Genomic DNA, 42,269 nt, shown 5'->3' on the forward strand with positions numbered 1-42,269 from the left:
AATAGCAACTTGAGCTTCTTGTTTGATAACAAAGATATAAGTCCGTAATCTTGTTGAATAATCAAAAAATCAATTTACATTTGATGATATTTTCGAATGTGAAATATGTTTGAAATTCGAGGGGGTTGCTTTACTGCAATCCATCTACGCCAAATGCCAAATTGCCATTTACAACACATAGTACAAGCCAAAAAATATGAATCTATTATTTGAAAATTTTCTAGGATGGAAAGCTTACTGTGAGGAGAACAGTGTGCCTTTGTATGAACCTGTATTGCAATATGAAATAGAACAAAAGGGACGAACGGAAGAAGAAATATGGGAGGGCTTAGCCAAGGCGTATCAAGTGATGAAGGAAGCCGTGCAAACGGGCTTGAAAGAAGATATGAAGTCGATTAGCGGGATGATTGATAATGGAGGTAAGAAAGTCTACCAATCGGAAATAACGGTATTGTCTCCGGAGTTTACCCGCTTGATCTCCAGGGCGCTGGCGGCCAAGGAAGTCAATGCCTGTATGGGACGGGTGGTGGCGGCTCCTACAGCGGGGGCATCCGGAATATTGCCCGGAGTACTTACCACATTGCAAGAAATTCATCGGTTGGATGATCAAAAACTACAAAAAGCGCTGTTGGTGTCTGCGGGGATCGCCTTGGTAATTGAACAAAATGCATCCTTGGCCGGAGCGGTAGGAGGTTGCCAAGCCGAAACGGGAAGTGCTGCAGCCATGGCTTCCGGGGCGATCGTCTTTGCCTTGGGAGGCTCTATTGATCAGGTATTTAATGCTGTGGCCATTACCATTCAGTGTATGTTGGGCTTGGTTTGTGACCCGGTTGCCGGATTGGTGGAAGTGCCTTGTGTCGTCCGCAATGCCAGTGCCGCGGCCATTGCCAATTCTTCCGCACAAATCGCCCTTTCTCATGTAAATGCCGTGATCCCGGTGGACGAATGTGTGCAAGCCATGGGAGAAGTAGGCCAAAGTATGGAAGACCGCTACAAGGAAACTGCCATGGGTGGCTTGGCCAATACCTTGACCGGTAAAAGAATTGCAAAACGCGTATTGATTTCTGATATCGATATTTTGGAAGAAGAAGACGGAGATGAAACGACCTAAATGCTTTGTAGGAGAATAGCTTGCTTGCCAGGCCTAGGTATATAGGATTGTTTATAGATGGTGATTAGCACTTGGATTTGTAGTGCCGGTTACCATTTTTTGTTGAGGCGAATAGCTTTATTTGTTTGAAAACCTGGCTTTTATAAGAGAAAAAACAGCGAATAAAGGAACTTTTTAAAAATAACGGAAAAGGAGTAATTATCTCCGGGTAATATTATTTAAAGTAGTTTGGTTTGTATTATTATTTTGTATATTTATAATAGGTACTTTAGGGTATTACATTCTTGAAATTCTAAAAAAGGGAAGAACTTATTATTATCTTAAATTAACTTATACACTAATTTTTCCCTATGAACTCCCCAAAATTGCTCATCTATGGCTATGGTGACCCTACTCTGAGCTATGGTAAAATTACTCATGAACTTTGTGCGCGTTTAGAACATTGGCTCCGGAATTCAACTTGGAACGATGGTAAAATCGAACAAAATCACCACTTTCATTTAGAAGATATCGAAACGATTTGCAGTTACGATATTGTTATTTTTGTTTGCGGAGCAAAAGGTGAATACTTTCACTATATCTGCTCTGAAGTAGTCCCTGCCCACACTTTACCGATCTCTATGGAAGAAATTCGCCCCGGTGAAGTACTGCATTTGTGCAGTAAGTTTTATTCTTGTTGTCCGAAAGCTTTTCAGGTCTTAATAAAAGACCCGGTTTTCCCTGTACCGGAGTTAGAGCCTCAGACGACCTCGTTGGAACAAATTTTTGATTTTTTTAAACATTTGCTTTGGGTGGTCCGGGACAATTGGAAACCAGGCAACCGGTCTGTGTTTGCGAACTTTTGATGAGTGTATGAGTCGAATACACTCCCAAATTTAATTCCGCTATTTTTTCTGATCCTTGGATGGTTTTATCAGGTGACTCTATACTTCTGATAAACTCTTTTATTCATGTAATGGAGAGTTTTTGGAGTGAAGAAACTTTTACTGGAGTGAAAGGTCTGAAAAAGCCTCCGAGGATTTGCTTTGCCGGGAATTTGTCTTGGAAGATGAATTTTTGAATAAAAATTTTATTAACTTCTGAGCCATAACACCAGCCCCCAAATGTAAAATATGCTCAAATTTTTAACCCGTCATTACGTATTTTTCAGTTTATTGCTACTCGTTGGTGCCATTGCCGGGTATTCCTTTCTTTATGCCGATCAATATGTAAGCCGGTGGATGGGAGCTAAACTGACGGGTTATATTAACCAACACCCTTCCAATCGCTATGCTTGTAAAATTGGCGAGCTGGAGGTGAGTCTTTGGAAGGCTTCTATTGACTTGAATGAGATTCATATCTATCCCAAAGATTCCTTAAAGTGGCATCATCAGAGCCGGGGGAATTATGTTTTCGACAAAATCCGTGTGGAAGGATGGGCTTGGTGGGAGCTATTTACTCAAAAAAAAATATATGTTGAGAGTTTGACCGTGCAAGGAGCAAAGTGCATATTTTTTCTGGAAGATTCACTGAAAGTCAAAGGATTAACCGGGGAGAAAGCCCTATGGGAAGAGTATCTCAAAGCCATTTCCATCGGCCAACTGGCCATTCACGGTTTTAACGGAGCGTGTTATCAGGCCCAACACGAGGAAGAATTGCTATACCAAGTGGATTCTATGTATGCGGAGATTCAAGGTGTGCATAGGGAAATTCAGGGCAATAATGAAGAAGTCAGGTACGAACAAATGTATGTAAAGCTTAACCGGTTTACAGCGAACAGTTTGCCGGATCATCATCTAGAAGTAAAGAATATAGAAGTGAATTCCCAAAAACGTACGTTGACGATGGAGGATCTGCTGCTACAACCTCGCTTGGGCAAAAAGGCCTTCAACCGTCAATTGATCAGGCAAAAAGATTGGATACAGGCTTATTTTTCAAAAATCCGCTTACAGGGCTTTCATCCGAAAACATGGAGGCATATATCAATGATACAGGTGGTTCGACCTACTGTGAGCATCTACCGGGATCGGAATTTACCTTCGCCCAGAGGGTATAAACCGTTGCCGTCTCAGTTACTCAGAGAAATGGATGTGTCCTTTGCTATTGACTCTATTCGTATACGCCAGGGGGGGGTTGTGTATGAAGAAGTAGCCAAAGGGAAGAGCTCCCCTGGGCAAATTGCATTTTCTGCAGTAAATGCCTTGGGAAAACATTTAACCAATATACCGCAAGTGGGTAAGGCACTTGCGCTACAGAAAGAGGTTTCTCCCAAAGCCTTTACTTTGACGGCCAGTGGAAAAGTGTTAGGAGAGGGGAGGATGTATGCTTCTTTGCAGGTTCCTGTATTTCAGGAGAATAATCAATTTGAATTGACCGGGAAAATTACCGGTTTGAACAAGCATATGCTGAATCCTGTACTTGAGCCTTTGGCCTCTGTGCGCTTACAGTCGGGTAGGTTTCGATCCATTAATTTCCATTTTATAGCGGATGAACACCGGGCACGAGGTCGTTTAAAAGCTGATTACGAGGAACTGAAGATTGTCCTCTTTAAACAGAAGGCAAAAGGTGTGCAAAAACGACGGTTGGCTTCTTTCTTAGCCAATCAGGTAATTATCCGGAATAAGAACCTTTTGGGTTCCAAAGGGTTTCATTTGGGAACCATTGCCGTAGCGCGCAACAAAGAACGCTCCTTGTTTCATTATATCTGGGGGGCAGTAAAAGAAGGGATTATGACAAGCATTGTCAAAAGCAAAGGCAATAAGAAGAAATAAAAAAGGGAGCTATTTTGCTCCCTGTCGCTCTTGAATAGAGAAAATGTCTTATTTTACTTTCTCAACTACAGCTTTGAAGGCTTCAGGGTGGTGCATTGCCAAGTCAGCCAATACCTTGCGGTTCAACTCAACTCCTGCTGCATTTGCCTTGCCAATAAACTGAGAGTAAGAAAGTCCATGCTGACGCACTCCTGCATTGATTCTTTGAATCCAAAGAGAACGGAACTCTCTTTTCTTGTTTTTTCGGTCTCTGTAAGCATACTGAAGACCCTTTTCAACCGCGTTTTTAGCTACGGTCCACACGTTTTTTCTTCTTCCCCAGTAGCCTTTGGCTAATTTCAAGATCTTCTTCCTTCTTGTTCTTGACGCTACCGAATTAACTGATCTAGGCATTTTTATTTATGGTTTAAAACGTTGAAGACTAATTTTTTCGATCACAAAGTCCTTTAATACAGGGCTTAGAGATTTAATAAATCCTTCACTCTGTTCTCATCTGACGTATGAACCAAGCCCATTTTGGTCAGATTTCTCTTTTGCTTAGTCGTCTTTTTAGTCAATATATGGCTTTTAAAAGCGTGCTTTCTTTTGATTTTTCCAGATCCAGTTACTTTGAATCTTTTTTTCGCACCTGAATTAGTTTTAACCTTTGGCATTTTTCACTATTTTAATTCCCAATAAATGCAGATTTCGAGGCTGCAAAGGTAGTTTTTTTTTCGGTTTAAGCAATGAGAAACTTAATAAAATTCATTCTTGAACGTATTAAGGATCTTGCAATGGTTTACCTGTAGCCTTTTCTTTCCTGTCTGAATCAGGGGTTACGTAAAAATTCTATTTCCTGTATTGTTCCTCTATCCGATATCCAAAGTCGAATCAGGAAGTAAGTTAACAAAAGGTGTGGAGTAATGCCACTTCCTTCATGACTTCACTTCCGGAAAACAAAAACAACCTCTTTTAGTAAGTGCAATACTTCGAAAAAAGGTTGTTTTTCCCCGGCACTCTCCTCAACAACATTGGAGTGCAGGTATGTTCGACTTATTTTTTAGTAGCTTTTGGTGCCAGCATCATAATCATTCTGCGGCCTTCTTGCTTTATTTTCTGCTCGATCTTGCCATGCTCTTCCAGCTTTTCGGCAAAGCGCATCAGCAAATCCCGGCCCCGGTCTTTGTAGACAATGGTACGGCCATGAAACTGAACATAGGCTTTTACTTTGTTGCCTTCGTTCAAGAACTTGATAGCATGATTGGTTTTAAAGTTCAAATCGTGCTCATCGGTGTTAGGGCCAAAACGGATTTCTTTCACCACCGTTTTGGATTGCTTGGCTTTAAGTTCTTTTTGCTTTTTCTTCTGCTCGTATTTGAACTTTGAGTAATCTATAACTTTACATACGGGAGGTTTGGCTTTGGGAGAAATCTCTACCAAATCCAACTTTTGTGCCCGAGCCATTTTCAACGCCTCTTCTATAGAAAAGATCCCGTTTTCTACATTTTCACCCACAACCCTTACTTCCCGGGCTCTAATTCTTTGATTAGTTCTAAATCTGATTTCTGCCATTCTAGTATTTAAGAATTCTACAAATAGTTTTCTTTTTTAATTAATAAAATCTTATCCCGATTTCCAAATGACTTTTTGATTTTTGGGATGGAGGGCACTACATGTATTAAGTATTGCTTAAAATAGTTAGGTATGAACCCTCTCTCAAAGCCAATGCTACAAAAGTAATAATAATGAAGATTTCTATAAATAAATCAAAAGTTATTTTAAGGAAAGAGGTTAAAAACTCATGGAAAACAGTGATTTATTTCGGAAGTCACCGCAATTTTTTGCCTCTGGATGCAAAATGCCAACGATTATTCTTTTTCCTTCTCTTGTGAAATATTTTTTTCTTGGCGATTCAAAACTTCTGCACCCGCCTACTTGGGTTTGGTAGGGAATGATTTGGTGATTTCTCATGGTTGTGCTTTTTTTGCTTGCGCATACTCCAATGTAATAGGTATGGTTTGTAAGAAATCCGCTTAATCGCTTGTGGCTGTCTGTGTTAGCGCTTCTGTACGGCTTGTTTGAAGGTTACTATGGGAATTTCTGAACGTGCTTGGGAAAATGCCAATACTCCTATGGCCATTGGATCATCATTTGATAACGCAAATTTTAATATACAACAAAAATGGAAAAAGTATTTATAAGATGGTTGTTACTCATCGCTTTGTGGGTATCTGGGTGTGCAGGCAATGTCGAGGAGGTGCAAATTGACGTGAAAAATGTCCGAATTGTCGGTTTGGAAGGCGGGAAAGGCATTTGGGATACCGTTGAATTTTCTGTGGAAGCTAGGGGAGTGGAGGGCATTCAACAAGTGGATATACAGGTAGATGATGAGATTGTTGCCAGCGATGATACGGCTCCGTTTGAATTTACCTGGGATACCAAAACACATAAAGATGGCGATTATACCATCAAGGCCGTGGTAGTGACAAACAATGGGAAAACAATGGAGAAGCTGGCTTCGGTAAGTATTAAGAATATCTTGTTGACGGTGCATATGGATGACAGCTATTTGCGGGAAGGAGAAGTCTGTTATGTTCTGCTGAGTGACCCCCAGGGCGAGGTGCTGGCTTATCAAAAAGTGCAAGGCGAGGGTGCCTATCCGCTCAAGTCCAAGGACTATCAGGGAGAGAGGTTTGATTTTAATATTGTGACACTCTTATCCGAAGAGAAACAAACGGAATATAATGAAGTCAACCGATTGACTACTTACCTGGAACTGGAAAGGGGGAGTACCTGGCATTTGTCTCGTGAAGTGTATTTGGGAAATGATGAGATCAGGCTGGGTAATGGAAAACAAATAATTGAAAAAGAAGTGAAATGGACCAATCTTCCCAAAGAAGATGCTTTTGAGTATATTCAAGTTTTGACTGTGGGTGGAAACCGAAAAACATTCTATACACTTGACGAACTGTCCAAAGTGACTTCCTTTTCTCAACAGGCAGACTTGAGTGAAGTATTGGTGCATGTCAAAACTCCGGAGGCATTTAAATACCGGTTTTTTACCGGGGTGACTTTCGGGAAAGTAACGACTCTTGATTTTGACCTGCTCGAAAATGAAACAAAACTGAAAGGGTTTGTTTGGGAGGTTCCTTCACCGGTGCATCAAGCTAAGGCCCGTTTATATGGTTTTAAAGTTTCGGAAAAACCCTCTCAGCGTTATGACTGGGGGGAGTATCTGATGAATAACCATCAGTTGACATTTACGTACCCGGAAGGTTTGTTTAAGAAATATGCTTCGTATGTCAATTTCGAATACGAAGGAGGAAGCAGTAGTAATTATTTGCCGGGTGTCCAACCTCTGTTTACACCAATTGAAGGTGCGGCAAGTCTTGTTGAAGTGGAAAGTTTCCATTCGTTTACGCTTGATGTGCGGGGGGAGATAGATTTCTATCGTTTTTCATTACATGCACAAGACGGTTCTTTTCAGAGAATTGTAGTAGGGCCTAAAGGCAAGAGAAGCTTCGTGCCGGTTGTTTTCCCTACAGAAATTCAAAACAACATACCTGAGGCTTTGGAAGCCGGTAGCCAGGAAACGGTTTTGTATGATTTACAAGCTATCAAGGGGTATTCGAAAAGCATTCAAGTTTTGGCGAACCCGGCGGGAAAAGTGAAAGATTTGTCCAATCAATTTTATAAGCTTACAAAGCTAAACAATTCGAAATAAGTAATCTGAAAAGAAAAAGAATCAATTGTAAAAAAAACCTCCAGTATTTCAATACTGGAGGTACGTAATGGATACACTAAACCTTTTAATTATTTAGGCGTTTTATGGTTGGTCCCACCAAACCCGGCCGTTATATCCGGCTTCACCTTGGTTGGCAATAGCGGCGTCAATGTTGGATTTGTTTACTGAAAACTCTTCGGTAGGATAGGGCAAACGCCTTGGTATTTTATCTTCGTTCAGGTTGTCTACTGATGGAGAAAGCGCGGGAAGTCCGGTTCTTCTCCAGTCTGCAAAGGCCTCATTTCCCTGGGTAAATAAAGCGACCCATTTTTGCGTCATGATTAAGGCTAATTTGTCAGCCGCATCATCATAGCTGGCGGTGCCGTTCAATAAATCGGCCACCTTTGCCATATCCGTGATGTTGTATTGGCTGGCAGAAGCCATTACCGCTTTTTCGTATAGGGCTTTGGCATCGCCTCCGAAAGCCCCCCAACGTTGTGCTGCTTCAGCTTGTAAGAACAATACTTCCGCATACGTCATGATCCACATGGGCGAGTCCCTTTGTAAGAAGGCTTGTCCGAGTTGGGAGGTGTTTTTAAATGTAAAACTAGAGCCGTCATCATCCTTTACGGAATTTAAGCCTTTCATGCCGTTGGGAATACCCACATAATCATTATTGTCAGGGGTAGGGGTAGCATATACCGGTAGGCGGGGATCTTCCGGGTTTGCACGGGTGCCGTTGCCGATCATATAGTCTGCCAGCGTTTTGCTGAGTCTAAAGTCCTGGTCTCTTCCCGTTAAGTGGGCTGCGGTAGCGTTGCCATTATTGTTCAAGAAAACCACCTTGGCTGTGTGCAGGTTGTCTTCCATCATATCGCTGACGTCCATAGCCATAATGGCGGCTTTTGCAGCGTTTTCATCTTTTTCAGAAAGTCGCATCCACAAGCGTAGTTTCAGAGAGTTTGCAAAACGTTTCCACAATCCAACATCTCCGCCAAACATCAAATCTTCCCCATTGATATTGGACGATAGATCCGGGTTAAATTGATCCAGGGAAGCTAAGGCTTCGTCTAATTCTGTGATTAACTGAGGGTATAAAGTACTCTGATCATCGTATTTGGGTGTAAGCAGATCTCCTTTTTCCGGGGAGCCTTGCAAGGCTTCAGAAAAAGGAATGTCTCCGAACAAATCTGACAAGTAACTGAATAGGAATACTTTCAAGACTTTTCCGATTCCAATCAATTGATTGTTTTGCAGTTCGGTTCCTTTGTCTACAATGACTTGTGCATCGTTTAAAGGAGTATTGTAAATCATGTTCCAGATATTGTTTATATCTCCATCCCTCAGTACATATTGGTCTTCTTCCGGGTATTGGGAAGCGGCCATATGCTGTACCCATAAGTTGAGGATTTGTGTATTGGCCCGGTAAGATATTTCATAGGCCATGGAGGCTTCTATGCTGGAAATTAAGTTTTTAGCCTCTACATCTAAGGGTTGATTGGGGTTTTTGCTTAAGTCTTCAAAACCTTCTTCACAAGACATACAGAGCAAGAGCAGGGTACCCAACAGGTATTTTAATGAAAGATTATATTTCCTTTTCATGTGAGCGGATTTTACAGTGAGAAATTAAGTGAGACACCATAGGATTTTGTAGATGGGGCATTGTTGACTTCAAAGCCCTGGAAGTTACCTGAAAAACCAATACTGGTTTCCGGGTCCACATTTGGCACATTGGAATGGATGAGCCATAAGTTCCGGCCAATCAAAGAGACCTGGGCCCTTTTGAAAGGCGTTTTGTTGAGGAAGCTCGAAGGTAGGTTATAGCTTAACCGTACTTCCCGCAACTTCGCATAAGAGGCATCGTAAATTGCGGTTTCTTGTGACTGGAAGGTATGATGGAAATAATCCTCTACGGCAATCGGAGTGGCATTGGGTGAGCCGCTTTCCGTAACTCCTTCTACAATGAAATCCTCCCGTTTGCCATCGAAGACGGTAGTTTCCAAGACCCCGGCATAGTTTCCGAAAAAGTTGGTCAAAGAGAACATGTCGCCACCTTGTTTGATATCAATTAAAAAGCTAAAAGAAAGGCCTTTAAATTTGAATTCGTTGCCAATACCCATTGTGTAGTCAGGTTGCACTTTACCGATTACGTGGGTACCCTGATCCTGTACGGGAAGGCCATTGCCGTCAATAATCAATTGCCCCTGGTCATTTCGCTTAAAGCGTGTACCGACAATCAATCCGTAAGGCTGGTTTTCTCTGAGCTCCAAACGGGCCCTGTGTGCACCTACTAGCAGCGATTTGACATTGGGATGGATCGAGGTGACTTCACTGTTGTTTTTGGCAAAGTTGACAAAAACATCCCATTGGAAGCTATTATTCAATTGTACCGGAGTACCGGTTAACATGATTTCTACCCCTGAGTTTTTGATTTCTCCGGCATTGATCAATTTATTGTCATATCCGGTAGCATCGGAAATATCCAAGGGTACGATTTGGTCTTGGGTTAAACTGTTGTAATAGGTGAAGTCGACTCCCAAACGGTTGTTAAACCATTGCATTTCCAGACCGGCTTCCCAGGACTTTGTTCTTTCGGGTTTTAAGTTGTCGTTTGCCAGGTTGCTGGTTAATGTAAAAGAGGTATATCCGTTGTAGGGGCTGCGAATGGTTCCGGCATCAGAGGTTGTCAATTGCTCTGAAGTCAGATAATAATTCAGTTGTTTATAAGGGTCGGTATCATTTCCTACCTCTGCATATCCTACCCGTACTTTGGCAAAGTCCAATGAAGGCAAGTCGATCAATTCTGACAAGACTACGGTACCGGTAACAGAAGGGTATTGGTAGAAGGGGTCAGAATGGTACAAAACAGAAGAAAAATCGCCCCGGTTGGTGAATTCAATAAATGCTAAGTCGCGATAGCCGATCTGGCCGGATACATACAAACTGTTGATCCGCTTTTCTTCTAACCTTTCGTCTGAAATCGGGAAACTAGCTGCGTTTGCAACATTATAGATTCCCGGTACGGCCAAGCCCTGAACAATGGTGGATTTGGTGCGGAAGCGTCTGTCATAGCGGCTTCCTCCGGCCATCAGGCTGAAGGAGAAGTTTTCTCCCAAATCGTGTTTGGCGGTAAGGGTAAAGTCGATGTTGGTGGATTGATGGATATATTCCAGCTCTTCAAAGCCACCGGTTCTGTAGTGATTGGGTTTCAAGGTTCCCGCCCGGTAAATTTGTTTTCGTTCGTCCGTATAAGCATCGGTTCCGGCACGCAGGTTGGCGACTAACCAAGGAAGAATATCATAGGTGATAGAAAACTGACCAATCAAACGGTTTCTCCGGTCATTGTTGGTGTTTTCGTTCATGATCCAGAAGGGATTGTTATGATAAGAGGAATTCCAGTTGTAGTGCAAGCCCGTTGCCGGGTTTAAGAGTGGATTTCCGTTTGCATCCTTGTAGTTGCGCAATTGATCCATATTTACTTGCCGTCCGAACCAGTTGTAAAGCTGTTGAAGAGGATTAAAGTTATTGTACCCGGTTTGAGGCCGGTTTTTACCCCTTCCCATGGTATAATTTGCACTGGCGTTAATGGTAATCTTATCCGATAGGGCAAAGCCTCCGTTGAAACCGAGGTTGGTGCGGTCGTAACGAGTGTTGGGAATTACCCCTGTTTGCCGCAAGTCGGTGTAGGAAATACGGAAATTCCCCTTGTCATTGCCCCCTTGTAAGGATACGGAGTGAGTTTGCAGCGAACCCGTTTCGAAAAAGTCTTTGACATTGTCCGGTTGAGGAACCCATTTCACTGTGTTCCCTAAGTAATCAACCATATCCCTGCCGTCTAAGGGAAGTCCCCAGCTTTCGTCTACAGCTATGTAATCCGTACCGTCTACAGCTCCATACCCCCCTTGTCCGAAAGAGTTTTGGAAATCAGGGAGTAGCAAGGTTTTTTCAGCTACATAACTTCCCGAGTAGGAAATGCCCAAGCCTTTTGTACCTTTTCCCGATTTGGTGGTGATCAGAATCACCCCGTTTTGCGCTCTGGAACCGTACAATGCCGCTGCTGTAGGACCTTTCAAAACCGTGATGGATGCTACATCATCCGGGTTGATATCCGTGGCGGCATTACCATAGTCAGCTCCATCGTTGTTCCCTACAGTAGCTGTATTCTGTTCACTGGGCTTACGGGGTTGAGAGTTATCGACCAATACCCCGTCAATTACAAATAGAGGCTGGTTCTCGGCATTGAATGAGCTGTTTCCCCGGATGATGATCCGGCTGGAAGCTCCTACAGAACCGGAAGATCCGGTGACTTGCACGCCGGCAACCCGTCCTGACAAGGAATTGACCACATTGCTGGACTTGGTTTTTGTGAGTTCCTCCCCATCCAGCTCCTGTACCGAATAGCCTAGGGCTTTTTTGTCCCGTTCAATCCCCAAGGCAGTAACTACGACTTCGCCTAACTCTTGTGCATCTTCATCCATGGAAATGTCAACCACGGACCTGTCTCCGATTGCTATTTCCATGGTAGCATAACCCACATAACTGAATACGAGGATTTGTTGATTGTCAGAAGGGACTTGCAGTTGGTATTTACCATTGGCATCGGTGATGGCTCCTATGGAGGTGCCTTTGATTAACACATTCACCCCGGGAAGGGGATTGTCATCAGAGGCGGATTTTACCGTACCCGATACCACTTTATCGGAGTTTTGCCCTAAGGCAACAGGGCAGTAGCATAGAAATGCCATCACTACCATACAGATGAGTAGTATTGATTTTTTCATTGTTTATTGATTTTGATGAAATTTTAATACCTGGCCAATTCAACTTAAATTATCTGGCCTTTTAGGACAATGACGTGTTGAGATGTGATGAATTTAGAAAGCGTACCACACACCTCTCCCAAGGCGTACTCCATGTAGGGTTACACAAATTGGTTTGGGTATACCTCTCCCGTATTAGGGTTGGATCATATTTATGAAATATAATAACCCAATTTGGGGGATGTTTGAAATGCAAGCCAAGGTTTGCGCCTTTGTAAATTGTTTGAAAATAATCAGTCGTAAGAAAATTGTACGTCATTGCCCTTCTCAGAAGGCTATGGGTGTGTTGATTTGTGATGTATTAGAAAGCAAACCACATACCTCACCCATGGCATAATCCACTTGTGACTATGCTGTTTTTTTATTTGTAACAGGGCATACCTCTTCCAAATAAGCGATTGTAAGCACCAAAAATAAAGTGCTTTTAATCCTTGATGAAAATCGGAAACCCTTCTTTTGAACCTTAACTCTTGTTGTTAATACAATTAATACCTGTTGTTGAGCCAGCAAATCACCACGATTCGCTTTTTGTACTACCAAACCCGTCTCCTATAATAATAAGAGGATTTAATAGGGAATATGAGGAGTCATCCTGATATATACCTAATACAACCTCTTTTTTTAAGGTTGGGACTGGCTAGTACAAGTAGTAATTATAGTAAGGGAGGTAAAACAACTTTTGTATTTCAATATCTTCCAAAAGCTTATTTACTTGATATATGGTATGCTTTCTATAAAAGCCTAAGTAATGGACTTTTTTTAAAAAAAACAAAATATTTAAAAGGAATTATGATATGTCCGGAAGAGTGGGTTATATATATTTTGAATGGCTTTATAATAAGATGGATAAGTCTGCTTGACTACACTTAAATCGGGGGGATATAATGCCATTTTTAAAGAGAGTTTTTTTTAACTTATACCCCATAACGGGGGAGGTGTGTAGAAACCTTTAAAGGTTGGGCCGGCTTATTTTAGCCAAACTTCTGTAAGTACCCTCTTAAAGCAATGACTGGAATTAATATATGCGATCGGGATATATTGAATGTTTGAGATGGCTTTGGCAATTGAGTTGAAAAAGTATAGTTGTTTACATTTCCAAACAAAAGAACGGTGAACCAAGCAGTCAAAATACTTCTCTTTTTGTTCTTGATAGCAGGGTGACAAGCTCAGTGTCAATTACTTAAGGAGAGTGAATGTATAGGTGTTTGGAACGTAGTAGATGTACGGATTCCTACCGGGACCATCCCTGCTGAAAAACAGCAAAAAATTGCGATGATGAAAGAGGGCTGAAATCTAACATCACTTTTCATTTGATTTCGCAATCAAAGAAGTTCAAATCAAAAATGCTCACTGGAAACTGGGTAATGTCACCCATACGGTGGTAGTACATTGATGAAAATACGAGCAAAAAAGATAATGGGAAAGTATTGTTTAAGATTTCGGAAATACCGGTCGCCTTGATCGTGGGAAAAGAATCATAACCAATACTGCATTTTATGTAAAAAATACTAGAACGAGGCTGTCCGAAAAGTCAATAGAACATAAAATGCCACGAGGACTCTAAGATACCAAGAGTCCTAAATAGCTGATTTATAACTCATTTTTCCTGTGTACATCTTAGTGCCTTCAGGATTGGTGGGCATATCTCAATTTTTTAGACAGCCTCGTTTCTTTTTAGCGTAGTATAAACCCGTGCTTTACCGGATCGTCAGGGTTGATCACAAAAGTGTGCATCCCGGTAATAAAAGCGGTTCCTTCTACTTGTGGAATCACTGCGGTATAAGGGCCGTAAGCCTGCTCGGAAATTACCGAGCCAGTGAATACACTGTCTGTGATACTTTCAATACGCATATGTTCGCCTATTTTCAACTCTTTACGGGCGTAATGAATGGCCATTCTGCCGGAAACTCCTGATCCGGTTGGGCTGCGATCCACTTCACCTTCGGCAAAGATGCAAACATTCCGGCTGTCTGCGTCATCATGTAAGGACTCTCCAATGAAAATGGTACCATAAGCAAAACTCAAATCCGCTTCAAAGGGGTGGATAACGTCCTGGTCTTGTTGCATCACTGCGCACTTGATGTCCATTCCTGCTTGGATAAGGTGTTGGTAACTTTTAGGAGTCAGATCAAAGTCAAAGTGGTTTTTCTCCATGGATACATAGGTGTAAAATGCCCCGCCATATGCCAAATCATAGGTGACAGTTCCCAGCCCGGGTACCTCTATCGTTCTGTCTAATCCCACTACAAAACTGGGAACACAATGGAAGCGTACACCGGTTACCTTCCCGTTTTCTACATGGGTAAAGGCTGTAATCCTGCCACAGGGCGCATCAATTTTCAATAGGTTGTCACCCTCCTGCACATGCACCCAGCCCATTTCCACTGCCAAGGTGGAGAGGGCGATAATAGCATGTCCGCACATGGTGCTATACCCTTCATTGTGCAAGAAAATGACTCCGAAATCAGCCTCGTCATCATTGGGAGGGAGTAAGAGACAACCGTACATGTCGGCATGTCCCCGGGGCTCAAACATCAAAGCCTTACGCAAATAATCATAATGTTCTTTGATATATCTTCTGTATTCTAAAACCGAACGGCCTTTCAGTTCCGGAAATCCACTTACAATCACCCTTAAAGGTTCTCCGCCGGTATGCATATCGATTGTTTGAATCTGTTGCCAATTTTTGGGAGGTGTAAAAGTGGTATTGGAGCGTATCTGCTGATAGGTTTGACTCATAATGGTAAATGCTAAATTGTGAGTAAAAGGTCTGCCTGAAGCAGAAAGAGCTAAATGTACAAGATTTTTCATTATTTACTTTCATCAGGAAAAAATCCTATAGGTTTTTAGTAAAATATTATAAATAAAGCGGGCAAAAGTGTTTCATTCTGTAAAAAGGAAAATGCCTATTTGTGGTAGACATAAAGAGGAGAGGAAGGTAGTTTTTAATAAAAAGTAAATAAGTAGTTTTCGTGGGATTTTCCTTAAGTTGCTTATCTTTTATTTTAAACTTGTAAAAACAGGATGATATAAATCGCGAAAATGGAAGAACATATTGTGAACCTTGACTTGCCTGTGGATAAGAGGTGGGATTTTTTAAGGGTATATAAAGAGGAAATGGATGCACTATTGGAATGTTACTTAAATGATTTTCGAAGTGCGGAGTATTTATTTGATAGTATACATCAATATAAACAAGAACTGGTTACCTTCACGTATTTAGAGGAAATTGAATTTATTTCATCTTTCTCTAAATTTTCGACTACGGAAGTACTCATTGCGAATCTTTATTATGATATATTAAAATTTTATTTTGGGTGTACGGCATTTGCCGTCAATCATGAAGATACCATTTTACATGCGAGAAATTTAGACTGGCATACTGAAAATAATTTGTTGAGCAGGCATTCCAGAATTTTTAACTTCCAGGAGAATGGTAAAACGCTGTTTAAAACCGTGGGGTGGGCCGGTTTTCTGGGCGCTTTGTCAGGAGTGAAACCGGGTAAATTTTCATTGACGTTGAATGCTGTGGAAAGTGACGAGCCTCCGGAGGTCGCTTACCCGATTTCTTTTTTACTTAGGGATGTGCTCGAATTGTCAAACTCTTTTCAAGATGCGAAAGAAAAGCTGGAGAAAATAACCATTGCCTGCGATTGTCTGATTCTTCTTTCCGGAGTGACTCCTGATGAAAAGGTGGTCATCGAAAGAACACCGAAACGATATGCGACAAGAGGTACCCAGGAAGACTTTATTGTGGTGACAAATGATTATAAAACCTTAGGAAATAATGTATTGACTGATGACAGTAGTTTGTTGCAAGCCACTTCTTGCGGTAGGTATGACCGGGCAATAGAGCTTTTGCAAAGGGCAAAACCGGAAAGTGCGGGGGAATGTCTACATCTTTTACAAGATGACAAAGTGCAAATGGAAATTACTGTTCAACAAATGGTTTTTAATAATAAAACCGGTGATGTTACATTGGTTAAAGCGAATGTTTAAAGAGCGTTAAAGTATATAGTTTAGACAAACTTTTGGAAACTCTTGAGAGAGCGAGTTGCCTCCGGTGCCTAAATATATAGTGTTGATTCTTTTAAAATATTGGAAAATGAAAGGGGTTACCTATCTTGAAAATTTTTTGATGTCCTCAACGGAGTTATTTGAATATTTAAAACAACATGTAATTTGGGATGAACGAATGGCAGCTAGAAAGACTGCCAGTTATGGTGTGGCATATAATTATTCTCAAATGCACTATCCCCATCAAAACTTTCCTGGTGAGTTGCTTGAAGTACTCCTGAAAATAGAACAGACGGTAGGCTTCAGGCCTAATAACTGCCTGATTAATTACTATTTGGATGGACGGTCAAAAATGGGCTACCATTCCGACCAGACGGATATTCTGGTGAAAGGCACAGGGGTAGTCATCGTTTCTTTGGGCGAAACGCATACTTTGCGGTTCAGAAATATCGCCAACAAAGAGGTAATTCGGGATTATCTGCTTCCGTCCGGCTCTTTGATCTATATGAGGAATGATGTGCAGGACAAATGGCAACATGCAGTACCGAAATCCGATACTCCGCAAGGAAGAATGAGCTTGACTTTCAGGCAAATCAAAGAAACATAAAACTCCGGAATTGAGCCGTCAAAAATAGCAGAGGAGTACCGGTTTGGGAAAAACTTTCTACAAAATAACTTAGGACTCGTTATTTGCCACCGATTTATGGATATAACTCTCCTGCATAATGCCGGTGATCAGGTCAATAGCGTTGTCCCAGGCTTTGTGTACATTTGGCGTATAAGCCTCTCCCATTCCTTTTTGAATTGCATCTGATAAGTCAACTTTTAGCACCGGGTAATGTTCTTGCTTGACTCTGTATTTGATATGCTGTTTTCAAGCCCATCATAAAATAAACAAACATCACAAATTGAAAGGCTTTCGGGGAATGATGTTGTCGGTGTACAGTTTCAAGTTGCGTTTGACAAAAAAACTGCCCGTTCAAAGGTCTTTTATTCATAATAACTTTTATAAAAATCATTGTGAACGCTTTGGATAATTTATCTATATAAGTATATTTAGGTATGGTGTTTTAGGCGAGTGTGTTTTTTTTAAATACTGTAACAACGCAAACATTCAGATGATTTATCAGTAATAGAAAGAATTATCATTATTTCATTACGATTCCCTTTAGAAAGCCTTAAAGGTGGATTACAGTTGATTGACATAACCGGAATAACATTGCTGTGTACAGCCTGGGTATGTATTGTATTTTTTAGAGTTATACTACCAGTTTATAGGTGAAATAAAATTACAGAAGGATGTATTCAAATAACAAAAAAATTGTCATTGTTGGAACCGGTATTGTCAATTTGGTCAGTGCCTATTTTCTGGCAAAGGAGCATTACGATCTTATTCTTATAGATAAAGCTCCGTCCCCTTTTTCCAATAGTCATTGGAAAGAGCAAGGTTGTACATTCGGTGGAGAAAATGTGCGGATGTTTTCCTATACGGAGGCTGACAACTATAATGAAAAAGATAGTCAGCTGTATTCTAAAATGGATCGGGCTTTTGAAAATACAATTGATCAGGATGGTTGGCTGGTTCGGGCAAAAGAAATGCTGAGTTTACCTGAACAGGAATGGATCCAGGATTTTCACTCTGTAAACCCTGAAGAAGCCCGCCAATTTGGTGAAGACATTTACACGGTAAATATCAGAAGTGGCGCCCTTTGGGAAACATGGATCACAGAGGCCCAAGGGTTATTTGAAGATTTGGATTTTCGAAGGGGAATTTTGCGCATTTATTCCGAAGCAGCTGATTTTGATGTTGCCAAACAACTTCATTCGCGTCTGGGCTCCCTCGTTCATGTTTTGGACAAGGAGGAAGCTCTTCGGAAATATCCGGTATTCCGCAAAGTTAACGCTACCGGGAAGCTCGGGGGCTGTATGACCGCCAAAGGCTTTACGTTGAAAGTACAAGACCTTTCCAAAAGAATTATCTGGTATTTGATGGCCTATGGGGCGAAGTTTCGATGGAATACTACATTCTCCGGAGTCCAACGCGATCAGGCAGGAGTAGTGAAAGGGATTATCGTAGACGGGGAGCTGGAGCAGTACGGCCATTACCTGTTGTCCCTTGGAGCCTATGCGGGTACTTCACTGGACACTACTCAATCAAACAACCTGGTCCATGGAGTATTGGGGGTATGGCTGACTATCCCCAATGTACACCCGGAATTAAACTATTCCATGAAAATTCACAAAGCCGGACATGTAGGGGAGGATACTAATGTAACCTTAATTCATCAGAATGGGGAGCCGGTGTTGGTGTTGGGGTCAGGGTATGGCTATGTTGGAAATTTAACGGAGAACCGTATCGGAAACGATGAATTAGAAGGGATCTATAAAAGTTTGAAAAATACGGCTCAAACGTATTTTCCGGAAGCGTACGAAGAAGGTGCTGCAACTATTGACTCGACCAAACGGTATTGTGTACGCCCTTGGACGCCTACCAGCCTGGGTATTTTTGAAACGCTTCCAGCTCTGGACAATGGAAAGCTGATCATCACCGGAGGAAATAACACCGGTGGGTTTACACAGTCCCCTTATATAGCAGATGCCGTAGTCAGTCAATTAAAGGATAAAACCCATCCAGTACATTCCCTTTTTCACCCGAAGAGGGGTATCAGAGTATTGGAAGAAATACCCAAAGTAAATGGATAGAAATTCCCTGGGGGTTTCTAAATCATATATTGTTGTAACAAATTGACTGTAAATAACATAGTGTTTGTGAGCGATGTGCGGGAATAATCCGGCCGTACAGGGCATGCAAATGCTGCAACCTACTCATTAAATTATGCAAAAAGATCATTTTACGGCCGTTTCCAATAATTATCGTAAATACCGGCCTGCGTACCCCAAAGAGTTGTTTCAATACCTTTCCAGCCTGACTCCCGGGCACCAACGGGTGTGGGACTGTGGTACGGGAAGCGGTCAGACTGCCGTGCCGCTTACAGAATTTTATGACGAAGTAATTGCCACCGACTTGAGTAAAGGTCAATTGGAAAATGCCCAAGCACATGAAAGAGTGGTTTATAAACTCAGTGCCGCTGAAAAAGCCCCGTTGGAAGACCAATCTGTAGATTTGGTGACTTCTTCACAAGCTGCCCATTGGTTTGTGCTCGAAGAATTTTATAGTGAAGTCAGAAGGGTACTTCGTCCCGGTGGTGTAATTGCCTTATGGTGTTATGGTTTATTATCGGTGAACGAATCTGTGGACCGGGTTGTAAAGCAATTACATGATGATTTGTTGGGACCTTTTTGGCCCAAAAGAACCATTGAAGACCATACCTATGGTTCCCTTTGGTTTCCTTTTGAAGAGTTGCCTCGCAGTGCGTTTACTATGAGGGCTCATTGGACATTAGAGCAGTTGAAGAATTATTTCCGCACATGGTCTGCGGCTCACAAATATTATGAACAACATCAGGTTGATCCTTTGGAGGTGTTGACAGAACCTTTCCTGAAAGCCTGGGGAAATCCGGAGGAAGTAAAAGAAGTGACATGGCCGATTTATATGAGGCATGGCCGGGTGCTTACGGATAAATAAGTGACACGCAAGTGCGGCCTTGTTAAAAGCGCTGTAACAACGCAGCCATTGTGCTTCATTGTTACAGCACTTTTACGCGCGTTTAATAGGTCTTTCGGGTTTAGAAATAATATCCGAAATTGACATTGAATCGCATTTCCCAACCGGCATCCTGAAGCCCTTGTGCCAATGCGTTGGACCAGTCGGGGCCTGGCCAAGGTTGGCCCTTACCCATAGCACAGTCTATATAAGTAAACTCTTGCCCTGTAGTAACCGGTACCCCGGTCACATTCATAATGGCTCTCGCTTAAAAGTTCATCTCTTGAGAAAATACATTAAAAGAAAGTAAAAAAAGACAAGCCCCTAACCGCTTTATTGACAAAAAATTTATTAGAGAATGTTTTATTCTTTGATGAATTAAGAGAATTGACGCAAATAGAACTTAACTCAAATTGTTTTTGAGTGCGAATAGGTAGGGTACTTTTATATAGGTATTTATTGTTGAAGCCGGAAAGAACTTGAAAAGGGCTTTCCGAATTTCACTTTTATTCTTTAGAAAGGGAGGAGTTAAATCGTTGTTTTGGGGGGTGAACGTGCTGTTTTATTTCCAAAAAAGCCCGCTATGTGGGTAGGGATGTCTTTCCGGTGAAAAAAGCGCATACCCTGAATATGTAACGGTATGCGCTAGCTGAAAGTGTTTCCGAAGTCCTATTTCAACACTTGTTGAGCTAGGACTTTTTGTACATCGTATATATTGACCGATTTGTTGAATTTCTTAATAATGCTGGGACGGGTTTCACTGGAAATCCAAATCTTTAATTCGGCATCCAAATCAAAGGTACCGGCTGTTTCCACACTGAATCGCGAAATGCTTTTATAACCGATGGAGAGGTATTCCGTTTTTTTTCCGGTAAAACCTTGTTTATCAATCAGGAGCAAGCGCTTGTTCGTAAAGATAAATGTATCGCGGACTAACTTAAAACCAATTTCAATCTCTTCTCCATCGGTTAAAAGCATTCCGTATTCCCTGATCAAATCCTCTTGGCTGACCACGCCTGCGTTACCTAATAATGCTGAAAACAATCCCATAATCTAAGCTTTTTTCTTCCTACTCGTTTGGCTTTTCGGTGACGCCCCGTTTTTTTTACGGTGATTTCTGGTCTTCACCTGTCAATTCCTAAAATAGTGTGTTTTTTTTCTAATCAAAAATATGCTTTTTATAAGCCTTCTATCATTTTTCTATATCTACTTTGGGGTTCCTGCAGAAGTATAGTGGAATGTTGTTTTCTACTTCAATGGCATATTTATGCATTATACTTTTGATTAATAACACAACTTCAAATACGTGCGCTACAGAAGAAGGTTCACACATATTGAGGATTGGGACGTACGATTAATGAATTGGCTAGCCTTGCCAATTCATGTTGGTAGAAGTGCGGAATGCCTGTCTTCTTTTATCGGTTTTTAAATTCGCAATAAAACGAAGGGGTGTTGTACTAGTTAAGTTTTAAACAGTACAACCACGAGGGTTGTGTTTATTTATTTTTCAGCGAGAATCATTCGAAGTCCGTTAATGGATTGGCTGATACGTAAGGTTAACCCGTTTTCAACAAGGGTCTTTTCCACTTCTTGGGGCGAGATTCTGACTTTGTAATAAGAGCTAACTTTTTGTTCCCATCCCTTGCCGTTTTTTTCATACAAGAGGTCGGTTACTCTAACCCGCTCCGTTTCATATTCCAGAAAGCAAGTCAAGATTTTTTCTCCGTCCTGTTTTACAGGGATAAACCGCTTATCTCCTTTTAGCTCAAAAGTATAATCGCGAAAAGATAAAAGGAGTTTCCCTTTGGGAATCAGCGTTTTTGCACAGTTTTCGATAAATTCTTTGACCTCCGTTGTATTATCCAAGTGGGTTAATGTATCCCCCCAACAAACGATCAATTCAGGTTGCAAGTCTTCATAATTTTCCACAGACCGGATATCCGCTTCGATAATTTCGATGGGTAAATCCTGACGGTTGGTTTGGAGTTCGCTCAACAGTTGTTTGTTAAAGTCAAGGGCTTTGACCTGAAAACCCAGATTTCCTAGCGCGACACTTTGAATGCCATGCCCTGCACCTAAGTCTAAAGCGATTTTGGAGAGGGTTGGGGTAAGCTTTTGTTTCTCGAGAAACTGTTGAAAATCTTTCTGTTTGGATGTAAAATCACCGGCCATCCAACTGTAGAAATTCCCCAGGTGCGTATCATAGTGTTCTTTTACAGTCATCCTGTTTTATCGTTATGTTGAACAAAGCTTAAGGCAAGGATAATTGCTAATTGCACAAATGACAAGCAAAACACCCTACTTTTCTTTATGAAAACCAGGTGTTTACCAGTAGTGATTTTCAATTTTTGTCAGTGAAAGTGAAGAAAGGCCCGCTTATATGTCTCAACACCATGCGTCAATTGAAAAGCTTTTTTTCCACAGGCAAGGCCTCCAATGGTATATAATGACTTCTTTTATAATTGTACATTTTATATATACTCGCGAGCGTTACTTACACAAGTCCTCCTATAGGTTTACTTTGTTACTTTGCCTCTCTGTATATAATTGTATGGACATTTTTTACCTGAAAACACCTCAACTTTCCACCGGCTTCATTATTGAAGCCTTTTCAGATATTTTCATTTATTTTCACTTATTTCCACATAATTTCAATTAGCTTTTCACTTAGCAAGAGCTTTAAAAAAAAAATTTTGAAACACCCTGCTAAGTGAAAATAAGTGAAAAGGCCATCTAAGTGAAAATATCTGAAAGAATAGCCATTGAGAACTTTAAAAGAGTCTTTGTCTTTTGAAGAAATCACCTCTATGCTTTTTGTACTTATCCAATAAGTACGCACCAATGGCAAAGGTACATTTAGCCTTTTGAGCGTTGAATAAAAAAACCTTTTTGGCAACTGGGAGAGATATTCTTAAAAAGTTTTTACCTGCTTTTCTATCAGTGGTTTCGTCAATAAACTGTGTAGTTACTTGCTTCTTGGCGAAGTGTTCTTTTATCGTACGGTTCCGGTTTTCACTCCAAAGAGGGAATAACGTATGATAAGTAGTCTTTTGCCAAATACCTTGATCTGGCGTCAGCGGAGCCAAAAAGAATATGTATTCAATCAAAAGGTTGGGCTAAAGAACAGTTTATTACTTATTGATCAATTTAGAAGCTATAGAGGGAGATAGCCTGTTAAGCTGGTATAGCATTTTCACTTTCCCTACTTTTATTTCAAGTGCTCCTTTTTCTAATTTTTGCAACATTTCCTGGACGGCCTCTTCCGGAGGGATGGCAAAGCCCGGAGGATTTCCCTTGTGCCAAGGAGTATCCACTGCCGGGAACAAAACTTCAATAACGGATACGGGTGAATTGTGCATTTGCTTTCTAAGCACTTGAGTGAAAGAATGCAAAGCGGCCTTGGTCGCATTATAAATAGGATAGGCCGCCTTGGGAGTATAGGCCAGGCCGCTGGTAATATTGATGAGCTTTGCACCGGCATTTTTCTTTAACAAAGGCATCATTAGTTTTGACAAGACGATAGGGCCCATTAGGTTGGTCCGGATTTCTAATTCTGTTTTTTCCAATATCTGATCATCTTGACAAAAATCCGTAACATGTACAATGGCAGCGTTGTTGATGAGGACGTTACAATTGGGATAGTTTGCTTGAATCCAATCCACTAATTTTATGCAATCCTCCTTTTGAGATACATCACATTGAAAGGTTTTGACTTTGGGCACTTGTTGTTTGGCTTTCTGGAGTTTTTCCTGTGAGCGCCCGCAAATGATGACCTGATTATCCTTTTGAATAAGTCGTTTGGCCAATTCCAAGCCGATACCGGAGCTTCCTCCGGTGATCAGCACCGTGTTTTTTTGAAATATCATAATAATTAATAAAAGTGTAATTGAATGATAGTACAAAGAAACCCGGCAAAAAAGCGAATTGCATTGATCTATGATAAGAGCCTCATTTTTTTTCGGATACGGCTCAGCGACTCAGGTGTGATGCCCAGGTAGGAGGCAATGAGATGTTGTTTGATCCGGTTTTCAAGATTGGGATAATTCTGTAAGAATGTACGGTATCGTTGTTCGGCATCAAACAGAAGAAACTCTCGCTCCCTTTCCTCTTTTTTCAGATATCCTTTTTGCAACAAGGCTAATAGAAATTCATTCCAACAGGGGTGTTGGGGAAATAACAGGCGAAAAGCTTCGTAGTTGACCACCTCGATCACTGCATCTTCGAGAGCTTGGATACCGAAATAGGAGGCCCTGTTTTCAAGAATAGCACTGTAGGAACTGAGAACGGTGTTTTCCACAAAAAAACCTTTGGTAAATTCTACCCCCTCTTCACTGGTATAATAGTACCTGAACAGACCTTTCGTCACAAAGGCGATGGTTTTGGGTAACTGCCCGGCCCGGATAAAATTCTCATCTTTTTTAACCGGTTTGATCGTGATCAAGGCAGAGAAAGCTTCTTCTTGTTCCGGAGGAAGTTGCGTGAGGGTTTTGATATAGTGTGTAAAGTGATGCGGCATGGTTTGTCAGTTCTATTGCCAAGCAAAGTAAGGCAATTCTTTGCGAATACTCAACCGGGGAATTGAAGTGAATGATTGCTGCTATCCCAAATTATTTGTACTTAATCTTGTATTTTAGCACTGGGATTTACGAAGGACTATTTCAAACTTAGCAGTCATTTTACATTTGTATCCTTCTTTTGAGAACCTTAATTCAATAGATCATCTATGCGACCTTGTTATAAATTGCTTTGTTTGATTAGTTTACTCTTCATGTATTCTTGTAATAAACGTTATACCACGAAATGGGTTAATTTGAGCTACCAAACCTCTGAGGATCCCCTACTGGTTGATTTTGAAAACAACTACTTGTATTATGACCGGGATCAGCGCCAATATGCCAAGAAAATTTACCATCAATATGACGGCAGTACATTGCTTTGGGGGGCATCACCGGATAGTATGGGAATATTTTCACTTCAACAGTATACTAAAGATACTTTGTTTGTAAAACAAAAACACAAGGTGGGGTATTGGTTGACTTCTTATGCTCAATACCAGGCAAGGAAATCCATTGCATTGACAGCCTCTGAACTGGAAGGCCTTCTTTGTAAAAGTCTTTGGGATTATCATGTCTTTCGTAAAGGCGCATTTACAGAAAGTTGTTATTTTCAGTTTTTGCCGAGAGGAAAGGCGATTCAAACCTATAGTTCTCTGGAAGGAGCGGATTATTTTAGTTTTTTTACCTGGGAGTTGATGGAGGTAGGAGGGGTGTATCTTCTTCATCTGAAAAATTCTTCATTTATTATTAACTTGTTTATTACGCAAGCCTCCCAGCGAGAGATAAGCGCAAATTTGCATAGTGAAAGGAATTGGAATACGATTGTGTTGAATTTTCGGGAACCCGATACGGTACTTATTGCAAATCACAAACAGAAGATACTGGGTGCCTGGAGAGAAGTGAAAGGAGAGGGAAGTATGCAGTTTAGTGAAGGTAAGTTGTTGGGCCAGCAATATTTTATTGACGAAGGCCACGAAACAATTGGCTTTCTTGATGGGGATTTTGAAATGAGTATGGATGGAAAATTGATTCTTCTGGATCCGTTAAATGGAACTGCATCTGACTACTTTGTGATAGAGAAAGCAACTACCGATACCTTGTCGGTTTTTTCTGATAAGTATGGAGAGCAGCTATTCGTAAGAGATGTGGAAGGAAAGTAAACATCCTTCATTGAGGATTGGATGTTCCTCAATGAAGGCTCGTTTATTTATGTAAATGCAATGCTACAAATAGCAAGAGGGTGGTAGTTTTATTATTTGATCACTACGGGTACCGGTCCGCCATGTCTTACAAACCCACCTCCGATTTCATCGATATTTACTTCCATCTCATCATCGGTTTCAATGCCTACGATATTGACATTTACTTTATCGTAGTCGCTTAACCGGACGGTAATGCTCCCGTCTTCATTCAAGGGTACCAGACCATAGTTAGTATTGACGGGAGTTTTGAGCGTATTAGCCGGCTTGTTTGCATAGGCCTTGGGAAATATCTCCAGGTTTTTCAATGTCAGAATGCTCAAGTTCACGGCAATTACGGTCAGTAGTACTTTTGTGTATTTATCTACTTTCATGAGGCTTGTATTAAAAAATGACTAACAAAGTTAAAATGATGATTTAGTGAATGAGTGAAATGGTGAATGAGTGAATGAGTGAAGTGGTGAATGAGTGAATGAGTGAAGTGGTGAGTGTGGTTTCGCCATCCATTCATCCAACCCAAAGTGCTATTGTGCCTGACTGGATTTGGCTGATTTGAACAACTTCACTTTCCCTAACACGATGACCAATAAAATTCCCAGGGTATATGCCAGCATATCCAGCCATTCAAAAGTGTTCCCAAAAATAATATTGGCAGCGTATGAGTCTTGCAGGTTTAAATGATGCAAGAGGTTCGAATATTGTAACCCTTCTACAGTATAAGAAAAGAGAAGTACCGAAATAGCAAGTTTTACTTTGGGTACTTTTAAGAAGATCCTTAAAAAAGAATAGATCAGGATAACTACCAAAAAGTCTCCGAAATAGGGCCGGATAATTTTGTCATGTACAAACATTTCTATACAGACTTCAGTAGCCAATAATACAAGGGTTAAAATGAAGTGTTCTTTTCTAAAAGTGAACATATATGTTTGGGGGTAATAGTTTTTTATGTGGTAAACGATTTTTACTGAAATTTTTGTTTAAAGTTCTCCGAATCCGTAATCCTCTACCAATTGCTCTAGAATCGCTTCATTTTTGGTACAGGCCAATAGCATTCCATCCACCTCTCCGTCCCGGTTGAGGAAATAGCTTAAGATGGTATCTTTTTTCCAGAAGATGGCGATGCCGTCTGCCTTGACAATGCATTCCCAGGTTGTATTTACTTGGGCAATAAAGTCTTGAGCTTTTCTGGCATTACGGTATTCCTCTATACTCAGTGAGGCAAAAAAGCTAAATCCACCTTGGGTTGCCTGGTGTTCGTATTCATCTCCCATTACACATTGATAGTACATCAGCATCTGGAGGAATTTGTCTGTTCCAAGTATTCCTTCCGACCATTCTATGGGTTTACCGGCGTGTAAATGAGTGGTTTGGAAAACCCTTCCGGGTTGATGGATATCGAAAGCCCAGTACATTACAGACTGGTTTTCCTCTAAGAAAACGACTTTGTTCTCTTGTACCTGCAATTGCTCTAGTGGAACGAAGCGTTCAAATCCCTTTGTGAAAAGAGATATGTTTCCAACAAGCCGGTAAAAGTTTTTGATGGTTTCGGGAAAGGAAACCGCCAAGCTTTTTTCAGTTTCTTCAATTGTTGTAAGGGGTATGCCTTCTTCCGGAAGAAGTGGACGGCCCAGTAGTTTTTGTGCGGTTGCCTGAATGTCTGTTTTCATAGGGATTTGACTTGGTTTAGTTTCGTTTGAATTTAAGGATATTGTCGTCAAACAACCAACTATTGTTTAGGTCAAGTGTTAAATGTTGATCCGTACACTCAATAATTTTCCAAGAACCACCCTTCTTTAAAATCTTATCCATAAAATAAATTCTCTTTCCGTCTTCGGTTAAGTTCCATTTTAGTTTTTGGACTTTTTTGAACCTTTGAATACGAACGGAGTCCTGTTCAAAGGCTATTTGATGGAACGGTTTTGCCGTATCTGTTCCCGGTGGTAACGGGTAGGTAGGTGTTGCTGTCCAACTACCGATGAGTTCGGATTTCTGCCGAGTAGATTTTGTTGGGCTTAGTATCCAATCAACGTTCTTGGCAAGGTGGTTTAACACAACCTGTTGTTCCGAGCAGGAGGTGATGGCTGTCAATGGGAAGAAAATATTTTGAATACTGAGGAAATGAATGCCTTTGTAGGTGACAACGGCCCATTTTTTTACCGGGTTATTTGAATGAAACTCACCTGTATGGATCAATAAAGAATCGTTTAAAAATTCAAGACTATCCTGGTAGTTTTTACCTCTGATAAGATAAGAACCCTTCAAACAAGCGCTTGCGGTCTTACTGGGGGTGGATGCTTTTAAGTCTAAGCGTTTGAATATAAAGGAGATGCTTTGATTTTGAAGTACCAAAGAGTCTTCGGTAGAGGAAACCGAAAACACCTGATCGTCAAATTGCATTTCATTGTGCTCGTACCGTACCCCAAACCTTTGGATGGTTAGCGAATCAAACGTTCCCATGTCAGGATCCCCCACCGTTACCAGGTTGAGCGTATCTCCTTCAAAATCCCAAAGTGTATAGTCTTTTACCGGAATATTGATTTTGCCTTCTTCCTGTGTATAGGCCAATCTCCAGATTCCGTTTGGTGTTTCTTGTAGTTGAGCTTTTGCTTTGTTGGCGGGCAAGCTTGCAATGGCCAACCATAAGAGCAAACTTAGTAAGTACTTTATACGGATCATTCGTCAATCGAGACTTTATTGTATCTGATTTTATATTGATGGTTTTTGTCGCGGTATTGCGAGTAACTTACCACTTCAAACGTGGCGGCATCTGCTCCTTCAATCCAATCTTCCCGGTAATAGACGTATTGATGGTCTCGGGCAAAGTTATATTTCAGTACTTCGAAAGTATTTGCCGAAAGTTTGGTGAGTTCATGCTCTAAAAAATAGACCTTCCGGCCATCTACGGCATAAGTTTCATCATAGATAACGGTTTTGTCAGGATCAAGATCTAAGGGGTAATTGTGGTGGTAAATATGGTTTTTATCTCTGTAAAAAAAGTTATTGATTTTAGAGAAACTTGCAGCATCTATTGTTCCCTCCAATAGTTGACCATCCCGGTATACCTTGTGATTATCAAGAATATAATGTTCATCTAAGATCTTTAACTCGGCAAGCTCAAGGTCGAGCCGCTGCTCTTCATAAAAGACTTGATTTTGATCGGATGCAATACAATGATGGATAATTTGAAGTTGATTGGTATTTAGCCCGGGTAGAAGCTTTTCCCGGTAGTATACACGGCTATGGTCCCGGCTATAGCCATATGCCAATATTTCAAAAGTAGAAGGGTCTGCTTCAGGGAGTGGATGTTCATAAAAGTAGACGGATTGATCATCTGTAAAATACCCTCGTTCTAACCTCCGGAATTTGGATGTATCAATACCTTCGATGATGTCCAACATACCATAGCCATCATAATACTCTATATGATAAACTTGCCGGTTGTCCGCGTATAAATCCTTGTCAACATACCGGAAGGAGTCGGGATCACTGTTTTCAATGGGCTCCATTTCATAATACAAACGATGTTGATCCTTGGCAAAGCCATGGTACAACTCTTCAAAAGTAGCGACATCTACTTCCTCAATAGGTTTGTCAACACCCATATAATACAGTTGTTCTTTGATCTTGATATAGGCAAAAAAGAGGGTGATTTGTTCTTTTGTTGCGCTTGTTACCTTATCTCCACAGAAAAAAACATATTCATTATCAGTGGCCCAGGCACTGTTTCCCAGTCGCTCAAAACTATCGATGTGGGGAGAAATGGCTTCTTTGTGATCTATGTGAAAGACCGCCTTGTCAGTACTGTAATAGCCTCTGCCCAGGTCTTTAAAATCCCCGTGGTTTTTACAAATAATTTTGGGAGTATCGAAATTTCTGGTATAAATATGGTTTTTATCAGCGATGTAGGTTTCGTTGAAGATATAAAAGGAAACAGGATCTATTCCCAATAGCTTTTTGGTGAAATGATATACATGGTGCCGGTCTTTGTTGTACCAGCCGTCTATCAGTTCAAAGGTATCCCTATCCACATCCAGAAAAACGGATTCTCCATGAAACAAGAAATTTTTATCTCTTCCTATGCAGCCTGCAGAGTTTTTAGGAGAGTCGAATAAGGCAAAGGTAGCTGCATCCGCTTTTTTCAGTACGGAAGAAAAATAATATACTTGACGTTGGTCTTTGGCAAAGCAATGAGAGAGGGCTGTAAAATTCTGTATATCTGCCTCTGCTAACAAAGTTTCTCCACAGAAAGCGTGATAGGCATCTACTCCATAGTTGCAATTCAAACTTTTAAAGCTCACCGGGTCGGCTTGTTTTACTTTGGCGGAATAGTAGTAAACACCGTTTTTATCTTTATGAAATCCATGATCTAGGATTTCCAAGGTTGGAAGGTCGCGCTCTAATAGGTTGTTGCTAAAATAAACACGTTGATCATCTGCCAGAAAATCACCAGACAATATGCGAATGGTTTCGGGGTTCAGTTCCGGTAAAATATCATATTTGTAATATACATGGTTTTTATCTTTCCCATACCAACCGGAGAGTTCTTCAAAGGATCCGGCATCTGCTTCTAGCATCAGTACTCCATGACACCAGACTTGGTTGTCAATGATTTGATAGGTGTTCATAGTTCTATTTCTTTTAATAAAAAAATTGCTTCTCGGAAGTCAAGGAAGGGCTTCCTTTCGGATACATTCCGTAACGCTATTACAAATTCTCTCCAGGCTTGCTTTTATACTCTGTCAATTGAAATTCTGTAAAACCATGCAATGCTAGCGGGCTGTTTCCTAATAACGGGCCGGGATAGTTGTTGTGAAAGTATAAAGATATGAAAAAATCAAAATACCACAATGCCGGAGATAGGTCTGAACGGTGAGTTTCAAATCAAAATCCCGGTATTGTAGTATTTTGAAAAGTGGCTGGTTGAGGGGATAATAATCAAATAGTATTTAACGGGAGATAACAAGTGTAATCCAGTGCCCTTTTAGGCTTCCAGACAAGTTTCTTCTATAAGAAAATACGGATGGAATGTACTTATTACTCTGCATGAAGGGCGACTCTATTGCCTTCCGTATCGAGAAAGACACAGATATACCCCGCTTTTATTTTGATTTTAGGAACCAGGATTTTACCTCCGGCCGGCTCTATTTTATCTATAGCTTTTTGGATATCGGGTGCGGCGTTCAAATACACCAAAGTCCCCTCTTGAGACGGCTTTGAGTGGGATGATTTTGTTAACGATCCCGTTACCCTGCCCGAAGTTGCTTGAATCACTCCCGGTTCCGAAGGGAAAAAGGTCAACTCCTCATTGGTTTCCTCCATAAATTCCGTATACATTTCGATATCCAGAATGGTTTCATAGAATGTTTTGGCTCTTTGTGTATCCGTTACCGGAATTTCAAACCATGTAATGACATTCGTTTCAGGACTGATTTTTCTTAACTTCTGCATCGTTTTTTCTTTATTTTTTTGAGGATGCAAAGTTGGGCCCGAATGTTCAAACAGACCTGTGACGATCGTCACAAAGAAGTCGCATTCAATCTTCGTTTGCGTATTCTGCTTAGCGTTTCTCTGGCAATACCCAGGTAAGAGGATATATGTGTAAGGGACACTCTCCGTAAAAGCTGGGGTTGATGTTGTTCCAGGTATTCGTAGCGTTCTATTGCAGAAAACAGTTTAAACAAGTTGGCATGTTCTTCCAGTTTGGCCGCTGTTACCCGTAGACATTTCTTTCCTAATGTTTCGATTTCGGGAGCTTTTTGACAAGCCTCAAAAAGTTTTTGCTTGTCAAATAAGATTGCCGTCAAAGGTTCGCAAGCCTGGATGAAATAAGTAGACTTTTGCCCTTCGGCAAAACTATTGAGATTCGTAACGATTTCATTTTCAAAATGAAAAGCCGTATTTTTCTCCAAGCCGTCTTTGAGGTAAAAGCTTCGGCAAAACCCCTTGTCAATGAAAAAAAGTGAATGGCATACATGGTTTTCCTTGAGTAAATACGCACCTTTTTTAAACTCCTGGGTACTGAGCACCGGGTACAATATTTCCCAGCTTTTTTCAGATAAGTTGCTCAAAGAATGAATATAAGTAAAGAGGTTTTGCATCGTTATTTTGCCGGAAGAAATTGATAAAAATAGTGTATAATGTTTCCGGCACTGTGTTGTTTTGAAGCCTTTCAGACAACTGTTCCGGTAAAATGCACTACAAAATTTGAAATTACTTAGTCAATATAATCGCTTTTACAGATGATGTTTACTTTTAGAGTTCATGAAAGTTGAGTAGTACAGGATAAATAATTTTATTAACGAAGTGAATTAACCTTTTTCTTTTTCCTAAAAAATGTTTCAAAAACGCCTCCTCTGTGTTACTTTTTTCAACAATAGCTTTATTCTTTTCAAAAAGTGCCTTGATGAGCCGATTTGGATTCCATTTTCGGTCAAAAACTATACGTTTAAACCACTTCAATCAAAAATCTCTAGATTCTATTAGCTCTGATGGGCTAAATTAATAATTGTTGTTTTTATTTTCGTTACCATAATTGGGACTTACCTCTATTTTGATGTATGTTTTCAGTTACTTGTTTTACCTGCCTTAATTTATTTCAAAACAAGAATATGTTTAGTTTTTTGAAAAAATCATACTTAGGTTAAGTTTAAAGTCTATTCTAATCATCTTCCAAACAACATCTGTTGTTTTTTGTAGTTTTTAAATAAGCCATAAATTATAATACCTTTTTATGGGTAGTTTTAAAGATATGCTAATATAATAAGCTTCTTAACAAGAAAATATAAGGTTTAAATTATACTACTGATAAGCTATTCTCAGACTACTCATTAAATTCTTGTGCTTTATTTGATTCGAAAAGATACAACAAGCCATCAAGAGGAGTGGCTACTATGTATGATCACTGCTAAGAATATCTTTCTTAAGTAGGAATTACAGACGAAATTATAGCTGAAGTTTCTGACAACCTACTTCTTTAATTTATTGAAATGTTACTTCACATGTTCTTATGAGTTATTTATTTCCAAGTGGAGTAAATTTTAATGAAATGTCCTGCTTAATAATCAATTGACTCAATTCTCATCGGATTCGATGAGACGCTGAATTATAACTAACTCAGAACATTATTTAACAACTATACTATATCCAATGATCAATTACATTAACACCCTTTTCAACAAGAGAAGAGGGTATTTATTACTGTTGTTCTTATTCTGGAATATGGGATTGCGGGCCCAAGAAGGTTCTACAGATTCTCCCTTGAAACTGAATGTGATTCCACCGTCTCCTACGGCTGCTTCATTGGGGAAATACGGAGAGGTACCGGTGGGCTTTCATACGGGTGTTCCACAAATTGCCGTCCCGATTTATGAAATCAAAGGGAAGAGTTTACGCTTGCCTATTTCGTTAAGTTATCATGCCGGAGGGATCAGGGTGGAAGAACAGGGGAGCAGGGTAGGTTTAGGCTGGTCTTTGAATGCCGGAGGGGTGATCACTCGAACTGTCCGGGGGAGACCGGACGATAGTGCGAATGGGTATAACAGAACAGGAGGGGATCTTTTACAGCAGTATTTGGAAGCGACTACCAACAGTGAGGACCTGACGGATTATCAAAAGGTTCAGATTGCTAAAGGGATTTACGATACCGAACCGGATTTGTACTTTTATAACTTCAATGGGAAGTCGGGTAAATTTGTCTATGATTTGAATGGAGAGCCCAAATTAATTCCTCATGCTAATTTGCATATCACAAAGACGAGCCAGGGGTTTGAAATTCTGGATGAAACGGGAGTTAAGTACAGGTTTACGGTCAAAGAAACCAGTTGGACGGAAGGGAGTGGTAACGACTCACCCGATGTTCCTCCGATTGAAAAATATACTTCCAGTTGGTATTTGAGTGAGATTTCCGATTTAAATACAGGGGATGTGATTACGTTAAAATATGAAGAGAATTATAGTTATGTTTCTCATCCTTATAAGTCACAAACGGTATATTTTCCTACTGATAACAGTGTGTTACAACCCGGTTGTAATCCCCCTATGCCTTCCAATACCCACTTTACTTCTCATGTACAGGGGAAAGTCCTTACGGAAATCGCGTTTGTTCATGGGAACGTAAAATTTATTCCCGGAGAAGTGCGAAACGATGTGGCCCATTCGGGAGATAGAGAAAAGGTGTTAGCCGGTATTGAAGTATATGGAGGTACTGAAGTTCAGCCGAACAGAACGTTTAATTTCACATATACCAATGTCAGCAATTCTCGTTTGTGGTTGGAAGCTATGTGTGAAGCAGATCCTGTCTCAGGAGCGTGTACCAAGAATTATAGTTTCGAATACAATGAGAAGGAGGCAATGCCTACCATCACCGATGGCTACTACCAGCAGGATTGGTGGGGGTATTATAATGATAATCCTAAGAAGGATTTAGTTCCATTCACCACTTATAAAGTGTTGGGTAAAGTGTACTTTTACGATGGTGCCAAGCGACTACCCGAACAAGAGAGAGCAAGCATTGGGCTATTAAGGAAAATCACATATCCCACTGGAGGGTATGCCGAGTTTGAATACGAACTCAATGATTATGGTTTTTCTGTGGAGGAGGACAGGTTAATTAATGTGGTAGATTGTTCAGAAAAGCAGTTTGCAGACTTTCTTCGCTTAGAATGTGATCGTATATGTAGTAAAAAAGATACTTTTACACTATTAGCACCTACCTGTGCAAAAATTGACTACTTGATAAAACGGAATGTATGTAACAATGAAGATCCTTGTGCTGCCGGTATTAAGATATTACATGAAGATTTTCAATTAGACGAAAATATTGGTTCGGGGATGACTCAATCTGCGAAATCAAAAATAATGTATGTTGAGTTACCTGCCGGGAGTTATACTGTGGAAGTGTGGTCTGAGAATCCATTTTGTGCGGAATGTAAGGCCCGGTTAGATATAAAACTGGCAGACAGGGGTATTAATGAAAAAGCTAAAAAGGCAGGAGGGGTGCGAGTTAAGAAAATCGTCCGGAATGATGGCATTAATCCGGAAGACGAACAACTAGAAACCTTTGTGTACCGTTTGCCTGATCAACCTGAGGAATCCAGTGGGGTTTTAGTTTCAGTGCCAGGGTTTGAATATGCCCATATAGCCACCAGGCCAATAGGTGGAGGAGTAATAGGAGAGGTGGAATGCCCTTATAAAGTAATTACTTCCAGTAGTAATATTCCATTAGGTACATCGCAAGGCAGTGTGGTAGAGTACAGTTATGTTACAGTGTTCAAAGGTGATTCACTGGTCAATAATGGCAAAACGGTATACGTCTATACGACATCCAAAGAGTACCCGGACAGTCCCACCGCATTTCCCTACCCTCCGAGAACTTCTTATGATTGGCGTAGAGGCTTGTTGCTGGAGAAATTCGACTACCATAGCAATGGGCAGTTGTTGATGCACGATTCCTACCGGTATAAGTTTTCCTCATCCAACTACGCGGAAGTTGCCGGGTTGAAAATAGGACTCATTAAGGTGAGTACGATAGAAAACTACAAGTTTGCCGACCGGAAGTATAGAAATATCTCCGAATGGTATTATCAGGATACGGTAATTCAGCGGGTTTACGATCAAAATCAACCGGGGAAAGTGATCACCACCAAGACCGTCAATGAGTATGACAATCCCAAGCATTTACAATTAACCAAAACGACAAACCATCGAAGCCAAGGGGAAGGGGGGTATGTAAAAACGGTGAATACCGAATATACCTATCCGGCAGATCCTGGTTCGGGAGCGCCTGCGGAAATGTGGGATTCTGCCAATCCGGATTACCGCCATATGCACAATTTTCCGGTCCGGGAAGTCTCCAAAGTTAATGATCAAACGACCTCTAAAGTAACGACCCTTTATCAAAAGGACAGCTATGGTCATCTTCACCCGGTGTCCAAACATTTGTACCCTAATGGAGGCTCAGAGAAAATAACGGCCAATTATCAGTACGATGCCAACGGCAATGTGGTGGAAACCCAAAGGGAACATGATATTCCTACCGTATACCTATGGAGTTATAAAAATACCTTACCGGTAGCCAAGTTGATTGGAAAATCCTACGTTGAGATCTCCAATGCGTTGTCAAATGCACTTTCGCCAACGTTTCTCTCCGAATTGGGAAGTGCTACTGACCAAGAGTTAGTCTCTTCCAAGCTATTGCAATTGAGAGGAGTATTTGACGAGGATCCTGCGGTTCAGGTGTTTACTTACACCTATGAACCTTTACTTGGGATGACTTCGGTGACAGATGCGAACAACCAAACAACGACTTACCATTACGATAGATTAGGTCGTTTGGAGACGGTCAAAGACCACAATGGAGATATTGTGAAGCACTACCAATACAACTATGCACAAGATCCGGAATTAACGGTTTCGGAAAGCGCGATTTTTATCAGTTGTGGAGAGCTGAACCATCTGATAGAGATAACTTCCAACAGTAGTTGGACAGCAGAGAGTGATCAGTCTTGGTTGAAGGTGGGTAAGGCAGCAGGTACAGGAAGTCAAACACTCACCTTGTTATTTGAAGAAAATGAGGGGATCACAACTCGTTCCGGAAAAGTGACGGTTCAAGGAGGGGGTTTAACCCAAATTATCTCTATTACACAAGACCGCAGTTGTTTTGTTGAAGTTTCCGTGAGTCAGTTGAATGTAGTAGAAGGAGAGGGGCAGAGTACAGTTATGGTCACCTCCAACACTAACTGGTCAGCACAAAGCGATCAACTTTGGCTTACGACCACACCTGGCAGTGGATCCGGTAACGGTACTTTACACCTGACGTATTCGTCCAATCCGTCCAGTACGGAGCCACGGACAGCTACCCTTACTGTGCAAGGGGAAGGAGTGACAGACAAAACCGTGATTGTTACCCAGTAGGAAGCTCTCAAAACAGAAATGCTTTGGTAAGTATCACTTCCAGTTTTGTAGAAGCACTGGGCTCACTTCGAAGGAATACTTTCTGGTTTTTCGCCTAGGGAACCGGAACGAAACTCATATTCAAATTCCCTAAAAAGTAGACTTTAAAACATATGAAATTTATCAAATATATCTTACTTACCCTGTTGTGGCTGGGCTGGGCCTTGCTGGGGCAGGCCCAACAACTTGCCTTGCCCCAAACGCATAACTATGTCTTGGAACAGGTTCCCAAAGTGGCGGGTAAAAAGCAGTGTGGGGAGCTGGAAGGTTTGCCTAAGGAGGCTATTTCCAACACAGTAAATTATGTGGATGGCTTGGGCCGTCCTTTACAGACCGTAATTTGGCAAGGATCGCCTACGGGCTACGATATCATTCAACCTGTCCAATACGATGAGTTTGGTCGCCAGGTGAATACATATTTGCCCTATGTGGCCACTCCGGATTATGGCAAGGGTCAAGCCGGAGCTTACCAGGAACAGGCTTTGATCAAAGGAGATGAGATCAACAGTCGGGTATTTCAGTTTTACCAGGGACAACCGGGTATTGCTCAGGACGGCAAACCCTTTTCCCATCAGGAATTGGAAGCTTCACCCCTGAACCGGGTTTTGTCCGAGACCGGTCCGGGAGAGGTCTGGCATACGAACGATAAAAAGGTGAAATTTGCTTACCGCACCAACACCCCGGAAGATGCCGTACGGCTCTGGACGATCCATGCTACCAGCGGCTTGCCGGAGACCTTAACGGAATATGCGAATACGACTACCGATCGCAATGGAGACGGTCAACCGGATGGGGAAGGGGAACTTTTTGTCAATGAGGTGACCGATGAGCATGGAAACATAGTTTTGGAGTGCAAAGACAAACTGGGCCGGGTGGTGTTGAAAAAGATACAGGAAGGTGTAGATGCCCAAAATCGGCCTGTTTTCCTGAGTACTTATTACATCTATGACGACTTTGGCAATCTGCGCTATGTGCTGCCTCCTTTGGCGGTGCAGCAAATGGAAACCGGCAATTACCACCAACATCCGGATTTTTCTTCCATTTTAAAAAATCTCTGTTTTACTTATCGCTACGATTATCGACACCGGATGGTGGAAAAGCAAGTGCCGGGAGCGGAAAATATAGAGATGGTGTACGACCGACTGGACCGTTTGGTGTTCAGCCGAGACGGGCAACAGCGGGCTATCGGGCAATGGGCCTTTACCCTGTATGATGTCTTTAGCCGTTCAGTGGCTACCGGGGTGATGAACACCGGTTTGAACCGGGAAGCTTTGCAGAACTGGTCGGATACGAACCTGCCAAAGAATCTGGTCCGCAACCGACAGCCGGTGGATCTGAACACTTCCGGAGCATCGGTGGAAAAGACCGTGGTGAAATATCAGTACGAAGGTACAGATATACAGGCCAGCGAATCTATCGAATTACTGCCCGGCTTTGCCTTTTATGCCGGGGTGGAGGCTCCTTCCTTTGAAGCAGAGATTGTGCAACCACAATTCAACTCCCTGGAGTCGGCCGGTTATGCCAGTACAGGTACCACTTTACCAACTAGCGATTTTGACCTGCTCACCCTGAGCTATTACGATGATTATTCCTTTACCGACAAAGCTTTTGATGCCAACAGCCAATCGGGTTTGACTGCGGCCAGGAACCAGGTGGGGGCCACCACCCTGGAGCTGCCCACAGTGACCGACCGGGTGAAAGGTATGGTCACCGGCTCACTGGTGCGGGTCTTGGATTCGGAGGACTGGCTGAGCACGGTGAGTTATTACGATGCCAAAGGCAGGGTGATCCAAGTACAGGGCAACAACCATCTGGGTGGGACCGATATCCAGTCTACCCTCTACGATTTTACCGGACAGGTGATTGCCACCCACCAGGCGCATCAGACGACTTCCGGCACCCTGGCCGTCTCCCAGGCCTTCCGCTACGACCATGTGGGAAGTGTATTGGAAACTCATCACAAAGTAGGGGCCAATCCTTGGGAGCTATTGACCGAAAACTCTTACAACGAACTGGGTGAGTTACAACAAAAAAAATTGGCCAAAGGAGAGTTATTTCAGCAACAATTGGATTATGCCTATAACATTCGGGGTTGGCTCAAAAAAGTCAATAACCCTCAAGGCTTGCAGGATATGAACAGCCCGGTCAAGGATTATTTCGGTTTTGAGCTTTTCTACGAAGACCATACAACCAACCCACAATATAACGGTAACATCGCCCGGATGAGCTGGCAGAGCGGCCGGGACCCGGTACAGCGGCAGTACGATTACCATTACGATGCCCTGAACCGTTTAAAGCAAGCGGACTTTAGCAGTGCCAAAACGGAGGAGAACGGGCGTTTTGATGTGTCCCTGTCCTACGATGCCAACGGGAATATTCTGAGTCTTGACCGGCAGGGCTTAAAAAGCTTTAACACGGCCCAGGACAACCAAAAAGTCTTCGGGGTGATCGATGCCCTGAGCTATACCTACGAGCCCTTGAGCAACCGCCTGGCCAAGGTGGAGGATGCGGTAGCGGAGAAAGATGCGGCCGGTAGCTTTTTCAACGGGGTCAGCACGGCTCAGGAGTACCACTACGATGCCAACGGCAACCTGATCCAAGACGACAACAAAGGAATCACCGCCATTCAGTACAACCATTTGAACCTGCCGGAGCGAATTGCGTTCGGAGCGGACAAGTATTTAAAATATACCTACGATGCAGCCGGGATCAAACTGCGCAAAGAAGTTTACGAAGAAGGTAGCCTGGTGAAAACTACGGATTATGTAGGGGAATTTGTCTATGAGCAGAATATTTTGCAATTTATCCATATGGCAGAAGGCCGGGTGTTGACAAAAGCCGCTTTGAGCGAAACGGCCCCGGCCTATGTGTACGAGTACCACTACAAGGATCATTTGGGCAACCTCCGAGTGGCTTTCCGGGAAGGGACCCCGGTGGATTACGAAGCTACCCTGACCGATGCGGTGGCGGTGCAACAAGAAGCCACGTTCTTTGACAACCTGGAGAGTACCTGGGAGGCGGGCAGCGGAAGAGGCACCAGTGGAGCAGCCAAGCTGAATGCGGCCACAGGTAAAACAGTCGGTCCGATGGTGCAGCAACTGGAAGTGACGGTAGGCGACAAGCTTAAGGCTGAGGCCTGGTACCGCTATGAAAATGCTTCCCCTGTGAGTCAGACCCTGTACAATGGAATGCCCTTGTTAGGCAACGGGGGAGACAACATCACCGCTCCCACGATGACCTTCGGGATCTCTCCGATCGGGACCGCGGCCAATGGCAGCTTGCCAGTGGCCTACCTACGGATGGTGGTGTACGATGCAGAAGGCAACGAGCAACCCACTCAAAACCAAGTGCGCTATGTAACGGCCAGTACCAACGGCTGGTACAAACTGAGCCTACCGGAGATCACCCTGACCCAAAACGGCTTTGTGAAGATCTTTGTGGCCAACGAAAGTGATGTGGATGTCTGGTTCGACGATCTGAAAATTACCCACACTCCGGAAGTGATAGTGCAAGAAAACCACTACTATCCCTTCGGCCTCAACCTGGCCGGGATTGAGAAACAGGGAGCTCCGGATCACAAATTCCAGTACAATGGGAAAGAAAAACAGGAGGAGTTTGGACTCAACTGGATGGATTACGGGGCTAGGATGTATGATGCGGCTTTGGGGAGGTGGCATAAAGTTGACCCTCTTACAGAAAAAATGAGAAGGCATTCACCGTATAACTATGCTTTTGATAATCCAATAATTTTTATAGATATTGATGGAATGATTCCATGGCCTTTACCAAAGAAATGGAAAAAAGGAAAGCGTACTATCAAACGTAGAATTGATAGCAAATATGGAAATAGAACGCGTAATGGAAAAAAAAGAAAACATCATGGCCTTGATATGAATTTAGGTGGGGGGGATGATGATTTGGGTGTCCCTGTATACGCTACACATGATGGTAAAGTGCTATTAGCTAAAGATAAAAGTGATAAGAATGGAGCTGGCAATCGTATTCATATACAATCAGCAGACGGTAAATTTAAAACTGTATATATGCATTTAAAGGACGCTCCTACTCTTAGTGCGAATGATGAAGTAAAAGAAGGTGATATTATTGGATATGTAGGAGGGTCAGGGTTTGGTAAAGATAAAGGTCAGGCTGTTCATTTGCATTATGAAATTCATAAAAAGGACGAAAATGGAAAATTTCAATCTGTAGACCCCTTATCTGGAGGTGAAGATGGAGCTCCTGTAGATCCACAAAGTTGGCTATCAAGCTCTGAGAATCTAGAAACAGAAAGTATTACGACCTTTGATGTAGTGAATAGTGATGGTGAAAAGGTAGGGGAAGGAACAAGCATAGATGTAGATCAATTTATTCAGGAGAATAAGGTATCAGGAAATCCATTAGAAGCAATATGGGAGATAGTAAAAAATTTATTAGAATGAAACTTAATGTATTTATACTATTACTAGTCGCTCTGTTCATGAGATGTAGTAAGCATAAAAATGAGGAGCATCATTACCAGTCAAACTCAAAATTAGATACACTGTATTACCCTCATGATACTTTGTCACAAGTAATTTGTGATACGTTAATAAATAATACAACTATAAAAGTTGTTGAAATCCCTTCAGGCTCCAAGTTTCTTTTTAGAAAGTTGGAGCCTGAAGGGATTTATGCCTATAGAGAGTTTAAATATCATATAACCATTGATTCTAGTAATTCATGGAATTTTACAAAAAATGCATTATATGATGTTTTAGGTAATGAGATCCATTCATCTGTGTTAAATTCATTTTGGCTCGAAAATATAAAAGGTGATAGTGTTAATTTTAGGATGACAATTGGAGAGCCTGATACTGATAATATAAACCTTGTAGAACTGTCTCTGATTAAACAACCACCAAAAGATTGGAAGAAAGTTATCAAACTCCTTTTACTGGAGGAGTAATTACATCAAATAGACATGGGAGTTTCCAATATGAAATCGTAGTGCTAGGAGAATATGACACGATCCCACCACTTTAAATTGAATCCCAATGGCATCTGTTAAAAAAGTACTACTGAATCGGATTAACAAACGCAATTTGATTAAACCACTGTAGAAATTTCTCATCCGGAATATTGGTGGAGACCCATTGGTTGGCCCACAGGAACTTTTTCGGAAACGCTATTGCTTCCATTGAAAAGTCCATTTGTATGGGAATGGGTATTACTGAGATCAACGTGCGAAATACCAAACTTTATTTGTGTGATTCATATACATAGTTTCATTAAATTGCTTAATGGATTTAGAACAAAATAAACGTTTGAAATGGGTTAAGCTTTATGAGAAATATGGTGATGCCGGGAAGGTTTGTTTGAAGTGCGGTATTTCAAGACCAACTTTAAGGAAATGGGTGAATAGATATAGAGAAAATGGAATTGAAGGACTCTTGGATTACAGTAAGAGACCCCATAATTCACCAAAGACAAAGATTAGTACAGATATAGAACACTTAATATTAGAATACCGCCATAAACGTAAGTTAGGTGCCAGAAGGCTTCAAATAGAACTTCAAAGGA

At 41.5% G+C, this 42,269-nt stretch carries 34 protein-coding genes; 13 read left to right on the forward strand and 21 right to left on the reverse strand.

Annotated elements, in window-relative coordinates:
* The first annotated feature begins 196 nt into the window (after positions 1-196).
* The 3 genes from sdaAA to AAG747_RS15970 all read left to right on the forward strand — a co-directional run bounded on the left by sdaAA (position 197) and on the right by AAG747_RS15970 (position 3,861).
* The gene (sdaAA, locus tag AAG747_RS15960; RefSeq protein ID WP_346822193.1) at positions 197-1,111 is read left to right on the forward strand and encodes an L-serine ammonia-lyase, iron-sulfur-dependent, subunit alpha; all 915 of its coding nucleotides are present in this window, start codon (positions 197-199) and stop codon (positions 1,109-1,111) included.
* Positions 1,112-1,461: 350 nt separating this feature from the next.
* Positions 1,462-1,956, forward strand: a complete 495-nt coding sequence (locus AAG747_RS15965) for a hypothetical protein (RefSeq protein ID WP_346822194.1) — start codon at positions 1,462-1,464, stop codon at positions 1,954-1,956.
* 267 nt (positions 1,957-2,223) lie between these two features.
* A complete protein-coding gene (locus AAG747_RS15970) occupies positions 2,224-3,861 on the forward strand; it encodes a hypothetical protein (RefSeq protein WP_346822195.1) in 1,638 nt (545 codons plus the stop codon).
* Positions 3,862-3,909: 48 nt separating this feature from the next.
* On the opposite strand, the gene rplT is transcribed toward AAG747_RS15970, so the two are convergent.
* The 3 genes from rplT to infC all read right to left on the reverse strand — a co-directional run bounded on the left by rplT (position 3,910) and on the right by infC (position 5,412).
* Positions 3,910-4,254: a 50S ribosomal protein L20 gene (gene rplT / locus AAG747_RS15975; RefSeq protein ID WP_346822196.1), complete on the reverse strand. Its 345-nt coding sequence runs from the start codon at positions 4,252-4,254 to the stop codon at positions 3,910-3,912.
* Between the two features lie 65 nt (positions 4,255-4,319).
* The gene (rpmI, locus tag AAG747_RS15980; RefSeq protein ID WP_346822197.1) at positions 4,320-4,514 is read right to left on the reverse strand and encodes a 50S ribosomal protein L35; all 195 of its coding nucleotides are present in this window, start codon (positions 4,512-4,514) and stop codon (positions 4,320-4,322) included.
* 379 nt (positions 4,515-4,893) lie between these two features.
* Positions 4,894-5,412, reverse strand: a complete 519-nt coding sequence (gene infC, locus AAG747_RS15985; protein ID WP_346822198.1) for a translation initiation factor IF-3 — start codon at positions 5,410-5,412, stop codon at positions 4,894-4,896.
* Positions 5,413-6,022: 610 nt separating this feature from the next.
* Between infC and AAG747_RS15990 the strand changes: the two genes are divergently transcribed.
* Positions 6,023-7,564 carry an Ig-like domain-containing protein gene (locus tag AAG747_RS15990; RefSeq protein WP_346822199.1) on the forward strand — a complete coding sequence of 514 codons (1,542 nt, stop codon included), beginning with the start codon at positions 6,023-6,025 and terminating at the stop codon, positions 7,562-7,564.
* 102 nt (positions 7,565-7,666) lie between these two features.
* On the opposite strand, the gene AAG747_RS15995 is transcribed toward AAG747_RS15990, so the two are convergent.
* The 3 genes from AAG747_RS15995 to AAG747_RS16005 all read right to left on the reverse strand — a co-directional run bounded on the left by AAG747_RS15995 (position 7,667) and on the right by AAG747_RS16005 (position 15,195).
* On the reverse strand, positions 7,667-9,166 hold the full coding sequence (locus tag AAG747_RS15995) for a SusD/RagB family nutrient-binding outer membrane lipoprotein (protein WP_346822200.1): 1,500 nt from the start codon (positions 9,164-9,166) through the stop codon (positions 7,667-7,669).
* 11 nt (positions 9,167-9,177) lie between these two features.
* Positions 9,178-12,345, reverse strand: a complete 3,168-nt coding sequence (locus tag AAG747_RS16000) for a SusC/RagA family TonB-linked outer membrane protein (protein ID WP_346822201.1) — start codon at positions 12,343-12,345, stop codon at positions 9,178-9,180.
* Between the two features lie 1,713 nt (positions 12,346-14,058).
* Positions 14,059-15,195 carry a proline racemase family protein gene (locus AAG747_RS16005; RefSeq protein ID WP_346822202.1) on the reverse strand — a complete coding sequence of 379 codons (1,137 nt, stop codon included), beginning with the start codon at positions 15,193-15,195 and terminating at the stop codon, positions 14,059-14,061.
* A gap of 231 nt (positions 15,196-15,426) precedes the next feature.
* Here AAG747_RS16005 and AAG747_RS16010 point away from each other — a divergent pair, with 231 nt between their 5' ends.
* The gene (locus AAG747_RS16010; protein ID WP_346822203.1) at positions 15,427-16,383 is read left to right on the forward strand and encodes a C45 family autoproteolytic acyltransferase/hydrolase; all 957 of its coding nucleotides are present in this window, start codon (positions 15,427-15,429) and stop codon (positions 16,381-16,383) included.
* A gap of 106 nt (positions 16,384-16,489) precedes the next feature.
* On the forward strand, positions 16,490-17,008 hold the full coding sequence (locus AAG747_RS16015; RefSeq protein WP_346822204.1) for an alpha-ketoglutarate-dependent dioxygenase AlkB: 519 nt from the start codon (positions 16,490-16,492) through the stop codon (positions 17,006-17,008).
* 69 nt (positions 17,009-17,077) lie between these two features.
* Here AAG747_RS16015 and AAG747_RS16020 read toward each other — a convergent pair whose 3' ends face one another.
* Positions 17,078-17,266 carry a globin family protein gene (locus AAG747_RS16020; protein ID WP_346822230.1) on the reverse strand — a complete coding sequence of 63 codons (189 nt, stop codon included), beginning with the start codon at positions 17,264-17,266 and terminating at the stop codon, positions 17,078-17,080.
* A gap of 434 nt (positions 17,267-17,700) precedes the next feature.
* Between AAG747_RS16020 and AAG747_RS16025 the strand changes: the two genes are divergently transcribed.
* Positions 17,701-19,104 (forward strand): NAD(P)/FAD-dependent oxidoreductase, encoded by a 1,404-nt coding sequence (locus tag AAG747_RS16025; protein ID WP_346822205.1) that lies wholly within the window; start codon positions 17,701-17,703, stop codon positions 19,102-19,104.
* Positions 19,105-19,237: 133 nt separating this feature from the next.
* On the forward strand, positions 19,238-19,987 hold the full coding sequence (locus tag AAG747_RS16030; RefSeq protein ID WP_346822206.1) for a methyltransferase domain-containing protein: 750 nt from the start codon (positions 19,238-19,240) through the stop codon (positions 19,985-19,987).
* Between the two features lie 100 nt (positions 19,988-20,087).
* On the opposite strand, the gene AAG747_RS16035 is transcribed toward AAG747_RS16030, so the two are convergent.
* The 6 genes from AAG747_RS16035 to AAG747_RS16060 form a co-directional block, all read right to left on the reverse strand.
* Complete coding sequence (locus tag AAG747_RS16035; protein WP_346822207.1) at positions 20,088-20,261, reverse strand: hypothetical protein; 174 nt, start codon at positions 20,259-20,261, stop codon at positions 20,088-20,090.
* Between the two features lie 413 nt (positions 20,262-20,674).
* Positions 20,675-21,055: a PH domain-containing protein gene (locus AAG747_RS16040; protein ID WP_346822208.1), complete on the reverse strand. Its 381-nt coding sequence runs from the start codon at positions 21,053-21,055 to the stop codon at positions 20,675-20,677.
* A 450-nt stretch (positions 21,056-21,505) separates the two neighbouring features.
* Positions 21,506-22,228 (reverse strand): class I SAM-dependent methyltransferase, encoded by a 723-nt coding sequence (locus AAG747_RS16045; RefSeq protein ID WP_346822209.1) that lies wholly within the window; start codon positions 22,226-22,228, stop codon positions 21,506-21,508.
* A gap of 548 nt (positions 22,229-22,776) precedes the next feature.
* Entirely contained in the window at positions 22,777-23,112 is a 336-nt protein-coding gene (locus tag AAG747_RS16050; protein WP_346822210.1) for a hypothetical protein, read from the reverse strand.
* Positions 23,113-23,136: 24 nt separating this feature from the next.
* Positions 23,137-23,871, reverse strand: coding sequence for an SDR family oxidoreductase (locus AAG747_RS16055; RefSeq protein ID WP_346822211.1), 735 nt, complete (start codon positions 23,869-23,871; stop codon positions 23,137-23,139).
* 68 nt (positions 23,872-23,939) lie between these two features.
* Complete coding sequence (locus AAG747_RS16060; protein WP_346822212.1) at positions 23,940-24,521, reverse strand: Crp/Fnr family transcriptional regulator; 582 nt, start codon at positions 24,519-24,521, stop codon at positions 23,940-23,942.
* 294 nt (positions 24,522-24,815) lie between these two features.
* Here AAG747_RS16060 and AAG747_RS16065 point away from each other — a divergent pair, with 294 nt between their 5' ends.
* A complete protein-coding gene (locus AAG747_RS16065) occupies positions 24,816-25,721 on the forward strand; it encodes a hypothetical protein (protein WP_346822213.1) in 906 nt (301 codons plus the stop codon).
* 92 nt (positions 25,722-25,813) lie between these two features.
* On the opposite strand, the gene AAG747_RS16070 is transcribed toward AAG747_RS16065, so the two are convergent.
* From AAG747_RS16070 to AAG747_RS16100, 7 genes are all read right to left on the reverse strand, one after another.
* Positions 25,814-26,134: a hypothetical protein gene (locus AAG747_RS16070; RefSeq protein WP_346822214.1), complete on the reverse strand. Its 321-nt coding sequence runs from the start codon at positions 26,132-26,134 to the stop codon at positions 25,814-25,816.
* Between the two features lie 150 nt (positions 26,135-26,284).
* Entirely contained in the window at positions 26,285-26,635 is a 351-nt protein-coding gene (locus tag AAG747_RS16075; protein ID WP_346822215.1) for a ribosomal maturation YjgA family protein, read from the reverse strand.
* 102 nt (positions 26,636-26,737) lie between these two features.
* Complete coding sequence (locus tag AAG747_RS16080) at positions 26,738-27,427, reverse strand: hypothetical protein (RefSeq protein ID WP_346822216.1); 690 nt, start codon at positions 27,425-27,427, stop codon at positions 26,738-26,740.
* Between the two features lie 16 nt (positions 27,428-27,443).
* Positions 27,444-28,436 (reverse strand): hypothetical protein, encoded by a 993-nt coding sequence (locus AAG747_RS16085; protein WP_346822217.1) that lies wholly within the window; start codon positions 28,434-28,436, stop codon positions 27,444-27,446.
* The gene (locus tag AAG747_RS16090; RefSeq protein WP_346822218.1) at positions 28,433-30,385 is read right to left on the reverse strand and encodes a DKNYY domain-containing protein; all 1,953 of its coding nucleotides are present in this window, start codon (positions 30,383-30,385) and stop codon (positions 28,433-28,435) included. Before AAG747_RS16090 ends, AAG747_RS16085 begins: the two co-directional genes overlap by 4 nt.
* A 409-nt stretch (positions 30,386-30,794) precedes the next feature.
* Entirely contained in the window at positions 30,795-31,208 is a 414-nt protein-coding gene (locus AAG747_RS16095) for a VOC family protein (RefSeq protein WP_346822219.1), read from the reverse strand.
* A gap of 68 nt (positions 31,209-31,276) precedes the next feature.
* Entirely contained in the window at positions 31,277-31,858 is a 582-nt protein-coding gene (locus AAG747_RS16100) for a Crp/Fnr family transcriptional regulator (RefSeq protein ID WP_346822220.1), read from the reverse strand.
* Between the two features lie 1,048 nt (positions 31,859-32,906).
* On the opposite strand from AAG747_RS16100, the gene AAG747_RS16105 reads away from it, so the two are divergent.
* The 3 genes from AAG747_RS16105 to AAG747_RS16115 all read left to right on the forward strand — a co-directional run bounded on the left by AAG747_RS16105 (position 32,907) and on the right by AAG747_RS16115 (position 41,655).
* Positions 32,907-36,671, forward strand: a complete 3,765-nt coding sequence (locus AAG747_RS16105; protein WP_346822221.1) for a BACON domain-containing protein — start codon at positions 32,907-32,909, stop codon at positions 36,669-36,671.
* Between the two features lie 152 nt (positions 36,672-36,823).
* Entirely contained in the window at positions 36,824-41,149 is a 4,326-nt protein-coding gene (locus AAG747_RS16110; protein WP_346822222.1) for a DUF6443 domain-containing protein, read from the forward strand.
* Entirely contained in the window at positions 41,146-41,655 is a 510-nt protein-coding gene (locus tag AAG747_RS16115; RefSeq protein WP_346822223.1) for a hypothetical protein, read from the forward strand. The genes AAG747_RS16110 and AAG747_RS16115 overlap by 4 nt, the downstream gene beginning before the upstream one ends.
* A 109-nt stretch (positions 41,656-41,764) precedes the next feature.
* Here AAG747_RS16115 and AAG747_RS16120 read toward each other — a convergent pair whose 3' ends face one another.
* Positions 41,765-41,887, reverse strand: coding sequence for a hypothetical protein (locus AAG747_RS16120; RefSeq protein ID WP_346822224.1), 123 nt, complete (start codon positions 41,885-41,887; stop codon positions 41,765-41,767).
* Positions 41,888-41,989: 102 nt separating this feature from the next.
* Here AAG747_RS16120 and AAG747_RS16125 point away from each other — a divergent pair.
* A partial coding sequence (locus tag AAG747_RS16125) for a helix-turn-helix domain-containing protein (RefSeq protein WP_346822225.1) occupies positions 41,990-42,269 on the forward strand: 280 nt, incomplete at its 3' end.

The sequence above is a fragment of the Rapidithrix thailandica genome (assembly GCF_039710355.1).
Taxonomy (GTDB): Bacteria; Bacteroidota; Bacteroidia; order Cytophagales; family Flammeovirgaceae; genus Rapidithrix; species Rapidithrix thailandica.

Coding starts and splice junctions, on each gene's coding strand:
- sdaAA (WP_346822193.1), top strand. CDS start 197: ATGAATCTATTATTTGAAAATTTTCTAGGATGGAAAGCTTACTGTGAG.
- AAG747_RS15965 (WP_346822194.1), top strand. CDS start 1,462: ATGAACTCCCCAAAATTGCTCATCTATGGCTATGGTGACCCTACTCTG.
- AAG747_RS15970 (WP_346822195.1), top strand. CDS start 2,224: ATGCTCAAATTTTTAACCCGTCATTACGTATTTTTCAGTTTATTGCTA.
- rplT (WP_346822196.1), bottom strand. CDS start 4,254: ATGCCTAGATCAGTTAATTCGGTAGCGTCAAGAACAAGAAGGAAGAAG.
- rpmI (WP_346822197.1), bottom strand. CDS start 4,514: ATGCCAAAGGTTAAAACTAATTCAGGTGCGAAAAAAAGATTCAAAGTA.
- infC (WP_346822198.1), bottom strand. CDS start 5,412: ATGGCAGAAATCAGATTTAGAACTAATCAAAGAATTAGAGCCCGGGAA.
- AAG747_RS15990 (WP_346822199.1), top strand. CDS start 6,023: ATGGAAAAAGTATTTATAAGATGGTTGTTACTCATCGCTTTGTGGGTA.
- AAG747_RS15995 (WP_346822200.1), bottom strand. CDS start 9,166: ATGAAAAGGAAATATAATCTTTCATTAAAATACCTGTTGGGTACCCTG.
- AAG747_RS16000 (WP_346822201.1), bottom strand. CDS start 12,345: ATGAAAAAATCAATACTACTCATCTGTATGGTAGTGATGGCATTTCTA.
- AAG747_RS16005 (WP_346822202.1), bottom strand. CDS start 15,195: ATGAAAAATCTTGTACATTTAGCTCTTTCTGCTTCAGGCAGACCTTTT.
- AAG747_RS16010 (WP_346822203.1), top strand. CDS start 15,427: ATGGAAGAACATATTGTGAACCTTGACTTGCCTGTGGATAAGAGGTGG.
- AAG747_RS16015 (WP_346822204.1), top strand. CDS start 16,490: ATGAAAGGGGTTACCTATCTTGAAAATTTTTTGATGTCCTCAACGGAG.
- AAG747_RS16025 (WP_346822205.1), top strand. CDS start 17,701: ATGTATTCAAATAACAAAAAAATTGTCATTGTTGGAACCGGTATTGTC.
- AAG747_RS16030 (WP_346822206.1), top strand. CDS start 19,238: ATGCAAAAAGATCATTTTACGGCCGTTTCCAATAATTATCGTAAATAC.
- AAG747_RS16035 (WP_346822207.1), bottom strand. CDS start 20,261: ATGAATGTGACCGGGGTACCGGTTACTACAGGGCAAGAGTTTACTTAT.
- AAG747_RS16040 (WP_346822208.1), bottom strand. CDS start 21,055: ATGGGATTGTTTTCAGCATTATTAGGTAACGCAGGCGTGGTCAGCCAA.
- AAG747_RS16045 (WP_346822209.1), bottom strand. CDS start 22,228: ATGACTGTAAAAGAACACTATGATACGCACCTGGGGAATTTCTACAGT.
- AAG747_RS16055 (WP_346822211.1), bottom strand. CDS start 23,871: ATGATATTTCAAAAAAACACGGTGCTGATCACCGGAGGAAGCTCCGGT.
- AAG747_RS16060 (WP_346822212.1), bottom strand. CDS start 24,521: ATGCCGCATCACTTTACACACTATATCAAAACCCTCACGCAACTTCCT.
- AAG747_RS16070 (WP_346822214.1), bottom strand. CDS start 26,134: ATGAAAGTAGATAAATACACAAAAGTACTACTGACCGTAATTGCCGTG.
- AAG747_RS16080 (WP_346822216.1), bottom strand. CDS start 27,427: ATGAAAACAGACATTCAGGCAACCGCACAAAAACTACTGGGCCGTCCA.
- AAG747_RS16085 (WP_346822217.1), bottom strand. CDS start 28,436: ATGATCCGTATAAAGTACTTACTAAGTTTGCTCTTATGGTTGGCCATT.
- AAG747_RS16090 (WP_346822218.1), bottom strand. CDS start 30,385: ATGAACACCTATCAAATCATTGACAACCAAGTCTGGTGTCATGGAGTA.
- AAG747_RS16095 (WP_346822219.1), bottom strand. CDS start 31,208: ATGCAGAAGTTAAGAAAAATCAGTCCTGAAACGAATGTCATTACATGG.
- AAG747_RS16100 (WP_346822220.1), bottom strand. CDS start 31,858: ATGCAAAACCTCTTTACTTATATTCATTCTTTGAGCAACTTATCTGAA.
- AAG747_RS16105 (WP_346822221.1), top strand. CDS start 32,907: ATGATCAATTACATTAACACCCTTTTCAACAAGAGAAGAGGGTATTTA.
- AAG747_RS16110 (WP_346822222.1), top strand. CDS start 36,824: ATGAAATTTATCAAATATATCTTACTTACCCTGTTGTGGCTGGGCTGG.
- AAG747_RS16115 (WP_346822223.1), top strand. CDS start 41,146: ATGAAACTTAATGTATTTATACTATTACTAGTCGCTCTGTTCATGAGA.
- AAG747_RS16120 (WP_346822224.1), bottom strand. CDS start 41,887: ATGGAAGCAATAGCGTTTCCGAAAAAGTTCCTGTGGGCCAACCAATGG.